Source organism: Drouetiella sp. (genome assembly GCF_059504425.1).
The window spans coordinates 1-57050 of sequence record NZ_JCACIN010000120.1 but is presented as its reverse complement, the minus strand read 5'-3'; the positions used below and the strand labels follow the sequence as shown (position 1 = coordinate 57050).

Sequence of the window (57050 nt, the reverse complement as noted above, 5' to 3'; positions counted from 1 at the left end):
ACCATTTCCCCAACCAGGTTGTTCAGGTTATCCAGGTGCTTTACCGACACCCGCATGGTTTGGTCACTGAGGACGTTACGGCGATTGGTGCGACGGTTGGCAGGAGTTGAAGCCTGACGATTGCTCCTTTGAGCAGAGGAGCCGCCCAGCTTTTGCTTGACATCTTCCAGGAGATCTTCTAAATCGCCGAACTCGTCTTCTGCTTCAGACGACTCTGTGATCTGACCTATCTGTGAGGAGGCGATCGTCTGAGAAGAGGCATGGGATGGTTCTTCGCCCAACATGGCTTCTAGATCAGCAAAGTCATCTTCCTGCACAGCAAGTTCAGCGTTTGCCTGAGAGACTTCGCCCAAGGCACTGTCTTCTAGCATGGCTTCCAGGTCAGCAAAGTCGTCTTCTGTGTCTAGGGTGATTTCTTCCGACAATGACTCTGATAGGCTCATCTCCGCATCAGGCATTTCGTCTTCAGCAGATTCAAATCCTTGGATGTTTTCCTGTATGGAAACTTCAGGGTCTATTGCAAAAAAGGGATCAAAATCCGCCTGCTGGATAGACTCGCTGCTAGAAGCTGCATCAGGTTCCAGCAGATCAATTGGCTCTAGCGTGTCGAAGATCTCAGCATCAGAGGCTTCAGTATCAGATATTTCAACATCGGAGGCTTCAACCAACGAGCCGGAAAGGGCGATCGGCTCTGGTTCTGGAAATGTTATCCAATCTAAATCTGACGAGTTTGGCTCAGATGGCTCAGTGTCTTCATCAGGCTCATGATGATTGAGTTCAGCCCTGTCTGACCCGCTGCCCACCTCATTGCCATCAAAGCTGAAGTCGAACGGTGCAGCTTCTACGTCAACAGAATTCTCTGAGCCAAAGATTGCATCTAAGTCTGAAGCTGAGCCGTCTAGCTCTGAGCTATCTAGATCTAGGCTATCTAGTTCAAGGCTGCCTAAATTAGAGGTCAGATCACTCTGTTTGAAGTCTTCTGAAACATCCTCTAATACTGGCGTTGGCAGATCCATCGACAGGTCTAGAGAGAAACTTGAATCGTCATCTTCTAGGAAATTCGATAGATTCATTGCCGATGACTGATCGAGTTCATCTGCGATCGCCCCCTCGGCAGGTTCACTCTCAAAGAAAGGATTTAGATCTAAATCATCGACCTGTTCAGCTTGATCCGCGCTGTTGAAGTTCTCAGAGCCAAAGTTCTCAGAGCCAAAGTTCTCATCAAAGTTCTCAGGGCTAGAGCTGTTCAGATCCGCACTTGTCGAGGGGTTTTCAAACCAACTGAACTCTTCAGAAGTTGATAATTCAGTCGTTGATCCTGCTTCTAGAGGAAGGGCGATTGCGGCATCTTCCCAGGGGTCAGCTGGCAAATCCAAGCGGCTCGATTGCTCAGTCTGAGAGAGACTTTCTAGTTCAGGCTCTTCAAAGCTGTCTTCAAACAGTGAACCCGATGTCAGCGCCTCGCCGAAAATGGCATCTAGCTCGCCCAGTTCAGAGGCTGCGGTGTCAGCAGGCAAATCTGTGGTTGGAATATCCTCTAGACCTGCCATCAAATCATCAAGGTTCTCAAAGGCATCCGCATTTCTGGAACCTGTGGTACTTACTCCAAACAGATCCTCTTCCGTCTCGTCAGGTTGGGTGGAATTGCCAAACAAGGCATCCGCAAAGTCTTCTGGCTGGGACGAATCAATCTCAAATTGCAGCTCATGACCTGATGCTTCGATCGTCTCAAACAGTCTATCCGTCTCAGACTCGTTACCAGCAGGGTCGGACGATTGTGAAATATTGAAGGACTGAGAGGAGCTTTCCAGCAGTCCTGACAGGTCTTCTTCTTCAAACCCATCCAGTACCAGATCTTCTACGCCGTCTTGGTCAAACAGAAAATCAGAAAAATCGTTGGATGCGCCCACCTCTGACGTTTCCGAAAACTGCTCAGTGGCTCTATCAACTGGCTCTTCTTCCCAAGACAGTCCTAAGTTAGGAACTTCGCCCTCAAACAAATCTGCCAAAGAGTTGAGTTCGATCGCACTCATTTCAGATCCCAGGTACTCGTCCCCTTCCTGGAGGAGCGAGCTGGAAGAGTTGAGGTTGCCGCTTGCTTGAGGTAGACCTGATTCTTCAAGGGGGAGCAAAGAATCTGATGCCATCTCCTGCGTTGTATTTGAGGAGAAATCAAGGGCGGAGAAATCGAGTTCTGCCCTCTCAGCTTTGGGCGATCGCAAATCAAAATCTAACCCCTCTGCTTCTTGAGAATCCAGGGTAGAAGCTGGGAGCACATCCGATTGATCTCGCTCGTTTGGCAGCTCAGGTGGCTCAGGATTGAACCAGTTGTCTGATAGCGGATCGGACAGATCGGCTTCAAACGGTGATGGGGTTGAGGAATCCGCGAAGTCAGAGAAGTCGTCGAAGATAGATGGTTCGTTCAGATCGCTCAGCGGCTGAGCAACATCGACGGCTGCCAGCAAATCATCAAAGGTATCCGTAATCTCGTCCTCGGCTTGAGGAGGCATCAGCTCTAGTAGAGCCTGACCTGCTGTAATTGCAGCCTGATCGCCCACTAGCACCTGCTCTTGGGCGCGTTTAATCTCTTTGATAACAACAGGAGCCAGAGTCCGATACGTATTGTCAGGATTGCCGATCGCTCCTTCAGCCATTCCTAGCAGCGTGCACCAGTTGGGCAGATCGAGCTGTTCTCCGAGCCGCGACAGGGTGCGGCAGATTTGCTGGAGCCGTTGGCGGCTATCGGATGTGTCCGCCTGTTTGAACACTTGCAGCATCTCCCGCAGCTGTGCTGGCACATCGCTTTGGAAGATGAGCTGAAGCGCACTTTCTTCACGGGCGATCGCAGGCGGCTTGGGTGCAGGTTTCACAGGCGCGGCAATCGGCAGCTCCAGATCTTCTGGAAGCGCACTGCCCGATTGACTCACTAATAGGGTCAGGTGTTGACCGAGTTCAGCAAACACTGGCTCTACTTCCGCCATGGCTTCTTGAGCGCGATCGTCCGTCAAGCCAAACGGCCCCTGAAGCTGATCGACCAGCTCTTGCAGCGTATCAAAGACTCTCAGAAACAGGGACTCAAGGCGCTGATCAACCTTGACTGGGCATTCCTTCAAAATTTTGAAATAGTCTTCCAGCCGATGCGCCGTATGCTGAATGCTAGTCAGCCCCAACATGGCAGCTCCACCCTTGACAGAGTGCGCCGCTCGAAACACTTCACTCACCATTTCTGGATCGGCGATCGTGCTCTGGAGATTCAACAACCCTTGCTCAAGGGTATTGAGGTGGTCTTTTGCCTCCTCAATGAAGTAGCCCATGATCCGCTGTTGTTGTTCCGACAGCATAGCCTTGTTCCTCTGTGATGATGGTGGGCGATCGCCCTTAGCTAAAACTTACCCAATCCGACTGCATAATCTGCTCGCCAGGTCTTCTCAACCGTCAAACTTTCTCGACTCTAAACCGTTCTACAGAAGCCAGCAGATCGCGGGCAACCCCCACCTGGTTTTGCAGTGAACCGGATACCCGCTGCGCTTCCTGAGAAGTCTCTTGGGCGGTCAGCTCCACTGACTGCATCACCTGCGCCACGTTGCGAGAGGTTTCGGTTTGCTCGACTGTGTCGGCGGTAATCGATCGCACCAGCACGTCAATCCGGTTAGAAACCTGAATGATATCCTCTAGCGATCGCTTCGCCTGTTCCGCCAATCGCGTGCCCTCAATTACTTGCTGCGTCCCTTCTTCCATGGCCGTCATCACCGACCCTGTTTCGCCCTGAATCTGCAACACGATTTGCTCAATTTCTTTGGACGCTTTTGCCGCGCGATCGGCCAACTGCCGGACTTCATCTGCAACAATGGCGAAGCCTCGACCTGCCTCACCTGCTCTCGCCGCCTCAATACTGGCGTTTAAAGCCAGCAGGTTCGTTCGAGAGGCAATTTGCGAAATCAGGGCCACAATCTTCGAAATCTCCTGGGAAGATTCTGCGAGTCGCTTCACCTTGCGAGTCGTTTCAGCAACCGTTTCGCGGATCTCCAAAATACCCGACACCGTGCGTTCTACCGCCTCACCGCCTTTAAGCGCAGTTGCCGATGCCGATCGCGCCACTTCCTCTGCCTCACGGGCGCTTTCAGCCACCCGTTGAATCGAGTCCGTCATCACCTGCACCGAGTTGAGGGTAACGGCAAGCTCCTCGGCTTGGCGTAGAGCGTCCGATGAGAGCGATCGGGCAAAGATTTCGTTCTCAGTGGAACTTTTCGTCACCTGCCGTGCCGCCATTTTCACCTGCTGCACAATTTCCCGCAGGTTTTGAATCGTCAGGTTAAAGGAGTCGGCAACTGCGCCCAGCACGTCTGCCGTCACCTCAGCCTGCACCGTCAGGTCACCTCTCGCCGCGCCTTCCACGTCATCTAGCAAGCGAATCACCTGACGCTGCAAATCTTCTTTTGCCTGCTCCTGCTCTTCTGCCTTCCGCTGAGCTTCGCTAGTCGTCGTCAAAATCACGCGCGCCATCTGATTAAAGCCCGTTGCCAACTGACCAAACTCATCTTCAGAATGGACGGTTGCTCTTGCGTTGAGGTTGCCCTGAGAAACTGCATCAAACTGATACTGCAAGTCGGTCGCCGTCTGGCGAACTTGCTTGGTCAAAAATCCTCCTAAGCTGGCCGACACACCAAATCCTGCCAAGCCAGCCGCAACGCTCATCAGCAAGCCTGCCGGAGTCAGGTAGGGCAGCACGGTTTCCTTGCGCTCTTGGGGCACAGTCGTAGCAAAGCCAAAATAAACGGTCGCGGCTGCCAGCGCCGAAACCACCCCAGTGGCTCCTGCGATAATCCATTTCTTAGTGACTAGGGGGGCATTTTCTAACGGAGCCGCCCAGCCTTGATCCAGACTGGCATCAGGTTCAGCGCGTCCGTCGGAGGGGGCAAAGGATGGCAAATGGTCGGAGGTGGTTGAAAGCGGAAAGACCTCATCTTCTCGAATAACCGAATTATCACTGCCGCTGTCGCCAAAGTCGAAACTGACAGCGCTGTTGGTTAGTGAGGCGCTTGCCGAGGAGTGCATTCCAGAAGTGCCGATCGAAGGACTTGTAAAATCCACGGAGTTATCGGATAGGTCAAAATCAGGCAAGCTGCCGAGATCGTCAAACTCATCAAATTCATCTAGGAAATCAACGTTACTGCGTCCACCAGAGATACTGCTGCTTGAGGCAGAGCCTTGGTTTGAGGCAAAGCCCTGTTCTTCTAAACCTTCGAAATTGAAGCTATTGCCGCCTGAAACGAAGGTATGATCCTCTTGCTCGTAAAGATTCTCATTGTAAGAAGATTGAGAATCATCATTAGAAAGGGGTGGCGAAGCGTAAGTTTGCGCATCATTCATGGGTGAAGAATCTAGCTCCTCTGCCCCCATGAACAGCGTGGCATCTTCAGCAGAACGTAAATTAAAGCCTCCCCGCGATCCTTCGCCATAGGGAGATGAGGGCGCTATGTCGTCTAGGGGCGGAAAGCTCGTGTCATCAAAGTCATCTAGCTCATCCAGCGAGAAGGGGGCATCGCTAGAGCTAATATCCGTGAAGGATTGAGCGGTGGTAAAGGGCTGGTTAGCCTCTCCGTAATCTTGAAAGGGGGCATCTGTTTCGGCAAAGGGGTTGGCAAAGGGAGACTCTTCTTGGGTGTCAAAGGGATCGTCCCGGTCAGGATTGCTTTGATAAGCACCTGCATTGCCTTCATCCAGACTCAGATCGGCAAAATCAAAATCATCGACTGGCTCTTGAGGCTGGCTAGGTTGGGCAGCTGGGTTGAACTGAAAAGGCGATTGAGAATCAAGGGTGCTGACAAAGTCTGAATCAATATCTGAGAAATCGCTTGCCGAGAAGTCTGGTTCCGCAAAGTCTTTGTCAGAAAAATCTGCATCTGCGGGATTCTGATGCATAAAATCTTGATTAGAAATCCCGCGATCGGCGAAGTCTTGCTCAGAGAACGGCTCAGCCTCAGCCTGCTGACCTGCCTGAGGGTCGAAACCATCCGCCGTGACAAATTGGTCGGCATAGGTCAAGCCATTGTTGGCGTAGTTAACAAATTCGACATCGTCGGTCAGTTTGAGAACCGATTGATACTGTTCACAGGCAATAGCAAACTGCTGAAGCCCATAGCAATAGATATGCCCACGCAGCAATCGGACGCTCGGATCGCCTGGATGCATCTCGACTAACCGATCGATAATTGCCGCTGCTTCCTCATAGCTGCCAAGCATGTAGGCTCTTTCGGCTTGTTGATATTCACTTGCGAATCCGGTGACTGATCCCATTTAGTTTCTCCTGCCCATGCAATGATCCGAGTTATCTGAATTTGAATGGTCTGAATCTGAGTTGTTTTAGGGTTGCCTTCTGAAAACGACAAGCGTCAATCTGTTGGCAAGCTAAGCTGCTGGCAAGCTAAGCTGCTGGCAAACAATGAGCACTTAAGCCGCCCATCGAGCTGAGCGCAAGATTGCTACCTGGTCGAGCAGCCGAAGGTGACGATCGCTCTCCCGTCCTTGCGTCCATTCTCCCCGCAGAAAAGGTGCCATGCCGTCGGGGACGTTTGTGGGAATTTGAATTTCTTCAATATCCAGCCAGTCCATCCCCACAATCCGATCGATCGCCAGCCCTAACATTGTGTCCTGATCTTCCACAGCGATCACAGAAATTTCTGGGCGATCGGTACTCAATAGTATCGGGCTTCCTAAAAACTGTCCCAAATCTGCAACCCAAATCACACGGCCCCGCACATTTAGCGTACCCAGCAGCAGAGGAGAAACATTGGGAATAGGGGTAATGCGATCGGGCGGCGATGAAATCACCTCTCTAATTCCAGTTGCAGGCAAAGCAAATTCATCTCCTGAAGCCACAAAAAACTTGAGATGAAGCTCACCCTCAGGACTTTCTAGCTCCTGAAGTTCGGGTGCCTGATCTTGACCTCTTCCCGTTGAAAAATCCAAATTCCCAATCATGAATCTAACCTACCTACGCAAGGGGACTATTGCGATGCTTTCATCCTTAAGCTACCCCTGTAATAGAATTCCATAACACTTTATGATGCAGGGTCTATTCTTAACTTAATCTTTACAGCGGTTTTGTTAAGTTTACTTTCTCAGGAGTTGCTTGACGGTTCCGACTAACTCAGTGGGTTGAAAAGGCTTGGCAATATAGGCATCTGCACCTTGCTTCATGCCCCAGTAGCGATCGAACTCTTCTCCTTTGGAAGAACACATGACAACGGGAACATTTTGAGTCTTGGGATCAGCCTTGAGCCGACGACAAACCTCGTAGCCATTCATGCGGGGCATCACAATATCTAGCACCACCAAATCAGGGCGCTGACCCTGAATTTTTTCCAGCGCCTCCATACCATCACTGGCAACCGTAACACTTAAGCCGCTCCCCCTCAGCAGATCGGTGATCATTTCCCGCTGGGTAACACTGTCTTCCACCACTAAAACCGTACTCATAACGCTCTACCTGCTAGATGCGACTTAATCGGGAATAACCTGCTGGCAGTGGTTCTGTTAGAAAGGTTCCCGCTGAAAATTTCTCTGGTGGAAATACTGGCATTGCCGCTTTTAGGAATGAAATATTGTATATGAGAGCCTCTCTGCCACCCTCTTACACAAAAATTTATCCCAAAATTCAGCAGTGCCGAAATATCTATAAAAAAGGCTTTGATGAGGTCAGCAAAAAAGACAGTATGGACAGGAGCAGGAATTTTCACAAGACTTTCGCTGGGTTTATGTGGCTGATCTGGATTGCCCATGCTTCACAGTTTTAGCTCATCTTCCGATTTCTAGCTCATCTTCCAAAGCTTCCGCCAACAATTTTTCGGGTTTTGGACGGTTGAGATCGCCAATACCCACATATCTTTCCACCAGCATCAGTAGCTCTCCTTCCCCAAAGGGCTTGGTTAGATAGTCGGTGGCGCCCACCATGCGAGCCGTAACGCGATCGATAAAGCCATCCTTGCCCGTCAGCATGACGATCGGGGTGCCCCGAAACGCCGTCGATCGCCGCAGCATGGCGCATAGCTCATAGCCATCTAGCTCCGGCATCGTGATATCGCACAAAATCAAATCAGGCTTGAGCTGAAACACGAGGCTCAGCGCTTTTAGAGGATTGCTGATTGCCGTGACCTCGTAGCCATGACGATTCAAAATATCCTCCACAGATTGACGTACCGTGAGACCATCATCAATGCAAACAATTCTGGGCACCCGATCTTGATAGAGCTGCATCTCTCGCTTCTGGGCGATCGCCTCCCCGTCAGCAGGGGAATTGAGCAACTGCACCGAGCCATCCCGAATGTGAGGATATACCGCACGAGCAACGGTAAGAATATCGCGGTTGAGATAGCGCGCCATCTGACGTAGGGACGTTTTGCCATCTGCCCAGCGCTCCAAAATCTTGAAGGTTGCTTCTGACACTGTTTCTCGCAGGTGGTTGGCATCGGCGATCGCTGGACACTGATCTGGCGACTGAATGTGCGGATGAAACTGCTTCCATTCCTGAACCTGCTTCATGGTGCGAGCCATCATGGGCGCAATTTCTAGGGTCGTGAGCTGAGGCGAGAGCGCCGACCCTAGCTCAAACACAAAGGAGCCTTGGTGCAAGCTCAGCAAATCAAACAGCGTCTCATAGACCATGCTTTGAATCACGGCGCGTCCCTGTGCCGGGGTCAAAACGCTGTTTTCTAGCAGAGTCCAAAGATAGCCATATTCGGGGGCATTGTGGGTGGCGATCGTCGAGGCATTTGTCTGATCCACAGCCTTGTGCACTCGGTAGCGACGCAAATGATCCCGCAGACGCGAGAGGTTGCTACTGCTGCTACCCGCATAAATAATTTGACCGTTGAGAAAGAAAACAAACCAGGATTGGGAGGGCTGCGCTAAAGCCTTGCGATTACGGCTGGCAGATCCGGCTCCAAAATCGCCACTCACACCCGCGATCGAGGAGCCATGAGATTCTACGAACAGTTCGCCCGTGCGCTGACCCAGCTCAATCAGCTGTAAAATGCTGCGGATGTCGATCTCACTCAGCTTGCCCTGCATTCCAATTCAACAGGCCCATAGAAACTGCATCTGAGTCCATTCTGCCCATTTTCTCCGCGCCTTGTAACTTTCTTTGCGTTTCATATAGCTTTTATAGCTTTAGGCAACTCCAGCTTTAGGCAACAGGCTTCACACTCTGGCAACCTGACTCTTTCACAGCAGATATGGCGCTACGCGCTTGGATCTAATAAGTTATTTTTGAGAGCCGCGCTCCGCGCGGCTCTCAAAAATAACTCACCCTAACTCAATTACGTAATGCCATATGCCCTTATTTTTATTTTTTATAAGAATTTTTATGAGAACGCGCCGAATCTTAAATCAGGTTTGTTGAAGTGCTGCGATTATGGGGAACTCTGAAAATACGCTCAAATTCTAGCCCTCCGCTATTGAAAGATAATGGTACAGTTGACTGGAAATATGGCTAGACAGCCCCAAGGTGCCCTGCTCAATAGCATCTGCAAGCGATGCAGCGAAGCGATTCTAAGGTAATCGCCACGCAATAGCGATCGCCTTAGAGACAAATAGGAGTCAGATTGCTGCAAATTGAGTAGGCTAGTAGCGTTATTTCCATCAAGTAGGTCTGTTGATGAGCAGCTTTGGCTGTTGGGGTGAGTCAAGATGAATACAAGAGTCGAAACAGCCTGAGAGCTGAAAAAGCTGATTTTGGATTGAGCTTAGACATAGAAGAGGATTTTCAGCGTGCTGTATTTAGCGGAAGTACAGAGAAATCGAAGAGGAGTCATGGGGGGCGGCAGACCGGAGTTTAAGCTGCTAGCCTGTCAGCGCAGCGAGCAAACTTGGAGTGCTGTGCCCGGAGAGGAATTGATTCCAGCCCCCGACGATGCCAGCAGCTATGGCACGGGCGTTTTGGTCATGGTCGATCTGTCTGGCAGCAAGCAGGTGCAGCGTCACTCAGAAGCGGGTCGCCAATTGGTCAGCATTTTGCAGGGCTTCTCCCGATTTCAGGAGAAGGCAAAAACCCAGGAGGCAGAAATTGATCAGTGGAAAGAATCCTTAACTTATCAGAGCCAGGAACTCAACCGTCGAGAGATGGAAATGGAGGCTCGACAGGAAGAACTTCAGCAAATGGAGGCTGAAGCAGAAAAATTTGAGCAGCAGCGTCAGGAAATTGAGGCTTCCCGGCAAGAGGTCGATCGCCTCCGTGAAGAATTTGAGCGCAAGACCGAGGAGTTGCAGGGAGCCTGGGCGCATTTACGCGGCGAAACCAATCGATTAGAGGAGCGTCAGGCAGAGGTTCAGCAGTCGGTAGGTCTAGATGCTGAGCAAGTTCGATACCTGCAAGAATTGCTCGATCGTCTTTCTCAGCCTAACTCACCTACAGACTCCATCCAAGAGCAGGTTCATTCAGCAGTTGACCTGGTGAACCAGCAGCAAAGCGTTTTGGATAATCACTGGCAAAACTTGCAGCAGCAGCAAGCCTCTGCTCAGCAAATTCAGGGCGAGGTGGATTGGAAAACCCAGGAAATCCGCGATCGCTGGCACGCATGGCATCAGGCACAAACGGCACTGGAGCAAGCCAAAGCCGATCTGAGTGCCAAGACAGAAGCGCTGCGTTTGCATCAGGAATATGCCCAAAAGCTGACAGCAAGGCTGCAAACTCAGGGAGAGTTGCACCAGCAGGTCGCTCAATTGGCAGGCGCATCTGGCAAGGTGGATCTGGGAGAACTAGAGAATATGTCTCTAGAGGCGCTGCAAAATGCGGTAAGAGATCTGGAGAAAGATCTAGAGAAAATGTCTCGCTTCGTCCAAAGTCAGGAAGAAGAGCTAACGCTTCAGCAGGAGGCGATCGACGAACTAAATCAGCAGATTCAACAGGCCAGCGAATATGACCGAATGCGTCTGGAAACAGAACTTGCCGACGAACAAGACCGCTACCAAATGCTGAATGAAACGCTAGTCGGTCAGCGGCGCAATCTCCAGGAGCGGGAGGCCGTCATTAGACAGCACCAAATGGTTTTGGCAAAGCGACAGGGTTACCCGGTAGAGGGCGAAGGCAAGTCGATTGATGTGGAGCCTATCTTGGCACAGATTGAGCGTCTACGACAGCAGCTAACCCAAGAGCTACAGACTTTAGAAGAAAAAATCCAGCAGTTGCGTTTGGAGATTGATTCCCTTCAGGGCGGAGTGAACCAGCAGTCGGCAGAGCAAGAAGCCAAACGCGACGAGCTAAGGCAGCTTGAGCAGCAGCTTCAGACTCAGGTGGCGGCGGCGGCAGAGCTGTGGGGCAAGGTGAACGCCTACCAGGAGACGCTCCAGCCGATTCAGGACAGTCTGGGTGGTCTGCGACAAACCACGGAGGCGATCGTCAATGCCCTCGGTCAAGATTCAGGCGGCTCTCACCTCCAAACGGTCAATGAGCTTCGAGAAACCATCCAGCGACTTGCTCCATAGTTAAATCCGGGTAGTGGTATTTGAGTAAGAATTTTTGTTGCATGGGCAAAACTCACGCAACAAAAATTCTTACCCCTTAAGGACTGCCAAATTTTGGATTGAGAATCCAGGACTGATGGGCTTACCGTAGACTTTTGAGCTGCTGGGCGATCGCTGGAAGTCTCCACCAGGGCACATGGGGATACTCATGATGTTCCAGGTGGTAGCCGAAGTGATAGCAGGTCAAAAACGACCAGATCAATGGGCGATAGGTGCTTTGAGTACGAAAGGTATTCCAGTAGCCTCCAGCAGGTTCGCGGTGGGGCAAAAACGTCCCAAAGTAAAAGAGCTGAACGGAGCTGAGTAGCGAAGGCACCACCCAAAACCAGCGCAGGTTGTATTCAGGGATATGCAGCAGGCGGTGCATCGCGTGGTAAACCGCAATGAGACCTAGCAGACGCCACCAGCTCCAGTAGCGTTTGACAAAGTAAAAATACCAGGCAAAACCATTTTTGTGCGTGCCGTCGTGAAAATCAGGATCTTCAGAACTTGCAGGATGATCATGGTGCTGCCAGTGCGCCTTGAGCAAATACCGATAGGAAAATAAGCCGTAGACTAGCAGCGCCAGTGTCCCTACAAAGTGATTGATTTTGAGATTTTGAGGAAAGACGGCGCGATGCATCGCATCATGGGCGGTAATGAATAGCCCCGTGTACAGAAAAGCCTGCCAGATTATGGCAAAGACAGTCAAAAATGGCTGCTGCTCAGCGGTCGTCCAGTTCAGCAATAGCGCCAAGCTAACTGCCCAGAATGTGATCACAAAACTGGCGATCGCCAATCCTAACCAACCCGTTTTACGAAGACTCGATTCATGACGCATCGGCAATGCTGGGGATGCAGTCAGGATTTTTTGCGGTAGACTCACGCGGTCATCTCAGCTAAGGATTAGTGTTCACCTCGTCATTGTAAAGTAAAGTAACAGGGTAAAGTAAAGCAACAAGGTAGTTGAGCCTAGGTTAAAGCTGATCGCAGCAGATCGATCGCCTTTCATGCCATCCTGCTGAATTCTTTCCCCAGTCTGAATATTTGTAACGGTTTAGCCATCCTCTACCCCAGGAGGGCGATCGCTGAATGGTAAGCTAGCAAATGCGCTATCGCGCTTAAGAAAATGATTTATTCTAGCGGCGGAGTTGAAATGACCGGATTAAACCAGGTTCCTTTATTGCTGAGAGCTGCGCGGGGAGAAGCGCTCGATCGACCTCCTGTTTGGATGATGCGGCAGGCGGGTCGCTACATGAAGGCATATCGGGATCTGCGAGAAAAATATCCGTCATTTCGAGAGCGATCGGAGATCCCAGAAGTGGCGATCGAGGTTTCGCTTCAGCCCTGGAGAGCCTTTCAGCCCGATGGTGTCATTCTGTTTTCCGATATCGTCACACCGCTGCCCGGTATGGGGATTGACATGGATATTGCGGAAGGCAAGGGACCAATTATCTTCTCGCCAATTCGCTCCCAGGAGCAGGTAGATGCTTTGCGTCCATTGGAACCAGAGGAATCTCTGCCCTTTATCAAAACCATCTTGCAATCTCTGCGCCAAGAAGTAGGCAATCAGTCTACCGTGCTGGGGTTTGTGGGCGCACCCTGGACGCTAGCGGCATACACGGTCGAGGGCAAAGGCTCTAAAGACTATGCCGTGATCAAGAACATGGCTTTCTCTGACCCGACGATTCTGCACCAGCTTTTGGAGAAGCTCTCAGACTCGATCGCCACCTACATTCGCTATCAGATTGACTGCGGCGCGCAGGTGGTGCAAATGTTTGACTCCTGGGCGGGTCAGCTTAGCCCGCAGGACTACGACACCTTTGCCCTGCCCTATCAGCAGCGCGTTTTCCGGCAGGTGCGCCAAACCCACCCCGATACACCGCTGATTTTGCTGGTGAGCGGCAGCGCGGGCGTGCTGGAACGGATGGGACGATCGGGAGCTGATATCGTCACGGTGGACTGGACGGTGGATATGGCAGATGCGCGGGCGCGCCTCGGTTCTCAAATGAAGGTGCAAGGCAACCTCGATCCGGGCGTGCTGTTTGGCTCGAAGGCATTTATCCGCGATCGAATTCTCGACACGGTTCAGAAGGCGGGCAATCGGGGGCATATCCTCAACTTGGGGCATGGCGTTCTGCCCAACACGCCTGAGGAGAATGTTGCTTTCTTCTTTGAGACTGCTAAGCAGATTAACCAAATGGCGGTTCCGGCTTAGGCTGAGAATCTACAGTTTTTTTGAATTGAGCAAATGATGAGATGTGGGCGATTATGGCGATCGTCCACATTTTTATAGGTTGAAGTTTACAGGTTGAAGTTTGTGGATTGAGGTGAAATGAGCCAAAAACTTCAGTACAGGGTTGTAATTGAGAGAGGAGCAAAAAGTTATGGAGCATATTTACCAGACTTGCCAGGTTGCATAGCAACAGGTAAAACGAAAGAAGAGACATTAGGATTAATCAGGGAAGCAATTGAGCTTCATCTTGAAGCTTTACATCAGCAAGGATTACTGATTCTAGAGCCTTATTCTTCAGACAAACTTGTAGGGGACTAAAGTTTGTGAATGACGCTTTCAGGAAGTTTGAATGGGACGAAGCGAAAAATCTTGAAAATATTCGCAATCACAAGATTGACTTTGCTGATATCCCTGAAATGTTTGAAGGTTCAATGTTGATCGAACTTGATAATCGTATTAATTATGGCGAGGAGCGCTGGAGTGGAATCGGTTTTTTGAGAAACGGTGTAGCGGTTGTTGTTTGGACAGAACGACAAAATAATGTCATCCGAATTATTTCAGCACGAAGGGCGAACCGATATGAACGTAAACGATTCGAGCAGTACCTCACGTACTGATTGGGCAGCACTAGAAGCGATGATCGATGAGGATATCGATTATTCCGACATTCCGCCTTTGACCGAGGAATTTTTTGAGAAAGCCACTTTGCGAGTTCCGGCAACTCAAGCCCGGAATTTAATTCAGCTAGATCCGGATGTCATGCTGTGGTTTCAAGCTCAAGGTTTAGAGTACAAAGCGCTGATTAATTCGATTCTGCGCCGTCATATCGAAGGCAGTAGCGATCAGCGCATAAGCTAACGGCACAACTGCTTGTTCCTTCTATTTGTGAAAGTTGTCGCATTGTTTAATTCTCTCTTCGCCTGTGATTTGAGCTGTAGAAAGCTAACCAATCTGTTCCTCCCCAGATTGCTCCAATGATTTGCCCAAAAAAATAAACAGCCATGCCTGCCAATGCTGCTCCAAGGTTTGGTAAGTCAGGATCTGTTGGTCCCGGAAAAATCCTGTCCATTGCCCCACCTACAAATATTCCAACTGCTAATCCTACGGTTCCACCCAATGTCGCACCAAATAACACGCCCAACAGAACAATACCTCCAGCCCTGAGCGATCGTTGTAGGATTGCTGTAACCATGCCTGAAATTAAACCAATGACGAGAGCAATGCTGCTCTGAAAGAGCATGATTTTTAGTAAGAAGTCACCAGGTAATCCATAAGGTTTGGTTGAAAACCAAAGTAAACAAGCAACACTTATGGCAAAAAGCCCTACAGCCCATCTCACTCTCCATGTTCTCCAATATCTAGGCATCGCTCTATGCTCTGATGGATAAGTTCCGAGTCGTAAAGACAACTAAAGAATTCAACACTAGCTCAATACAGGTAATCTGTTAGGGTACTGGTAAATCTACCCTTGAAAGCTAGGCTGAAAAGTCAGACAGGGTTCCTTGAGGATTAGCCCCCAATCAAAAGATTCTCTAATTCTTGGTTTTCGTTTGAGCAGTGCTGCGATCGCTCACACCCCTTCAATCAGAGCGATCGTAAGAGCCATATCTGCTTATCGGCTGCTATGCCAGATTAAAACTTTCTGTGCGAGAGGCATTGGTCTTGCGGCGAATTATGATTACTGGCAAAAGAGTGGCGATCGCCATGGACATTCCGAAGGGAGCAGTATCGGTTCAGGTGCCGACCTTCAAGAGAATTTCTCATGCCGCTCCCATTAGCGACCTGATGGCCCCGGCTATGTGAGGTTGGGGGAGTAAGTTTCACCCGCAGATGTTAAGGCAATGTATGAATCAGACAGAATTGAGCTGGGTGTGCTAAAAGAATCATAGCTAATATGGCTCGAATACTCCTTGAGTAAGGTTTCAAATGAGCGTCCCCAACCGCATCTTAGTTCTGTTTGCTCATCCCGCATTGGAGCGATCGCGGGTGAATCGACATTTGATTCAGGCTTTGAAGGGAATCGATTCCATTACGATTCACGACTTGTACGAGCAGTATCCTAACCTGCATATCCATGTGAAGCATGAGCAGCGCCTTCTGCTTGACCACGATATTATTGTGTTTCAGCATCCCTTTTACTGGTACAGCAGCCCTGCCATCCTAAAGGAATGGCAGGATTTGGTGTTAGAGCATGGTTTTGCTTATGGTCATGGCGGCACAGCTCTACAAGGGAAAAAGTTTCTTTCGGTGATTACGACTGGAGGCAGTCAAGAGGCTTACTGTCGGCAGGGACATAATTTTTTCACGATTCGAGAATTGTTGGCGCCCTTTGAGCAAACCGCGCGACTCTGCGGCATGGAGTATCTGCCGCCATTTGTCGTTCAAGGGACGCATCAACTGCATGGGTCAGAGCAAATTTCCAAGCATGTGAACGATTATCACAAGGCAATCATGGCACTGCGCGATGACACGATGCACTGGGATCAGTTGCGACAGCAGAAGTTCCTAAACCACAATCTGGATCAAACGATCAGAACGCCGGAGACCTCCCAACATGCACAATGAAAACCTGTTTTTTCAGGCATTTATCTACCTGGCGGCGGCGGTGCTATCGGTGCCCATCTCCAAGCGACTGGGATTAGGTTCGGTGCTGGGATATCTGATCGCTGGGGTGATTATTGGGCCTTTTGGGCTGCACTTTGTTGGGCAAGAGGGCGAAGATGTAATGCACTTCGCTGAGTTTGGCGTCGTGATGATGCTGTTTTTGGTGGGTTTAGAACTGCAACCCTCGCTGCTCTGGCGGCTGCGGCTGCCGATCTTAGGGTTGGGCGGATTGCAGGTGGCAGTCACTAGCCTGGTGATAGGAGCGATCGCCCTACTGTTCGGACTTTCTTGGCAAATGGCGCTGGCCGTAGGGATGATTCTCTCAATGTCCTCCACGGCGATCGTGCTGCAAACGCTCAACGAAAAGGGGCTGAGCAAAACAGAAGCCGGACAGTCTGCTTTTTCGGTGCTGCTGTTTCAAGATATTGCTGTGATTCCCATCCTGGCGTTCCTGCCCATTTTGGCGATGAAAAGCAGCGCTGTCAGCCTGTTGGCGAGTCGAGTCATGCTGGTTGCGGCAGAGCCAACTCAGAGTTCAGCCTTACCTCCCTGGCAACAGGCGCTGCTGGTCATGGGCGTGGTGGGTGGCATCATCGTCGCTGGACGGTTCCTCATGCGCCCTGTGTTTCGCTTTATTGCCGCCACCAAGCTACGAGAGATTTTCACGGCAACGGCGCTGCTGCTGGTGATTGGGATTGCGCTAGCCATGCAGGCGGTAGGGCTATCCCCAGCGCTGGGAACCTTTGTGGCAGGAGTCGTACTGGCAGATAGTGAGTATCGCCATGAGTTAGAGAGTGATATTGATCCGTTCAAGGGGTTGCTGCTGGGACTGTTCTTTATTTCGGTAGGAGCTAGCGTTAACTTCAATCTGGTGTTGCAGCAGCCCTTACTGATTTTGGGCTTGGTGCTGGGGCTGGCGATCGTCAAGTTCGGTGTTCTAGTTGCCCTGGGGTGGTTTTTCAAACTGGAGTTAAGCCAAAGTTTGTTGTTTGCCTTTGCCCTAGCTCAGGGGGGAGAGTTTGCCTTTGTCCTATTCTCCTTTGCCACCCAGTCGGGGGTGCTGACCTCGGCTGTAGCGGCTCCACTGGTGGCGGTAGTGGCGATGTCGATGGTGGTGACTCCGCTGCTGATGATTGTTAATGACAGGTTCGTACAGCCTCGGTTTAATGCTCCGGCAGAGGATCGAGAAGCCGATAAGATTGACGACGGCGAAACCCCGGTGATTATCGCTGGGTTTGGTCGCTTTGGTCAGATTGTAGGGCGGCTCTTGTTGGCAAACGGTTGCCAGATTACCGTTTTGGATCACAGTCCAGGACAAATTGAGCTATTGCGGCGGTTTGAGTGGAAGGTGTTCTACGGCGATGCCTCCCGGCTTGATCTCCTGCATGCCGCTGGGGCAGAGCGAGCCAAACTTTTAGTCGTGGCGATCGACGAACCTGAAAAAATTCTGGAAGTGGTAGAACTAGCGCGTAAGCATTTTCCCCATCTCAAAATTCTGGCAAGGGCAGTCGATCGCCGCCATGCATATGAGCTAATTCGGCAGGGAGTGGATGTGATTCAGCGAGAAACCTTTGGTTCTGCTTTAGATATGGGAGTTGCAGCCCTGAAGTTACTAGGGGTTCGCTCCCACAGAGCACACCGGGTAGCGCAAACCTTCCGACAGCACGATGAAGCAGCGCTGCATGAAATGGCAGTTTTGGAAGGAGATGATGCCGTTGTAATTGCGCGATCGCGCCAGTTGGCGAAGGACTTGGAGCAACTTTTGCAGTCAGACGAAAAAGATCTGATTCAGGATGCCGACCAAGCCTGGGATATCTCAGCCCTACGCAAAGATGCTCGTTGAGCGTGCTTCACATGGCAGTCTTTAAAAGGTAAAGGTTGATTGAAGCTTACCCACAATACGGAAAATGGCAAAAATAGCTGGGTGTTTATGCGAGATTGAGCTGAAGCCTTTACGGGCAGTTCAAAAATGAATGGGGAAAACAGGTAAAGGAGGTCTCGATTCTCAAAAATGCGATCGTAATTTCAATAAATGCGATCGCATTTTTGATGCAAGGGACTTCGTTTATCGAAAATGAGGTCACATTTTCCGTATTTGCGATCGCAATTTCAATAAACGGAAAGGATCTGATGTAGCGGAGGGCTAATGCTGAATTGCGTCATCCCTCCGCTAGATCCTATTCAGGCTATCTCGTCGATCGCCCCTTAACCATTCGTCGGGCGATAGTGGGTGCTGATTGCCATCACCTTCTGCGGATCAGGGGTGGGTAAGAGTGGACTCCAAGTATCGATCGTCCGAAAGCCGCGCACATGGGATTCGCGAATGGTCGCTTGAACGGCAGCACGGGAGGCGAAGATAATGACACGAATGATCTCTCGCTCCGGGCTAGGTTCTTCCTCCGGTTGAAACGCCGGATGGTTGAAGAAATTGAATTCTCCGGTCATGACTATTACTCCTTGTGGTTTTGGGTTCGCTTGTAGAGATCTCGCTTGCCTGAACTATGGGTCAGAAATGCAAGACGAGAAGGAACCCCAAAAACATGGCTACTCACGATCGATTAACAAGTAGCGCCAAGGAGTGTAACCAGAAAGCTACACTGTTCAAAGCCCTACGGACTGCCATCCCGGTCTGTAAGGTTAGAGGTATGTCGTAGGGACCAATCTACTTCATACCTCGCCAGAGGTTTTTGGGTGAATTAAGGCTGCTGGCGCTGAGAGCAAAAAAGCAACCTTAGCGGATAACAATATAGGAAGGAGGGGGCGATCGTCAAGCTCTTTGTTGAAGAAGTTTGTTTGTGCCTTGGGAGAGGGAATGGGGAGGCGATCGGGTAGACGAGGTGATGGAGGTTGTAGCATTGGCAGATGATGGATAACTCCGGCATTTGGGGTGTTATCCCGTGTAAATGACGGATAAGCACCCCAACCTCTAGAATTAACCATCAAATATGACGGATAACACCCTAGGACTCCGGACTTAGACCGCAAAGTTTCTATCTAATTCCTCAAGAAGCGGGTGTTATCACGCAAATGTGCTTGATAATTCTGAGAAGATAAGCGCTTATCCAGCATATGTGACGTTGAATATATAGTTATCTGGATTAGTAAGGTAAGTTTTGTCAAATACTTTTTGAAGGTAATAAGCAATGTCTTGCACTCGTTCATGCGGCGAATATAGATCTGGCTCAAAATTTGGATTTGTTAAGCTTTCTGGACATACTTTCTCAGAGCGCATCATTAAGTTTTCAGTGGTTGGAGGTTATGCGATTGTCGAAGGGGACATCGTTTTAGGGTCAGTAGATGAGCTTGATCAAATAACTGAGGGCATTGGAGTCGTTGGTGCCGGAAAACGTTGGAGCAATGGAGTAATTCCTTATCAGCTTGATCCTTCATTGGTATTGCCAGAGCAAGAAAACGTAGAGCTAGCTATCCAACACTGGGAAAAAGAAACGCTCATTCGATTTATTAAGCACATTAATGAAAAGAGTTTTGTTACATTTCTATCAAGAGAAGAACAAGATCCTAATTATCGCGGTTGTAGCTCACGAGTCGGAATGGTCGGCGGCGAGCAAATAATTGAGCTTTCTGGTAACTGCGGTCTTGGTAGCACTATTCATGAAATTGGTCATGCTGTTGGGTTGTGGCATGAACAGAGCCGTAGTGATCGTGACAAGTTTGTAGAAGTCGTTTACGCTAACCTCCCAAACGATGAAGATTTTTTAGAGGCTAATTTTAATCAACGCATTTACGATGGTGAGGATTTAAACACCTACGATTATGAATCAATCATGCATTACGGTGCTTATGCCTTCGCGATCGATGAAAGCAAGCCAACCATTATTGCGCCTGAGCCGTGGACAAATAGAATTGGACAAAGAGAAGGTTTAAGTAAAGGTGATATTGCAGCAGTTCGCAGTCTGTATTCAATTAATGCAGCTATCTTGCACCCTAATGGAAAAGCATACTTTTTCCGCGATAACTTGTATAAGCGCTTTGACTTTTCATCAAACAGCGTAGATAAAACGGCTCAATTCAATGTTGATGGCTGGCAGGGGTTAACCTTTGACAAAATTGATGCAGCAGTGACCCATCCAAATGGAAAAGGTTACTTTTTCAGACGTAATCAGTTTCAGCGATATGATTTCGATAAAGCCTCTGTTGACAGAACTGCCCAGATTGGCATTGATGGCTGGTCTGGTGTGTGGAATACAGGAATAGATGCAGCTATCAATCATCCAGATGGGAAGAGAGCATTTTTCTTCCGAGGCGATCGATACCAGCGCTATGACTTCAGCAAACAGAAGGTTGATAAAGAAGCTCGAATTGCAGATGGCTGGGCTGGGCTTTGGACAAATGGAATTAATGCTGCTATTACTCATCCAAAAGATGGCAAAGGATACTTTTTCCGAGGCGATCAGTATCAGCGATATGATTTTTCTTTGCAGAAAGTAGACAAGACAGGTTCTATTGGAAAAGATGGTTGGGCAGGACTATGGCCCCGTGAGTAAAAGACTATCACGTCTCTTGAAAAATCAAAGATGGGTATCAAACACTTTTTAGTACTCGATTGTATGCACAGAATTAGTTCTCTAAAGACAAACTCTACAACAATTTTACAATGGCTAACCCTGAAACATTTTACTTTACGCTACCTTCTGGTAAACGACCAGATCTCTTTCCATTGAATGAGCAAAAACATCCTGCTTATGATTGGCTGACTAGCAATCGCGCACGGGAAAGAGGAGGAGCCGCTTCTGACGCAATAGACACTATCGTCATACATGCAACAGCAGGTTACGCAACACAGGATGCCATTGATACTTGGCGTAGGGATGGGAATGTGGCAAGTGCTCACTGGATAATACCGGATGAAGACGAGCCTAAACATGGTAACGTCGTATGGGCAACTGTTGCTGAAGCCAAAGCTGCACGCCATGTTAGAGATACAATCAATGTGAGCGAGACAGTTCTTGGAGAAGGCTCAAATGTAAACAACAGAAGTTTAGGAATTGAAATTGTTAATACACAAGATGTGGAAGAGTATCGCGATCCTTTTTCTGTTTGGCAAACCACAATGACCGCTAGAGTTGTCTTGTATGCCTGGGCTAAGTACCCGAAGTTGAAGCATGTTATTTCCCATGCCAAGTTAGATTCAACAAGGAGGGCAGATCCTGGCAAAAAATTTCCTTGGATGGAATTTCGAGAAGCAGTACTAAACTATTCTGCTCTTCCAAATAAGCCTGCGGGTGGCTAAAACCCCAAGGTATTTTGGAAGCAATTGTTAGGAGATAAAATGGATAAGGTCGCCTAGGGTTCGGTGCAGAATCCAGATAACAATCCGCTTGCACACCGACCGTTTAAAATTTTTTTGTTGAGTCCGAAAGGACTAGCGGCGGGTGAAGCGGGTCGTTACCTGACTTTAAGAGATCGATGACTCATCGGCTTTTCGTTTACGGAACGCTCGCCCCAGGTCGGCCCAACGAACACGTCCTAGCGGATGTTCCGGGAGAGTGGGAGTCAGCGACCGTCACTGGCACATTGCTTCAAGAAGGCTGGGGTGCAGCAGTTGGTTACCCAGGCATCATCTTGAATCAGCATGGCGGCGTAATCGAAGGTTTTCTCTTCAGCTCAGAGATGCTGGCTGAGCACTGGACTCGCCTTGATGAGTTTGAGGGCGAAGGCTATGAGCGAGTCCTAACGACAGTGAAGCTCAAAGACGGGACAGCCGTAGATGCCTACATTTACAAGCTTCGCACAAAGCTCTTGCACTCGTAGATGAGGGCAATCGGCATAACCGCAACGTTCCAGCAGCGATCGATTGATGCAGTGGGTGAGGCGATCGGGGAGAGGAAGGGGTCTAAAGATAAGGGGGCGATCGCTCTACCTGTCCTGTCCCAAGAGGCGATCGGGGAGACGATGGTTGAAGGGCGCGCCTTCCCCGTTCAGTCCCAGGAGGTTTGGGTTGAGGCGGTGATTGAGAGGCGATTCTCTAAAAGAGAGGCTGCGCCAACGGTTAGGGAAAAGATTAAGCGATCGGAGTGTTATCTTTAGGCAATAGTTTTGATTGGTCGATGAACGATTTAAGGGGCATTGCTAATTTCTACAATTATTGCCCCTTGTCGTAGCTGTTCTAGCGCATCAGGTAGAGTTGCGGTTAACAATTGTCGTAAGTTGCGGTTAGTAACGTTGCCGCAGGTTAACCATAAAATTTGAGGTGGTGTTCCTAAACGACAAACTAAATCAATGAAATCGCTATCTTTGGTCATAATCACAGCACTTTCGGCTCGTGCTGCTTCAAAAATTGTGATGTCTTGAGCATCTCGCAGTGACAAGTCTCGTAAAGCAGCAGCCTCTAATCCAAAAGTCGCTGACAGCCAGTTAGCCAGTGTTGGAGGAAGTTGAGCATCAATCCAAATTTTCATGCCGTCAATCTTGGGAAATCAGTACGACGGGCTGCAAAGAGCAAACAGGCTTGAATGTCTGCTAGTTCAAGGTCGGGAAAGTCTTCTAAGATTTCAGTGACGCTAACGTTCTCAGCTAACATCTCTAAGATATCGGTAACACGAATTCTCATCCCTCGAATACAGGGACGACCACCACATTGACCTGGTGTTTGGGTGATGCGATTAAGTAAGCTAGCTGCTGAGTTCATGAGGTGTTACTGTACTTTGTATGCCTCTATTTTATCGAGTAATCATGCCAAATTCTCAGGATAAAATATTGAGGCAACCTTGAAGCGAGGTCAAGCTTATGACAGTTCGACAACCTCGATATAGCTAAAGAAAAGTTTGCTCGGCGTGACGATGAGATTTATGAATCTCAGGTGCGATCGCAAGTCGAAGAAGGCAATCATGGGAAGATTGTAGCGATCGATTTGAGAGAACTTTAAATTTTGTGTCAGACAATTCAGTATAAGAGGGTTGGACAAGATGACAATGGAGTTATATCAGGAGGTTGCACTAACTCGCGATTTGCCAGAGCATGGACTGAGAGCCGGAGATGTTGCAGTGTTGGTTGATTTTGTTCCTCATCCGAATAACGGTGAAGAAGGCTGTGTACTGGAAGTCTTTAATGCGATCGGTGAGTCTTTTACAGTGATAGCTGTCCCAATCTCTGTAGTAGAAGTTCTGCGTCCTGATGAAATTTTAGCAGTGCGCTCTTTGGCAAAAGCAAGTTGACGTTCAAAAGTTTAGTGGCTGCGACGGTCTAACGTAGTATCTGAGGTAGACGGGAGTCAATAGCAAATGCTAGGTCAAGGTTATCTGCCGCCGCTGATTTGAGCCGTTAGCTGGCTGCACAATTACATCTTGCAATCGCAGTTGCAGAAGGTTGGTTGAGAGAGAACCGTCCCAGCAAGTTTGGGGGTGACGGTGGTTGAGGGGCGATCGCTTTCCCCATTCAGTCCCAGGAGGTTTGGGTTGAGGCGGTGAGCGAGGGGCGATTCTCTAAAAGAGAGGCTGCGCCAACGGTTAGGGAAAAGGATTAAGCGATCGGTGAGACGGTGGATGAAGGCGATCGTGCTTGAGAAGCAAAAACTGACATTTGGTCAGCTCACCATGACCGTCCTGCGGTTATACTCAGCAGATCCACACAATGGAGCTGATCGACCCAGCCCCAATTTATCCCTGTGCTCACTGCCATGTCTAAGAGAATCTTCGTCACGGGCGCAAGTGGCTGTATTGGTCACTATCTTGCCGATCTGCTGATTCAGAAAACAGACCACGAGCTGTTTTTTCTAGTGCGCAATCCGGCAAAGCTGAAGTTTGACTACAATTCTCGCCCTGGAGTCACCATCATTCAGGGCGATCTGCGGGAAATTGAGCGCGTCGGCAGATTGCTGAAGACGATCGACCATGCGGTTCTGACGGCAACCGCATGGGGGGGCGCAGAAGAAACCTACGATACGAACGTCACTAAAACCATTCGTCTGCTGAACCTGCTCGATCCGGCGGTTTGCCAGCAGGTGATCTATTTTTCCACGGCAAGCATTCTCGATCGCCATCATCAGCCCCTAAAGCAAGCGGGCGAGATTGGCACAGATTATATCCAGTCAAAGTTTCAGTGTCACGAGCAGTTAGGGAAATTGGCGATCGCCCCTCATGTCATCACGCTGTTTCCGACGCTGGTATTTGGGGGTGATGCGCAAAAACCCTACTCTCATATTTCGGCTGGCATTAAAGACATCGTGAAGTTAGTGCCGCTGATTCGCTTTTTTCGAGCAGAGGGTAGCTTCCATTTTCTTCATGCTCAGGATATCGCCCAGGTGGTTTCGTATCTAATCGAGCATCCCATTCAAAAAGACGAACCTCACGAGCTGGTTTTAGGCAATCCGCCGCTGACGGTAAACCAGACTATTGAGGAAATTTGTGCTTACTTGAAGCAGCGCATCTATTTTCGGATACCGCTATCGCTGCAATTGGCGGACGTATTTATCAAGCTCTTTCGCGTCCAGATGGCAGAGTGGGATCGGTTTTGCTTGAGCGATCCACATTTCACCTATCAGCATCCTATTAGCCCTGCAAGCTTTGGGCTGGCTAACTACTGCACATCGGTCAGCGATTTGCTGAGGGTGAGCGGTATTTCTCAAAAAATGTGACTACTGGTCTGCCAATTGTTCACTGACGGATAGATGAAGATGGGTGGATGGGTGGATGGGTAGATAGGTAGATGGGTGGATGAGATTTTCCCATCCACCCATCCACTATTATTTGACTCATCACTATCTTGCCTGAACCAGATATCCGCACTGATGCTCGCCCCCCACCATCCAGTGGGTTCGCTCCACCTTGCAATCCTCTAGTGCCAGCTCAAACATTTCTAGCTCATGCCCACAGACGCTAGGAAACGATTCAGCAATCTGAGAAATAGCGCAGTTGTATTCCGTAATCACATAGTGTGGGGTCGCCACGTTTGGGAGCTCGATATTTTCGGCTAGATGCCATTCTGTCATGTAGCCCTCGGCTCGACGAATTTCTACCAAAGTCTCGACCCGCTCCTGTAGCGAACCACTGCCCAAGCGATCGCGGTACTCCAGCGCCTTTTGCTCCCACTGCTTGCGCAAAATATCGCTGAACTGTTTTTTATCTACAGTTGCCGCCAAGGTGGTCAACAGTGAAACTGCAAATTCATCGTAGCGATCGGGAAAGCGATCGCGCCCAGTCTGACTTAGCCGATAGATGTGGTTAGGACGACCCATACCCTCCTGAATCGCCTCATGGTGAATTAGCCCCTCATCTTCTAAGTCTTTGAGATGTCGGCGTGTGGCTTGAGCACTAATTTCTAGACGATGGGCAAGATCTTGTGCCGTGGCGTGACCTTGCTTCAGAAGGTAAATGAGAATGTCTTGTTTGGTGGAAGGTTGCTGCGTAGCGGTCATGGCTGTTTTAACTTCCAGGCTGTCAAAGCTTCTAGGCAGTCTTAATTCTATGGATGGACTGGCAATATTTTTGGCGATCGGCTCAGAGCGTCCAGACAAAATAGTAGACTAAAAAAGCTGGTTTTTGACTTTAACAACTTTTTCGTTGCTAAAGTGCTTTAGAATGTACTTACGCAACCGCGAAGTTGTTCTAATTATAAAGCTATTGGTCGCCCTGTCGCTCTATTGAGATAACCCCTTGAGATGAACACAACCTCACAAACCACCCAAGCTTCAGATAAAAATTTAGAGTTAATGCGCAGCTTCTCCGAGAGCTATGCCAAGCGCACAGGCACTTACTTTTGCGTTGATCTGAGCGTCACAGCTGTCGTGATTGAGGGCTTGGCGAAGCACAAAGACGATCTGGGCGCACCCCTTTGCCCCTGCCGCCATTATGAAGACAAAGCAGCAGAAGCTGCGGCAGCCTTCTGGAACTGTCCTTGTGTACCCATGCGAGAGCGCAAAGAATGCCACTGTATGCTGTTTCTCACTCCTGACAATGATTTTGCAGGTCAGCAGCAGGAGATTGGCTTTGATGAAATTCGGGCAACGACCAACCACTGCTAGTTTTCAACATTCTTGACAGGGCGGGCATCTTGTCCGCCCGCGACCCCCGGAGAGCGTTTTTATAACAAGCCTAAGTTTTTAAGTTTTAAATACCCTTTGTTAGCGATCGAGAGAACACTGTCCCCCCAATAGCCACCATGACGACAACGGTTACATCCCTAGTCAACCAACCCTACAAATACGGCTTTGTAACAGACATTGAGTCCGATGTGATTCCAGCAGGTCTGAGCGAAGACGTGGTTCGCCTAATCTCGCTGAAGAAAAACGAGCCAGAATTCATGCTGGAGTTTCGCCTCAAAGCCTATCGCCAATGGCTGAAGATGACGGAACCTAACTGGGCAGAAGTGGGTTATCCGGCGATCGACTACCAAAAAATCATCTATTACTCGGCTCCCAAGCAGAAGGAAAAGCTGGGCAGTCTGGATGAAGTTGATCCAACTCTGCTGGAAACTTTCGAGAAGCTGGGCATTTCCCTTTCTGAGCAAAAGCGCCTCTCAAACGTGGCGGTCGATGCCATTTTTGATAGCGTCTCTGTTGCCACCACCTTCCGTGAAAAGCTGGCTAAAGATGGGGTGATCTTCTGCTCTATCTCGGAAGCGATGCGCGAGTATCCTGAGCTGATCCAGAAGTACCTGGGCAGCGTCGTCCCGGCGGGTGATAACTTCTTCGCCGCCCTCAATGCAGCCGTATTTAGCGATGGCTCTTTTGTCTACATCCCCAAAGGGACTAAGTGCCCGATGGAGCTGTCTACCTACTTCCGGATTAACAACGGCGATTCGGGTCAATTTGAGCGGACGCTGATCGTTGCTGAAGAAGGCAGTTCTGTCAGCTACCTGGAGGGCTGCACCGCGCCCATGTTTGACACCAATCAGCTCCACGCGGCGGTGGTGGAACTTGTAGCACTCGACAATGCCGAGATCAAATACTCCACTGTACAGAACTGGTACGCCGGGGACAAAGAGGGAAAAGGCGGCATCTACAACTTTGTCACCAAGCGCGGCTTGTGCCAAGGCGTGAACTCCAAGATTTCCTGGACGCAGGTAGAAACCGGATCGGCGATCACCTGGAAATATCCGAGCTGTGTGCTGATCGGCGACAACTCGATTGGCGAATTCTACTCCGTGGCGCTGACTAACAATAAACAGCAGGCCGATACAGGAACCAAGATGATTCACATCGGCAAGAACACCCGCAGCACGATTATTTCTAAGGGCATCTCGGCGGGTAATTCCGAAAACAGTTATCGCGGACTGGTGAAGATCTCGCCCAAGGCAGACGGCGCGCGCAACTACTCTCAATGCGACTCTATGCTGATTGGCGACAGAGCCGGAGCCAACACATTCCCCTACATTCAGGTGCAAAATAACACGGCAAAAGTTGAGCATGAAGCCTCGACCTCCAAGATTGGCGAAGATCAGTTGTTTTACTTTGCTCAGCGGGGCGTTTCGGCAGAAGACGCGATCTCCATGATCATTAGCGGATTTTGCAAAGACGTGTTCAACCAGCTTCCGATGGAGTTTGCGGTAGAAGCCGATCGCCTCCTCAGTCTCAAGCTCGAAGGTAGCGTCGGTTAATTTCTCGTTAGGGCATCAGCTTTGTCGGGTGGGCGATGCCCGCCCAGATGGGTATAACTATGGTTCAAACACTACAAGCCAGCACAATCGACCTACAAGACCTGATTAGCAACTTCAATCTTCAAGCTATTGAAGACTTGGATTTTTTTAGGGAATGGCAGGATGATTTATCAGCTATCACGGATTTAGAAAAGCAGTCTCTGGATAAGATACGGAAAGGCTATTGGAACCTGATTAATCATCCACCTTTGCGTGAGAAGGCAATTCAAATTTCGGTGTTGGGTCCCCTTCTTTTTCTAGCTGATTTTTACCTGCCTCCTTTTCATATTCAGGCAGAGAAGGCGATCGAAATTACCGCTGAAGATAAAGGCGTAGTCATTCGCGGACAGATCGATATCTGGCTGTTGAAAGAGCAATTTTGGGCGTTAGTCATTGAGTCGAAAGAAGCCGCTTTTTCCATAGAACCTGCGCTGGCACAGCTTCTGGCTTATATGCTGGCTAGCCCTCAAGTTGACAAGCCCTGTTTTGGCTTGATTGCTAGCGGTGGCAGTTTCTGCTTCGTCAAGCTCGTTCAAGGCGAGATCAATCGATATGCCATTTCCAGGATTTTTGAGATTCGTAATCCGGGTAATGATTTGTATGATGTATTCAAAAGTTTGAAGCGGATTAGCCAAGTTTAAGTAAAGGATTAAAAGTAAGGTTAGAGCATGATTATTGACAACAGCAGCGAGATTTTAGCGGTCAAGAATTTGACTGCAAACGTGGGGGAAACGCCCATCCTCAAGGGCATGAACCTGGAGGTGAAGGCGGGCGAAATTCACGCCATTATGGGACCCAACGGCTCTGGGAAAAGCACCTTTTCTAAGGTTCTGGCGGGGCATCCAGCCTACGAAGTGACAGGTGGAGACATTCAGTTTCAGGGACAAAACCTGCTGGAGCTAGAGCCGGAAGAAAGAGCGCGATCGGGCATTTTCCTCGCCTTTCAATACCCTCTAGAAATTCCTGGAGTCAGCAACCTCGACTTTTTGCGCGTTGCCTACAACTCCAAGCGCAAGCATTTGGGCGAAGAAGAACTAGATGCCTTTGACTTTGATGAACTGATCCAGGAAAGGTTGGATGTCGTCAAGATGGATGCCAGCTTCCTCAGCCGCAGCGTCAACGAGGGCTTTTCGGGTGGCGAAAAGAAGCGGAATGAAATCCTGCAAATGGCTTTGCTGGAGCCGAAGCTTGCCATTCTGGATGAGACCGATTCTGGGCTAGACATTGATGCTCTCAGAATCGTTGCTGGAGGCGTGAACCAGCTTTCCACTGCCGAGAATGCGATCGTCGTCATTACCCACTATCAGCGATTGCTCGACTACATCATTCCTGACTACATTCACGTCATGGCAAACGGGCGCATCATTCGCACGGGCGGCAAAGAGCTGGCATTGGCGCTGGAAGATCGGGGCTATGACTGGGTTTTGGAAGAAGCCGCAGCAGGAGCAGGATCATGAGTATTCAAGTTTCCCTGCCTTCGGAAATGACCCTGACTGCCTCAGAAAAACGATCGGCTTATCTGGCAAATCTACTGAAGCTAGCTCAGTCTTCCCCCGCGAATCTTCCCTGGCTCAACGAACTGCGCGACCACGCCGCCCTGCGAGTCCAGGAACAAGCTTTTCCAACGCAGCGGGATGAAGAGTGGCGCTTTACCGATCTGTCAACGCTACTACAGACTCCATTGGAAGCTGTCACGCCTCAACAGGTCAGCGCAGCGGCGATCGCTCCCTTCGTCCTCCCTGAAGCTAGCCAGCTCGTTTTTGTGGATGGCATTTACGCACCAGAATTATCAAATACTGCAAACCTGCCAGAGACGCTGAGAGTCGGCAATCTCGCAGCGCTAGAGCGTTATAGCGATCGCCTCCAGCCTTACTTGGGCAAGCAGCCAGGAGCCGAAGAAGTGTTTACTGCCCTGAACACAGCAGGGTTGACAGATGCAGCCGTGGTTTGGGTGCCCAAAGGCGTGGCGATCGACACCCCCATTCATCTCTTGTTTCTTGCCACGGCAACTAGCGCTACTTTAATTCAGCCGCGTGTCCTGGTGGTGGCAGAAACGAATAGCGCCGTGACGCTGATTGAGGATTATGGAGCGATCGGCACAGGCGCTTACCTCACCAATGCCGTCACCGAAATTTGGATCGCCGATAACGCTGAGGTGAACCACACCCGCGTGCAGCGTGACGGACATCATGCCTTTCATATCGGCAAGACCGCAGTTTCTCAAGCCCGCACCTCTCGCTACACCTGCAATGCAGTCAGCCTGGGGGCAAAACTCTCTCGGCACCACCTAGAGATTTACCAGACCGGAGCGCAGACCGAAACCACGCTCAATGGTCTAACCCTGCTGCATGGTGAGCAAATTGGCGATACCCACAGCACGATCGCTCTTACCCAGCCCCACGGCACCACGCGACAACTCCACAAATGCATCGTGGACGATAAGGGTCATGCTGTCTTCAACGGCAAAGTATTTGTGCCCCAGGCCGCCCAGATGACCGATGCTGGACAGCTCAACCGCAACCTGCTGCTCTCTCCGAAAGCTCGCATAGACACCAAGCCGCAGCTCGAAATCGTTGCCGATAACGTCAAATGCACCCACGGCGCAACCGTCGGCCAGCTCGAAGCCGATGAGGTGTTCTATCTGCAAAGTCGGGGAATTGATGCTGCCGATGCCCGTCAGCTTTTGGTCTATGCCTTTGCCTATGAGGTGATTGAGAAAATTGCGATCGCCTCTCTCCGCCGCACCCTCTCCGACCTAGTGCAATGTCGTAGCATGGCAGTCCGCAACTAGCCTACCCTGATTCCCCTTCCGACCCATCCACCCCCTCACCTGGCTACTCATGACCTTCACCCAAGAACGCACCCTCGCCACCCAAACCCGTGCCGACTTCCCCATCCTCGATCAAGAGATTCACGGCAAGCCCTTGATCTATCTGGATAATGCGGCATCGTCCCAAAAGCCTCTGGCGGTTCTAGAGGCTTTACATTATTACTACACCCACGATCACGCCAACGTGCATCGCGGTGTTCACACCCTTAGCTCACGGGCAACCGATGCCTATGAAGGTGCGAGAGACAAAGTCGCTGCCTTCATCAATGCAGCATCGCGTCAGGAAATTGTCTACACCCGCAACGCTACTGAGGCAATCAATCTAGTTGCCTATGCTTGGGGCAACGCCAACCTCAAGTCCGGCGACGAAGTGATTCTGTCGGTGATGGAGCACCACAGCAATTTAATTCCCTGGCAGCTTCTGGCGCAGCGCACCGGAGCCGTGCTGAAGTTTGTCCAGCTTTCCGAGACTCAGGAGTTTGATCTAGAGCACTACAAGTCGCTGCTGTCAGCCAAAACGAAGCTGGTGGCGATCGTCCATGTCTCCAATACTCTGGGCTGCATTAATCCCGTTGAAGAAATCGTTCGGCTTGCCCATCAGCAGGGGGCAAGAGTGCTGATTGATGCCTGCCAGAGCGTGCCCCATATGTCCGTGGATGTGCAGGCGATCGACTGTGACTGGCTGGTGGCTTCGGGTCACAAAATGTGTGCGCCTACTGGAATTGGCTTCTTGTACGGCAAGCTGGATGTGCTGCGATCGATGCCTCCCTTCCTCGGCGGCGGTGAAATGATCGCAGACGTATTTCTCGATCGCGCTACCTATGCCGATTTGCCGTACAAATTTGAGGCAGGTACGCCCGCCATTGCCGAGGCAGTCGCCCTGGGTGCTGCCGTTGACTATTTGAATAGCTTGGGGATGGATAATATTCATGCCTATGAACAGGAGTTGACGACTCACCTATTTCAGCAGCTCAAACAGATTCCCGAAGTCCAGATTTACGGAGCACAGTCAGGCGATCGCGCTGGGTTAGCCGCATTTACGACGGGAGCGGTGCACCCCCACGATTTGTCTACTATTCTCGATCAGGCAGGCATCGCGATTCGCGCCGGACACCACTGCACTCAGCCATTGCACCGTATCCTCAAGGCGCAGTCCACTGCTCGTGCCAGCGTCTATTTTTACAATACCCCTGAAGAAATTGATGCCTTTATCCTGGCTTTGAAGGAAGCGATCGAATTCTTCGGCGGTATTTTTGGATAGTCGCATTTCTGCACAAGTCCAGCGGAAGCCAGAATGATTCTCTGGAGTGATTGCAAACATCACCACCCTCTGCCAAGCTGCTAGATGAGACGTATCTGAGACGCGATGGCGAGGAGAGCCAAGGGCAAATGATGATTAAACCCTGGATGATAATTGGTGGTATCACGTTTGCCTTGGCATTGGCGATCGGTAGCATGGTTAGACCCAAAGGTGTTCAGTGGTTTAACCGATTGCGTCGTCCTGATTGGCTAACTTTTGAAAAAGCCATTCCCGTCATCTGGACATTTGTTTTTGCCTGTGGCGCGGGGTCAGCGAGCTTAGTTTGGGATCAAGAGCCGGGAAGTTCTCAGACTTGGCTGCTTATGGGATTATATCTGTTGCTAGAATTAGTCACCCTAGCCTACAGCCCGGTCATGTTGGGAATGCAGAGTCTGAAAGTCGGCACTATAATTGGCGGAAGTGGAGCGATTTTAGCTGTAATTCTGGCAATTCTGGTGGCGCAGATTTCAAGTACAGCCCTGATTTTATTGATTCCTTACCTGCTTTGGAGTCCTATCGGCACCTATACGACTTGGGCAATGTCTCTCCTCAATCCTCAAGATGTCTAGCGCTTTTCGCGCGTCTCTTGAGCAGGAAAAGTTTTAGAGCTTCATTGAGTTTTAGAGCTGTCGCCAGTTTGCTTAGGACATTTTCGGCGGTGCGCTTCGCGCCCTACCAAGAATGTACCCGTCTTAACCGCCTTGGCGGTTGCCATAGCTGAAAAACTTTAGATTTAAATCTAAAGTTCAGGTTTAGAATTTCGATCGTCTCTGTACTTCTGTCCAGAGGCAACTTATAACTAGACACAGCCCCTTGTGTTTCACATGGGTTTGACCGCCAGTTCAGGAGAACATGCATGACGTTTTTGGATCAGCCGCTGAAGCGGGCGATCGCCGTTTCGACCCTCGCCGCCCTCAGTTTTCTCGTGAGTTGCTCAGATAACAAAGTTTCTCAGTGCAACAAATTGATCAAAGTTGCCAACGAAGCAGTGTCTGCCGTTCAAAACGTCACCCAGACAGCTACTCCCGACAATGTAGCTGCCATGTCTGAAATTGCTGAAGCAGCAGATAAAGCCAAGTCAGATATGCAGGGGCTAAGCATCGGCGATGAGGAGCTAAAAAGCTTTCAGACTCGCTTCATTAGCATGTATACCGACACGAGCAAGGCAACCCGCGATTTGGTAACCGCAGCAAATTCTAAGGATGCGGTTGCCGCACAAAAAGCTTTTGATGCCCTTAAAACTGCAACAGATCAAGAAAGCCCCCTGGTCACTCAGGTCAATACCTACTGCACGACAAACTGACCTGCACAGTTGCCGCCTGGAGATTACAAGGGGCTTGCCCATAACCCTCTTGTAATTTCCAGGCGGGTCTAGATAGATCCGTAGCGAGCTGTCTCAGCCATACCGTCTTGCTGCTGGTTTACCAGCCACGCCCAGAGCTGATCGCCCCATGAGAAATGCCACCATTCATTAGGATGCTGTTGAAATCCCGCAGAGGTCATAGCGCATTTTAAGATTTGCCGATGGGCATGAAAGATAGCGCTATCGCTTACCTCATGGCTGTTTGCAGCTTTAGCAAAATAGTTGGGGTGCGATCGCGGCGACATTTCATCAATCGGAGAACCCATATCAATTGCCAAACCTTCTGCATTCACGAGCGTCACATCTACGGCAGCTCCCGTGCTGTGGGGCGGCGGCATACGAGGATCAGAGCTGGGGACTGCCCAAAACTGGTAGACCTGCGCCCAGACATTTTGACGCTGCTCATCTGTAAGCTGCTCCGAGGATATGCCTTTGTCTGCAGCCATGTCTGCAACCATGTCTGCAACCATGACCGCAACAGTCTCGGCAAATGTATAGTCCACCATGTACTGCTGGACAATCAGGGGACGATAAGCATCAAAGATTTGGATACGCCAGCCTGGACAAGACTGTTGCAGCTCATCTTGCGCTTGCAAAAGACGCTCTAACACGGTTTGCCGCAGATAGTAAGGCGACTTCTCTCCATAGGGTGCCCCTAGCCTGACATAGGGATGGGGAGTTTCTATCGCGAACTCTGATGAAATCGGCAGCAACGGCTCATGGCACTCCACGATCGGCACTTGTTGGTAGGGTTTCATAAGCGATCGCGCGACAACTTCTCAAGCATCAAGCATCAAGCATTAAGCATCAAGCATCAAGCCATTAAAATCCAGAATCGCTAAAATCGCTCACCACATTTGGAAAGACCCTCAGAAAAAACTCCATTTGCAGCTTACCCAGCTGAATGAGATCACCATCTCCCAAAATCTGGTATTCAGTGGGCATAAGACGACGCTGATTGACCCAAGTACCATTGCTACTGCCGATATCCCGGATGTATAGCCCTCTTGCGTGATATTCAATCAGTGCATGACAGCGAGAAACTGTCCTGTGCCTCACGGGAATAGCACAAGTCGGGCTACGACCAATCGACCAGTTAGAGGCGATCGATGTCACCTGAGTCAGGCGATCGGGGACTAAATTTGTCGCCAGAAATGTGTGCCTTCCTGTGCTAACTGCCTGCACATATAGGGAGGTCACGCGGCATCGCTCAGGTGCATTGAGCAACGGCTCAATCACAGCAGCAACTTTATCAACCTCATAATCGCAGTCATGCAACAGGGAATCCGACAAAAAAGGGTTCTGCTCTCGAACAATCCGAAGATGAGGAGCAGAAACGCTAAAAGGGTTCAAATTTACCATTGTTCTAAGTTGAGCCTTGACGATACCAGTTGACCGTTAGCAACCAATTTCTAGAACCCTGATGAACAAATCAACTTAATACTGCCTTGTAGAAAGGTTTCATGGTCTATTACAAGACTTCTATCTAGTCAGCGCTAGAAGAAATGAAAATGTTAATTGTAAAGATGCGTTAAATAACGGGACGCTAATCCTCATAATGGTAATTAAAGTGTTCAGCGCTAGATTTAGCAACCGAAGCCTTAGGTGAGTTCACTAAGACTTTAATGAACTGTCGAAAATATAATTTTTAGGAGCTGCAACTCTCAGGATCGGGAATTAAAGTAACCTGTGCAACCGATCTGCTACAGGGGCTTAGCTAAGCCCCTACCCCAAGAATTACATCTTGTTAAATCCATGTTCCTCAGGGACTTGAGCCTCAGAAGGCTGTTCTGGTCAGGAGCGCACCGAATTGCCTGTAATTCCACCTTGATTTGACAAGAGCCTAAACTTAAGGATTCCAAAAGATATCCAAACTGTGCGATTCTGAGTTACGTCTATTCCCAGCTACATTACTCTTGCCATGAAGTCTTACCGCGCTGCTGCCGTACAAATGAATAGTCTGCCGGATTTGAGTAAAAATCTGGCTCAGGCAGAAGATCTGATTGACCTTGCAGTCCGACAAGGTGCCGAGTTGGTATGCCTGCCAGAAAACTTCTCTTTTTTGGGAGACGAGCAAGCCAAATTGGCGCAAGCCGAGACGATCGCGCAAGCCAGCGAAAAATTCCTGAAGACTATGGCACAGAAGTATCAAATTACGCTTCTGGGAGGCGGCTTTCCGGTGCCCACCAGCAATGGAAAAGTCTACAACACAGCGGTTTTGGTTGGTTCAGAGGGCGAGGAGCTAGTTCGCTACGAGAAAGTGCATTTGTTTGACGTGAACTTGCCCGATGGTAACACCTACCAAGAGTCTCAGAGCGTCCTAGCAGGCACTCAGCTCCCCGTCGTCTATCACTCTAAAACTTTGGGCAGCTTGGGGCTGTCTGTCTGCTATGACGTGCGCTTTCCAGAGCTTTACCGCAGCCTATCGCACATGGGCGCAGAGGTGCTAATTGTCCCGGCTGCATTCACGGCATATACCGGAAAAGACCACTGGCAAGTGTTGCTGCAAGCCAGAGCGATCGAAAATACTTGCTACATGATTGCCCCAGCTCAAACCGGACGACACAATGCAGTGCGTCAGTCTCATGGTCATGCGGTCATCATCGATCCCTGGGGCCTTATTTTAGCGGACGCAGGAGAAAAACCTGGAGTGGCGATCGCTGCGATCGAGCCAGTACGGCTAGAGCAAGTGCGCCGCCAAATGCCCTCCTTGCAGCACCGGGTGTTTCTCTAATGCTGCTATAGCTGTCGCCAGTTTGCTCAGGACATTTAGGGTGGGGCGCTAAGCGCCCCACCCTAAATGTCCTCCCGTCCTAACCGCTGCGAATACAGCCATACAACGACAGCAGGCTTTCGATTTTGCACAAAAAGCAGGTTTCGCATAAAAAGCTACTCCCCTGTTCGTAAGGAAACCTGTACATTGGACAGGACGAGTTTGGAATACGCATGGTTGATCTCTTAGTTTGGACAACTGCCTTTGCATCTCTGACTAATCTCGCTAATCCCCCGAATGCTCCTTTGCTGGCAGCCGAAGTCGCTGAGGCGATCGAGACTGCCGCAGAGGCACCACTTGTTCTGTCGGGGGTTTTAATCAGCCTGATTGTCGTTTATTTGGCTGCCAAATTGGTTGGAGAGCTGTGTATTCGCGTCAATTTGCCGCCTGTGCTGGGAGAGCTAACGGCAGGAGTAATCGTCGGCATTTCCGCCCTAAATTTACTGATATTTCCCGATGGTCAGCAGGGTTTTCATTCTCTGATTCTTGATCTGTTGCAGGTTACGGCAGGACTAGAGTCGCAGTCGGTTCAAAGCGTCGCAGGCTCAATTAGCGAAGTCATCTCAGTCTTATCAGAACTGGGAGTCATTATCCTGCTCTTTGAGATTGGCTTAGAATCCGACCTGAAAGAGCTAATACGAGTTGGGCCTCAAGCCGCGATCGTGGCTGTTGTCGGGGTCGCGGTTCCCTTTGCTTTGGGTACTACTGGGCTAATTACGATCTTTGGGGTAGCAGTTGTTCCAGCCATTTTTGCTGGGGCAGCCCTGACGGCAACCAGCATCGGCATCACGGCGAAGGTTCTCGCCGAAATCGGGCAGCTCAGCTCTAAAGAGGGGCAAATTATCATTGGCGCGGCAGTGCTGGACGATATTTTAGGCATCATTATTTTGGCAGTGGTCGCCAGTCTGGCAAAAACAGGCGAAATTCGCATCAGCAACATCCTTTATCTCATTGTTAGTGCATCAGTATTTCTCATCGGCACCATTCTGGTGGGTCGGCTGCTCAGCCCCTATTTTGTGGCTCTAGTCGAGGGAATGCAGACGCGGGGGCAGCTTTTGCTCGCTTCACTGATTTTTGCATTTACCTTGGCATATATTGGTGCAGCTATTCATCTGGAGGCAATTCTGGGCGCATTTGCGGCAGGTTTAGTTCTAGCAGAAACCGAGAAACGTAAGGAGCTAGAGGAGCAGATAGCGCCAATTGCCGATATGCTGGTGCCGATCTTTTTTGTGGTGGTCGGTGCCAAAACTGATGTTAGCGTTCTCAATCCCATCAATCCTGCCAATCGAGAAGGGCTGATCATTGCGCTGTTCTTGGTCGTAGTGGCAGTGCTAGGCAAGCTCGTTACGGGAGCTACCATCTCTGGGGAAGAAAGCGTGAATCGATGGGCGATCGGCATCGGCATGATTCCGCGAGGTGAGGTAGGTCTGGTGTTTGCAGGCGTGGGTGCGGCAACAGGGATTCTATCCAACTCTCTGAATGCCGCCATCATTGTCATGGTGATTCTGACAACTTTTCTGGCTCCGCCTCTGCTGCGAATCGTGTTTCAATTGGCTTCAGATTCAGAAAATTCAGAAAATCTGGAATCATTGCCAAAATCTGAGTAGTATATCGACAGTCAAGATTTGCCCATGCCTCTATCAATCTTGGATTTATATGGCTACTACAAACACAAGCGTTAGGACAGGGGCATTTTTGTGGGCGCGCAGAGCGCCCACAAAAATGCCCTAGGAAGCCATATCTTGAAGACACGATCTTGGGAACAGATGTGAGCCTTGACTAGATTTCTACAAAGCCTACAATTTTTCAAATCCTTAATGAATTGATGAAAATTTCGGTGTCCAACTTTTTACCCAGCGGTTCTCAGATCGATCGCCCCCCTTCTTTAGCAACAAACTCAAATCCTATGAACCCTCATCCTGTAACTTTGCCCCAGGTTGCAGGATCAGAAGCTCGCGATCGTATTGGGCTATTTGATAGTGGGGTTGGGGGGCTAACCGTGCTGAGAGAGCTATACCGTCAGCTGCCTCAGGAGTCGGTTGTGTACTTTGGAGACACAGCGCGGTTGCCTTATGGAATGCGATCGCCTGCCGAAATCCTCCAGTATGTGCGAGAGATCCTGTTTTGGATGACTCAGCAGGGGGTAAAAATGGTGATTATGGCGTGCAACACCAGCTCGGCTTTGGCATTGGAAACCGTACGCTCTGAGTTTGATATCCCCATATTGGGCGTGATTTTACCCGGTGCTCGCGCCGCAGTGCAGAAGGGCAGAAGAATTGGGGTGATCGCCACAGCCGCTACGGCAGCTAGCAATGCCTACCGAAAAGCCATTCAGGAAATTGATTCCCAGGTTCAGGTATGGCAAGTGGGCTGTCCAGAGTTTGTGCCTCTGATTGAACACAATCGCATTCATGATCCCTACACGTTCCAGGTGGCGCAGGAGTATCTCGCTCCATTAATTGAGCAGCAAATTGACACGTTGATCTATGGCTGCACCCATTATCCCCACTTGGCTCCAGTGCTGAAGGCTATTTTGCCGCGATCGGTCTGCCTAGTCGATCCGGCGATCCATGTGATTAGGGCAGCGGCGCAAGAGTTAGAGTTGCTAGGCTTACAAAATGCCCGTGTGGCTCTGCCGACCCAGTTTTATGTCAGCGGTTGTCCAGAAACCTTTGCCCGACTCTCGGTACAGTGGCTAGGCTGTACGCCCATGGTCAAACGGGTAGATATAGCGGAAGTGTCTCGCCAGATGCGATCGCTGGAACTCGCCGAGTAGCAACTTTCCCTAAATCCTCAGTAGATCGCAAAGTCTTCCTATTTCTCCTAAAAGCTAGATTTCAAAGGCGCTCCGCGCGCACAAAGACCTAATTTGCGATCTACTGATCCTCAGTAAGAAAAAGAGCGTTGCCCCCAAGGACAGCGCTCTTTTTGGTTTTTCACGTCTTAAGTCGAATAAGCCATACCCATTTGAGCTGGTTATAAGACAGATATTTTTTGAGAGCCGTGCGGAGCACGGCTCTCAAAAAATATCTGCCCTGTTTAGAATTTGAAACGGTATCAGACTAAATAGATCAAAACAGATAACAAATTAAAGTAGATAAACAAGCGCGATCGCTTTCCTGATAGCTTTTCAGAGGAGGAAATCTAGGCACCAGAACGCTCAGCCAATCTGAGCAGCACATATACCGCCAGGACATAACCCGTAGCCAGAATCGGAATAATGAGAGGTATAGAATCGTAAGTCATGGCACGGCATAGAAATTAGATATAGAAGAATAAAAGCAATATCAAAACTCGCAGAAGCATAAAGCCGCCACTGGTGATCTGAACTATCCTCTAATGGGAAGCTCAGCTTACATCAAATAGCATAGTTCTTCTCCTAAAAGGCATTTTCGACCTCTTGGAGCAAGAAGTTCTAGGCATTCTGATTGCGCATTGTCAGCAGCCTTGGGAAAAGCCGTGAAAACATCGCGCAGCTAGACAGAAATCATGGCTCAGACACTCACCTGAAATGCAATCTGAGAGATCGACTCTTAGATCAAAGGAGACAGGTCTTTACCTTGGCTTTTGCTAGATGTATGAAATTTTGAAATCCTTACATACTAGGCTAACACAGTCTTCCCAGCTTTCTGAGAGAGTTTGATGAAAGACTTAACAAAATTTCCAGGGGATCGCTAACTAATATTTATTGAGGAATAGAAATTTGCAACGCAGCAGATGCGGAAGCGTTAGCTTAGAATAAGTGTAAGATAATGTAAAATTTCGTAACCTAGCGCAAGAGTCAGCCTATCCATGACCTCAGCCATCTCCCTTTTCTCCCCGGTTGAAGCAGATTTGCATCTCCTTGCCGAGAACCTGAAACAGTTGGTGGGTGCCCGACATCCGATTCTTTATGCCGCCGCAGAGCATCTTTTTGGGGCGGGAGGAAAGCGGTTGAGACCAGCGATCGTCCTCCTGATTTCCAGAGCGACCATGCCTGACGAAGATATTACACCTAAGCATCGGCGGCTGGCAGAAATCACTGAAATGATTCACACGGCTAGCTTGGTGCATGACGATGTTATTGATGACTCAGAGGTGCGTCGGGGAGTTCCTACCGTTCACAGTAGTTTTGGCAACCGAATAGCTGTATTAGCTGGGGATTTCCTGTTTGCCCAGTCGTCTTGGTATCTAGCCAATCTTGACAATCTTGCCGTTGTGAAGCTGCTGTCTGAGGTGATTATGAATCTAGCTGAAGGAGAAATTCAGCAAGGCTTAAATCGATTTGATACTAGCTTGACGATCGAATCCTACTTAGAAAAAAGTTACAACAAGACGGCCTCCCTGATTGCCAATAGCGCGAAGGCGGCGGGTATATTGAGCGGCGTTTCGACTGAAATGGCAACTGGCCTGTACAGCTATGGTCGCCACATCGGTTTGGCATTTCAGATTGTGGATGACATCCTCGACTTTACTGGCTCCAGCGATTCACTGGGCAAGCCAGCCGCATCAGATCTCAAGAGCGGCAATTTGACCGCTCCAGTTCTGTATGCGCTAGAAGAAAAGCCCTACCTGGAAACCCTGATTGAGCGAGAGTTTGCTCAGGATGAAGACCTAGAGCAGGCGATCGGTTTAGTGAAAGATAGTCGGGGGATTGATCGCTCTCGTGAACTAGCAGCCCACCATGCCAAGCAGGCTGTAGAAAATCTGGTTGATCTGCCCCCTTCCCAGCCTCGTGATGCGTTAATTGAACTAGCTGACTATGTCTTGAGCCGCCTCTACTAAAAATACAGCTGTCGCAAGTTTGCCTAGGCGGTTGCCATAGCATTACGTAATTGAGTTAGGGGGAGTTATTTTTTGAGAGCTGCGCTCTTAAAAAATAACTCCTTGGATCTAAGCGCGTAGCGCTATATACATGAACACCACTACCCGTAAAAAGAAGAGGCGATCGAGCGATCGCCTCTTCTTTTAGAACACAAGCTTCAGAATATAAGCTGGGTTAAGCCCTCAGCTAGACCGCAATTCTGGGAGAGGTAGGAGCAAGGGCAGGATGAACAATTTCTGAATCAGTAGATTGCCAAACCTGACCGTCTAGCGCCATCTGCTCGATCAGACTTGCAAGCCGCAGTGCCTTAAGCGCCTGTTCACCGCCAACCGAAGGCTGGTTCCCCCCCCGAACACAGTTGACGAAGTGTTCTAGCTCTGCATGAAGTGGCTCAATGTTGCTAGTGTAAACCTTCTCGATCAAGCCATCTTGACGGTATAAAACCTGACCGTAATCTGTGCGGTAGTTGGCAGTAGTTTGGCGATGGATCAAGATTTCATTGTTAAGGAAATTGGCTTCCGTTAAGGAATTTTTGCAGTGGGCAGAAATTCGGCGGATCTTGCGATGAGTGACTTTGCTAGCGGTTAAGGTCGCAACAATTCCGTTAGCAAATCCTAGCGTGGCGGTGACGTAATCTAAATAGCCTGAGTTGGCAGCTCTGCTGCCGCTAGCTGTGAGCTTATTGACCGGAGAGCCAGCGATCTCTAGCATCAGGTCAATATCGTGAATCATCAAGTCCAGCACGACTGAAACATCGTTAGCGCGATCGGAGTAAGGACTCATCCGATGAGCTTCCAACGCCAAAATCTCTTCGGTCTTGAGAACTTTACTCAGCTCTTGGAAGGCAGGGTTAAACCGCTCAATGTGCCCAACTTGCAAAATACAGTGAGACTCAGCAGCGGCATTGACCAAAGACTCGGCTTCGGCAATGCTAGCCGCGATCGGTTTTTCAATCAGCACATGTACGCCAGCCTGCAAACAGGTCATGCCCACACTGTGATGGAGGCGAGTCGGCACAGCCACACAGACAGCATCTACGTGTTTGAGCAAATCGCGATAGTCTTCAAAAAAGCGAACTCGATACTTGCTTGCAGTATCTATACCCCTCTCAACATTGATATCAGAAACGCCAACTAGCTCCACATCCTTGAGCAAGCTAAGAACCCTAGTATGGTGCTGTCCCATATTGCCAACACCAATCACACCAATCCGGATTGGCTCCATAGCATGGCGATGTCCGGTTGTCTGCCCACTCAACCCAACAGATAAGTTTTCTTGCACTCCTGCTGTCTCCTACACCACGCAAATCAAATCAACAAAGCACTTTCAAATCTAAGAACGGACTGAATCATCAGAACAGACCGTCAAAAGCCACACAGATAGTATCACGTGGACACTTCTTATAAAGAATTTTAAATTTTTGTTCGGTTATCGTATATTAGCCATCTCAGGTTCATTCTGTGGGCTGGCATTGATAGAAGTCGAATTAAATGTGTCAGTTTCTTGCCTGTCCATTGATTTTCAACTTAATTTAATGTAAGAGCCATTTGAGTCTGAACGGGTGGGTTTGGACAGGTGAGTTTGGACAGGTGAGTTTGAACTGAAGCTAGGCTTGCGCTAACTTTAAGTTTGCAGCTATGAATGCGTAGAGTGAATATACTGTCTTATCTCTGTATCCCATGCCTCTAACTATTCTGGTCGCTGACGACGATCTAGGCACTCGGCTGGCAATTAGCGACTATCTAGAATTTTCTGGATATTGGGTGGTCACGGCTGAAGATGGTCGTAGGGCGTTAGAGATGATCGAGCAATGTAAGCCGCATCTGATTGTGACGGATATCACGATGCCGGGAATGGACGGCTATGAGCTAATGCGGCAAGTACGACTCCAGACTGCGTTTCGGCTGCTGCCCGTGATCTTTTTGACGGCTCGAACTAGCACCGATGAGCGAATTCGAGGCTATCAGCTGGGGTGCGATCTCTACTTACCTAAACCTTTTGAGCTAGAAGAGCTTGGGGCAGTAATTCGGAACTTACTAGAACGATCGCAGCTGATCCAAGCTGAATGGAGATCGCACCTCAAACCCGCCCCCATCAGCGCTGGAATCACGGACGGTGAAGCCATCCCACAGGTTCCTAGATCCTCTGTCTTACCCAAAATAGGCTTGACACAGCGAGAGCAGGAGGCATTGACCTTACTGGCAGAAGGACTGTCGAATGCTCAGATTGGCGATCGTCTTCATCTAAGTTCGAGGACAGTAGAAAAATATGTCAGCAGCTTATTTCGTAAGACAGGAACTAACAATCGAGCCGAACTGGTTCGCTTCGCTATGGATCATCACCTGATTATTTGAGATTGATTATCCTGAGATTATTTGATGTTTTAATGCTTTCGACTCTATCTTTGGAATGGATTTTTCTAAAGAATTGGCACGTAGTTAAACCATGCAGCCTGTTTTTCCCTCATAATGAGCTGAGACATGAAATGGCATGAAGACATTGCTAGCTTGAACGCCCGACTTGAATAATAGAGGTACTAAAAAGTCTATGGATGTCAAATTAATTTTGTTGGCTCTGACTCCTATTTTTACGATTGCTTGCCTCTTTTTCGGCACGCGCAACGGCTTCTACGACACCGATAACTACCACGGGAATGGCTCTGCGCACTAGAAGGTTACGGGGGCAGAGCAGGTTACGGGGCAAGTAATGAGGGTAAGTCATGGAACTGCTGGAATGCTTGCCACTGGGTGTAGGTCATGCCGATGAGGGAGTCTGTCTGCTGGTACGGATGGGTTCTCACCGCATCTTGTTGGATTGTGGACTCAGCAATATTCAGCCCCTGATTGCAGGATTGGAAAAGTCTTCGCCGATTGACCTGGCTCTCTGCACCCATGCGCATTCGGACCATGCTAGAGGCTTATCGGCACTGCACAAAGCTTTTCCGCAGATGCCCATCTATGCCAGCGAGGTAACAACCCATTTGCTGTCTCTCGATCGCAACAAGGCAACAGCCTGTCAGGCTTTGCCCTGGCGATCGCCTATGGAATTTCGAGAGGGGTTAAGCGCCGAGCTGTTTCCGTCAGGGCATCTACCCGGAGCGGCGGCAATGCTGCTGACCTACACCACCAAAGAGCGCTCCTACAAAGTGTTCTACACTGGGGACTTTTTACTGTCAAACTCGCGCCTAGTAGATGGGCTACCGCTAGAAGATCTGCGGGGCATCAAGCCCGATGTGCTAATTGTAGAAGGCAGCTATGGCACGGCTCGGTTTCCCCACCGCCGCCAGCAGGAAAACCAGCTTGCCGAAAGAATCCACCGAGCGGTAGCCGATCGTCAGTCTGTTCTCTTGCCCACCCCAGCTCTGGGGCTAGGACAGGAGCTGCTCATGCTGCTCCGCAGCCATCATCACTTTACGGGACGCGATTTGAATATCTGGGTAGATGGCAGCGTAGCGATCGGCTGCAATGCTTACCTAGATATGCTGAGCCATTTCCCGACCACCGTACAAAACTTTGCTCGACATCAGCCGCTCTTTTGGGATGAGCGGATTCGCCCGCGAGTTCGGCAGTTTCCAATAGGCGTTAGCCCAGAAGAGAAACGGGCTTTGCTAGAGCATTCGCCCTGCATTGTGTTGACTGATAAAAGCGTTGACCTGAGTCAATATTTTCAATCTACTCCCCACTCTACAACTCAGCCTTGGCTGATACTGGTTCCTCAGCAACCAGGACGCATTGGTTCGATAGAGGCGGCGATCGCCCAAAAGCTGGCGGCATCGTTGGAGCTTCAAACTCAGCTCCAGACAGGACAGCTAATGCTGGAAACTTACTTACTGGGCGATCACTGCGACGGTTCCAGCACCACTCAGCTGATTCACAACCTGCGTCCTCAACACGTAATTTTTGTTCACGGCTCACCTGCCTACCTCAGCGACCTTACTAGCCTGGAAGAGCTGCAAAACCGCTACCATCTGCATATGCCCGCAGCCGGAACGCGGGTTGAGCTGCCGATCGGCGAAACTTTTTTGCAGCCCGCTGCTCCCGAAATTCATTACGAAGCGGAGATCAATGAATTTAATGCGGCTGTTAGCATTACGCTACCTAACGTTGTAGTGGACGATCCGCGCTGGCAAAGCTTTGCCGATACGGGATTGGTGGAAGCCCGTTGGCAAGGCGAAGAGCTGGTGTTACGCGGACTGACTCCGCGAGAGCTACTGCAGCAGAGTGAAGTCGCGCCCGATATTCAAACAGAATGCTGTGGAAACTGTCTCCACTGCCGAGGACAGCGCTGCTGGAATCCGGCTTCGCCTCTATTGGGCTTTAAGGTGACTCCAGATGGCTACTGTCCAGCATTTGCGCCCTCGCCTTTGATGCAGAAATTTCCTGAAAAAGAGCAGAACTAGAGCCATAGCAACCGCCAAAGCGTTTAGGACGGGGACAGTTGTGGCGGGGTGCTTCGCGCCCCACCACAACTGTCCTAAGCAGACTGGCGGCAGCTCCAAAACAAGATAAAACAATCCGCTAGAAACCCAACCCATGCTTTGACTTCCTAGAATAGTAAACAGAGTCAGATTTGATGTATCATCATCCCTTTACCTACTTGTTTTGCAGCGCGTAGGCTTTTTCTAGGCTCTGTGTTTGGTTTCTGTGTTCGGCTCTCTGTTTTTAGCGCGTATGGCCTTCTCTTCAATTACTCGGTCACTAGGGCGATCGCCCCTCACTTCAGAACTGTTGACCAAACTGAGCCAGCAGCATGCGCTTACTCTCAACGGCATCGCCCGATTGCCTAAAGGTCTAGTTGCTTCGGCTCTAGCGCAGGCTCAGCAGCGCCCGTTACTGGTGGTGACGGCGACCCTAGAAGAAGCAGGACGATGGGCGGCTCAAATTGAGGCAATGGGCTGGCAGACGGTGCATTTTTATCCGACTTCGGAAGCTTCGCCCTACGAACCCTTTGATCCGGAGTCAGAAATGACTTGGGGGCAGCTACAGGTACTTGCAGACCTGCAAGGAGAAGGCATCGCAGACAGCAAAGGACTGGTGATCATCACAACCGATCGCGCTTTGCAGCTCCATTTGCCTCCTGTAGAGGTATTTCGGCGCTACTGCGTCACCCTGAATCGGGGTATGGAGATTGATTTAGAAGCCTTGAGCCATCAGCTTGCCAACTTGGGCTACGAGCGCGTGGCGCTCGTAGAAACTGAAGGGCAGTGGAGCCGCCGAGGAGACATTATTGACGTGTATCCGGTGGCTTCAGAGCTACCCGTGCGGCTGGAGCTATTTGGCGATGAGCTAGACAAAATCCGCGAGTTTGATCCCTCAACGCAGCGATCGCTCGACAGCACAGAGCGTCTAGTGCTCACCACTACCAATTTTAGCCCGATGATTTTGGAGCAGCTGAAAGCAGACGCGAAGCAGGGACAAGATCTTTCTGTTTATCTCTCTGCCGAAGAGCTAGAGCGTCTGCAAGCCGGACAGTCTCTTGAGGGGATGCGGCGGTTTTTGGGAGTTGCATTTGAGCAGCCCGCCTCGCTATTGGACTATTTGCCAGACAATATGCTGGTGGCGATCGATGAACCCGAACAGTGCCGAGGGCATGGCGATCGCTGGTTTGAACATGCCGATGAGCAGTGGCAGGAGTTGGCAGGTTCGGTAGGCAGAGCGCTGCCCCAAATTCACCGCCGCTTTGCCGATTCTTTGCTAGAAGTTGAACGATTCGATCGCCTCTATTTATCAGAACTTGCCGAGGAGGGTGTAGGGCTGAATCTATCCAGCCGTCCGGTGCCCTCTACGCCACACCAGTTCGGCAAATTAGCAGAAATCTTGCGGCAGGAGCGCGATCGCAGCTTTGGCGTGTGGCTGGTGTCGGCACAGCCCTCGCGATCGGTGGCTCTGCTACAGGAGCATGACTGTCCGGCGCAGTTTGTGCCCAACCCGCGCGACTATTTGGCGATCGACAAGCTACAAACGCAGCGAATTCCCACGGCGGTCAAGTATTCGGGCTTGGCGGAGCTAGAGGGCTTCATTCTGCCGACTTTCCGGCTAGTGGTCGTGACTGACCGCGAGTTTTTTGGGCAGCACACTCTGGCAACGCCCACCTACATCCGCAAGCGGCGACAGGCGGCTTCTAAGCAGGTTGATCCCAACAAGCTCCAGTTAGGCGACTATGTGGTGCACAAAAGCCACGGGGTGGGGAAGTTTCTAAAGCTGGAAAGCCTGACCATTAATAACGAAACCCGTGAGTATCTAGTGCTGCAATATGGCGACGGGTTGCTGCGGGTGGCAGCAGACCAAGTGGGGTCGCTGTCGCGGTTTCGGGGGGTGGGCGATCGCGTCCCAGAACTCAACAAAATGTCGAGCAAGGCGTGGGAAAAAACCAAGAGTAAGGTGCGCAAAGCCGTCAAAAAAGTTGCGGTGGATTTGCTGCATCTCTACGCCCAACGTGCCCAGCAGCAAGGGTTTGCCTACCCGCAAGACACCCCCTGGCAGGAAGAATTAGAAGACTCTTTCCCCTATCAGCCCACGCCCGATCAGCTTAAGGCGGTTCAAGACGTGAAGCGCGACATGGAGGATTTGCGTCCGATGGATCGGCTGGTCTGCGGTGACGTTGGCTTTGGCAAAACCGAGGTGGCAATTCGCGCGATTTTCAAAGCCGTTACCGCTGGGAAACAGGTGGCACTGCTGGCTCCCACAACTATTTTGACGCAGCAGCACTACCACACCCTGAAGGAGCGGTTTGCCCCCTACCCGATTCAGGTGGGTTTGCTCAACCGTTTTCGGAGTGCCGACGAGCGCAAAGATATTCAGCAGCGCCTTGCTACGGGGGAACTTGATGTGGTGGTGGGCACCCATCAGCTTTTGGGGAAAGGGGTGCAGTTTAAGGATTTAGGTCTGCTGGTAGTGGACGAAGAACAGCGGTTTGGCGTGAACCAGAAGGAAAAGATCAAGTCCCTGCGCACCCAGGTGGATGTGCTGACGCTGAGCGCGACCCCGATTCCTCGGACGCTATATATGGCGCTGTCTGGCGTACGAGAGATGAGCTTGATCAGCACGCCGCCCCCTTCGCGTCGGGCGATCAAAACCCACCTGTCGCCCTATGATCTGGAGGTGATGCGAACCGCCGTGCGGCAGGAACTCGACCGGGGCGGACAAATTTTCTACGTGGTGCCGCGCGTCGAGGGCATTGAAGAAGTAGCCGCCCGCATCCGGGAGATGGTGCCCTCGGCAAGAATCGCGATCGCCCATGGTCAAATGCAGGAGGGCGAACTAGAATCCACTATGCTGACCTTCAGCAATGGCGATGCGGAGGTTCTCGTTTGCACCACGATCATTGAGTCGGGTCTAGATATTCCGCGCGTTAACACGATTTTGGTGGAAGATGCCCAGAAGTTTGGCTTGTCGCAGCTTTATCAGTTGCGGGGTCGGGTGGGACGTGCCGGAATTCAAGCACACGCGTGGCTGTTTTACCCGCGTCAGAGTCAGCTTACAGAAACAGCCAGGCAGAGGCTAAGAGCCATTCAGGAATTCGCGCAGCTCGGCTCTGGATATCAGCTGGCAGTACGAGATATGGAAATTCGCGGAGTTGGAAATCTACTCGGCGCAGAACAATCTGGACAAATGGATGCGATCGGCTTTGATCTTTACATGGAAATGCTGGAGGACGCAATTAAGGAAATTCGTGGACAGGAAATTCCTCAGGTGGACGACACGCAAATCGACCTCAGCTTGACGGCATTTATTCCGGCAGACTACATTCCCGATCTCGATCAAAAGATGAGCGCTTACCGGGCGGTTGCCTCAGCACAGTCCAAAAAAGAGCTGACCCAAATTGCCGCAGATTGGAGCGATCGTTATGGCTCTATTCCCCCGGCAGCCCAGCAGCTTTTGCGCGTGATCGAGCTAAAGCAGGTTGCCAAATCGCTAGGCTTTAGCCGCATCAAGCCGGAAGCCAAACAGCATGTCTTCTTGGAGACGCCGATGGAGGAGCCAGCCTGGAATTTGCTCAAGGAAAATCTGCCAGAGCACCTCAAATCTCGCTTTGTATATACGCCAGGAAAGGTGACGATTCGGGGGTTAGGGGCGTTGAAAGCCGAGCAGCAGCTAGAGAATCTGCTAGATTATTTCGGCAGAATGAAAGGCGCACTTCCAGAGCCTGCTTTAGTTTAAGTCGTTCGAGCCTTCTCCACAGCAAAGTAAGAGATTCGCTTTTTTGTCCAATTGAAGGCTAAGGCTAAGGCTACAGGCTACTGCTGCTGCCGCTTAGAGAGCATCTGAAATGCGGTGAAAGCGATCGCAATCAGCGCAAATGAGAACAGCGTTGTTAGCGTGCCCAAGGCATACAGAGCCGGTGAAGTCACGTTAGTCGTCATTCCAAAAATCTCCAGTGGCAGGGTGTTGTCTTGTCCTGAAACCAGAGAAGTACGCGTAAATTCGTCGTAAGACAATGTAAACGTCAGCAGTCCAATCCCAATCAAGCTAGGGAGAATTAGCGGAAACACGACTTCCCAGAAAGTTTTACCGTCACTGGCTCCCAGGTCTTTTGCTGCCTCCTCGTAAGCAGGATTAAAGCGGTTAAATATCCCTAGCATAATTAAAAAAGCAAAGGGAACAGTCCAGGTAAGATGCGCCCCAAACCCAGAGGTAAACCAGTCGGTTTGAATACCCAGCACTTGAAAAACAATACCAATCCCTAGAGATACCAAAACGCTTGGCACAATCAAGCTAGAGATCGTTAGGTAAAAGATGGCGTTGGAACCTTTGAAACGACTTCGGAAAGCCAGACCTGCCAGAACGCTAACAATCAAAGAGAATAACACCACTGAAAGTCCCAGGATGAACGATCGCTGGAAAGATTCGATAAAGCTGCCCACCCGCTGCTCTTGAAACACTTGCCCCAGCCAATAAAAGCTAAAGCCGCGCATAGGAAAGGTCAGCGTCCCTTCCTCGCCCTGCAAAGACAGAGCAAAGATGGCAAACATAGGGCCATATAAAAACAAAACAAATAGCCCAAAGAATGCGGCTAATAAATAAAAAGAAAGCGATCGCTTTTGCACTTTTCCAGGCTCCGCACAGCTCAACGATTAAGTTCTTAATTTTCCAAGCCTTACAGTTCTTTGCGAATATCGACAACGCGCAAAATTCCTACTACCAAAATCAATGTCACTATTAGCAAAATGACTGCATTCGCGGCTGCCAGAGGATACTGCAAACTACCAATCTGTGTAGCAATCAGCTTACCGACCGAAGCCGACTGCCCGCCCCCCATCAAGCGCACGGTCACAAATTCGCCCATTACCAGCGTCACTACAAAAATGGAGCCAATCGCAATTCCTGAAGAGGCTAACGGCAGGATCACTTCTTTCAAGACTTGGAAGCCCGAAGCCCCCATATCTTCTGCTGCTGTAATCAGATTGCGATCGATTCGCATCAAGCTATTAAAGATAGGCCCAATCATGAAAAAGTTGTAAAGATGCACCATGCCCAGCACAACCGCAAAATCGGAAAACAGCAGCCATTGCACAGGTTCTTGAACCAAGTTAAGGTTCATCAACAGCTGATTTACCAATCCTTCCTTACCCAGAAATGGTACCCAGGAAATCATCCGAATAATGTTAGAAGTCCAGAATGGCACCGTACAGAGCAAAAATAAAATGATCTGCCATTTCTGACTCTTGATATGGAACGCGAGGAAGTAGGATACGGGGAAAGCGATCGCCAAACAAAAAAACCATACTAAGAACACATATTTGAACGTGTTCAGATAAGTTTTTAGAGAAACCTGAGACGTGAAAATGTCAATATAGTTTTGCAGCGTAAAAGCAGGAGTCATGGCATAGCCATTAAAGTCCCAAAAGCTAACGATCAAAATCATTAGAATGGGAAATACCAAAAACAGCAGGAAAACCAGCGTTTGCGGTGCTGCTAAGGTATAAGGTTGCAGGGCTTTCCAGGTTCTAGTCATATGCCCCCAGTGAGGATTGCGGCGAAGAATTCATCTTTGGAAATGCGATTGTTCAAGAACTCGCTTCAAAGAACGCTGAGAGGAATGGGTGAGGCAATGCCCACCCATTCAATCATTACGAAATCATTACGATGCAATAAATTCGTTCCACTTTTGAACGAGATACTTCTGCTCCTTCATCGTGGAATTCCAGACCACCACATTGCCCATCCGTTCTTTGAAAGATCCACCATCCCGAACTGCGCCTTTGGACTCCAGCTTTTTGCCAAACGGATCAATCATATCTGTTGCGGCGGGCTTGCCCTCGTACCAGAAATCCCACTCTTCTGGTTTCATAAACTTACGCGCATTCTCAGGAACAGCGCTATAGTACCCCTGCCTTCCCAAGAATGCACCCACCCAGCCGTCTACAATCCAGTTAATGTATTCGTAAGCCGCATCAAGCTGAATGCCCGACAAATTCTTTGACAGACCTAAACCACCCCCCCAAGCTCGGTAGCCCTCTTTCATAGGGCCGTAGACACATTGGAGACCCTTAGACTTTACCGCAGTCACAGCAGGTGACCACATTGATTGCAGCACCACCTCACCGGAAGTCATTAAGTTCACCGATTCATCAAACGTTTTCCAGAAGGCACGGAATTGACCCTCCTGCTTCTTCTGCCTCAAAATGTCGGTGATTTGGTCGATCTCCTCCTTCGTCATGTTGCCTTTATCGACAAACTTCATCAGCCCAGAAGCCTCTGCCACCATGGCAGCATCCATGATGCCGATCGAAGGAATATCTAAAATTGCAGTTTTGCCCTTAAACGCCGGCTCAAACAGTTCTGCCCAGCTTTCAATCTTTTTACCCGTCAGATCGGGTCGGTAACCCAAAGTGTCCGCATTGTACTGAAAGGGAATCAAAGTTGCCCATTCAGTTGGGGTAGGTGAAAACTCTTTGGAATCTGGCCCCGTCACATACATCACCTTAATCGGTGAAGTGCCCTGAGCTTGCTCAATCTTTGCACCCTCAAATTTACCTGTGGTAAAGAAGGGCACGATCTTGTCAAAGTCCCTAATCTTCTTGGTGTCTACGGGCTGAAGATTTCCAGAGGGTACTACCAGCGGCAGGCTAAAGTATTCTCCATCAAAGATGTCATACTGCCCAGGCTGAGTGATGGCAATTTGATTATTTTCCTCAGTGCTGAGGGCACGCATATCAAACTTAAAGCCCAAATCTGCGATCGCCTTATTGCGAATTTCATTGATTTGGGAGACACCTGTTCCAATCAGGCGTAAAGTGACATCCTTAGCCTTGCCCATATTGACTTCTGGACTGGCAGATGGATTGCCTGGAGTACCGGGTGCAGAGGTTGTTGGCGTGGAAGAAGCACAGCGCGTGGCTGCAAAGGCCGCTCCAACAGCTAGTCCAGTTCTGATCACCTGACGACGGGAAATTTTAGACATAGGGGGTGTTGTAAATCGGTGAATAAATTGAACGCTGAAGCCGTCACATTACAATGTGAGGCAAGAATCAATGAGACAGAAAAACGCACTCTTCAACTGCCCAAGTCAGCGTGACAAGTTGACCTTCAGGGACAGCCTGGTTAATCCACTCGGAGCTACGCACCTTGTAGGTGATTTCCTGTCCGGTGGCTTCTACCATCAGCGAGACACGCGTAATGTAACCCGTGAACTCGATCGCCGTAATCCTCGCCGTTAGCTGGTTAGGAGCCGTTGAATCAGCAGGGGGATATGGGAGCAAATCCATAGAGTCGCTCCGCACACAGCAGGCTGCCGCCATGCCCGGATCAGCAGCCTGACCTCGACAGAAGAAAGTGCCAATCCCTTCCACCTCCAATCGAATCACTGCACCTTTCTCATCCAAAGCTACGCCACTAACCTGCCCGCCAAAAATGTTGTTGTCGCCTACGAAACGAGCTACAAAACGAGAGGCTGGCGTTCTGAAGATATCTGAAGGCGCTCCAATCTGATCAATGCGACCGTTGTCCATTACCACAATTTGATCAGACAGCGAGAAGGCTTCGTCCTGTCCATGAGTGACCTGAATAAAGGTCATGCCAAACTGCTTTTGCAGTCGCCGCAGTTCTCCTCTAGTTTTTACCCGCAGATTTTCATCCAAAGCGCTCAGGGGTTCGTCGAGCAGTAGCACCTGGGGGCGAGTCACCAAAGCTCTGGCTAAGGCTGCCCGCTGCTGCTGCCCGCCGCTGAGCTTAGCGGGCTTGCGATCGGCAAACTGGCTCAACCCCACTATTTCGATCATTTCATTAACCCGCTGACTGCGCTCGGCTTGAGGCACATTCCGCATTTTCAAACCAAATTCCACATTCTCCCAGACTGATTTGTGCGGAAACAGCGCGTAGCTTTGAAACATCATGGCAGAATTGCGCTTGGCAGGCGGCAGATCATTCACCCGTCGATCGCCAATTAAAACATCTCCGCTCGTCACATCCTCATGCCCAGCCACCATCCGCAAAGTCGTAGTTTTGCCACAGCCGCTCGGCCCCAATAGGCAGGTATAAGACCCAGCCGGGATGTCCAGATTAATATCCTTGACTGCCGTAAACGAACCGTACTTTTTCGTCACCGATCGCAGTATCACCCCAGAAGACTGAGCAGCCAACTCCTGTTGAATTTTGCTTTCGGCTGACTCTTGCGCCAAGATTACGCCTGGAGAAGAAACGGAAACAGGTGAATTCATAGATCTAAGGGATGGGGTGAGGGGGACTTCAAAATGATTTGAATGCTTGAATTAGAGAACTGAAGCCTGAAGTAATCGAGAGTTTATGGCTTTCACGAGTTATACGCTGTAACTTTACATAGACCTAGCCTGGACAAATTGTATGCAAAGATACACAAAGGATGCGAAGATAACAATCAAAGCTTCGGATAAATTTCATCTAATACATTTCATCAAGCTGTAACAATGTGTGAAGCAAAACGTTCGCTCCTTGAGTGCATTGTTCAGGTGACGTATATTCCTCTCCAGAGTGACTCAGCCCGTTCTGACTAGGAACAAAAATCATTCCCATATCCGTCACTCGACCAATCTCTAATGAGTCATGACCTGCACGGCTAGGCATAGCAATGTGACTCAATCCAAGTGCCTGAGAAACCTGAGCGATCGTCGCTTGAACCTGCGGAGCTGCCAAAGTTGGCTCAACGCACAAAAGTGGCTTTAGCTCAATTTGAGTATTGGTAGCAGTTGCGATCGTCTTAATTTCCAGCTGGAGTCGCTCCAGCATTTCACTCAGGCAGTCCTGCGACAAATCCCGCATGTCCACCGTCAAATTCACCTGACCTGGAACAATATTGACCGCGTTAGGAGCTACCGTCAAAAACCCAACGGTCGCTACCGGATGACTAGGCATACTCAAAGCTATTTCCTGAACCGCTAAGACAACCTGAGCAGCAGCAACCAGAGCGTCTTGACGCATATCCATTGGGGTGGTTCCAGCATGGTTAGCTTGCCCCTCAATAGAGATTGCCTTTCGCAGCATCCCTACAACACCTTGCACCACGCCAATTTCCTTACCTGCACTTTCTAAAACCGCGCCTTGCTCCACATGGAGTTCCACAAATGCTGCCATGTCAGCACGGGTGCGCCGAGCCGCTGCTAGATCATCCCAGTTGCCACCAATAATTTCTAGACAGGTTTCAATGGTGCCTTCAGCTTTAGGCTTGTAATCTTCAGGCGATCGCTTTGCCGTTCCCGACATTGCCTGACAGCCAATCATTGTGTTCTCTTCATCCGTAAATACAATTACCTCCAGCGGATGCTTGAGACGCGTCTTACTCTCTCGTAACGTCCGCACAACTTCGATACCTGCCAAAACCCCCAGTACGCCATCATACTTACCTCCTGAAGGCACAGTATCGATATGAGATCCGGTTGCCAGTGCAGACATATCTTCTGCTAGCCCTGCGTATCGACCAATCAGATTTCCCGCAGCATCTGTATGAACCGTCATCCCAGCTTCTACCATCCACTGTTGCACCAGATATCGAGCTTGCAAAATCTCTGGTGTAAAAGCAAGGCGGCAAATCTCACCATTGGGCATCCGCCCTATCTTGGCAAGGCGATTGATATTGGCAGAGAGACGATCGCCGTTGATCGCCAACTTAGAAATAACTTCCATACCCCATCCCTCAATCAAGGTTGTTCATCGAGTCCCGTCGCTGCATTTGCCTTTGTTCTGGCTTCAGCAATCTACTATTTGCCGCTACAGCAAACTAGAATCTATCCCCACAATACGCATCTACAAAATCAAAGCAGTATTGCAAATGGCAATTCCCAATGTGATCTACTAAAGAGCACATTCGCTATAAAATAGGTGTTTTGCTTGTTATTCGTATACTGTATACAATGACAGCGGTAAAAAATGTGTACCAATACACTTTTCGCGGAGATAGTCGCTTTGGGTAACCCATCTGCCTGTCCACTGAATTAAGAGGTTCTTGTGGACTGTATTTGCAAGCATAGGAAAAAGTGTAAAGTTTATATACTTCAACTCGTAGACTTTGGGCAACTCCAACTATGACATACGTATTTATCTGCGGCTCTGCCTTGCAGGGTCAACCTGACCATCAAAACCTACAGTCTGCTACTTTTATTCGGCAAACTAAAACCCAACCCCTTTATCGTCTGCATGCCGCCCAAGATGGCTGGCATCCTGCTATTTATCAAGTCGAAACAAACGGAATTTCTATTCCTGGAGAACTCTACGAACTCACGCCAGAACAGTACGACTATCTAGTTTCTACTGAACCTCCCAACATGTATCCCGCAGAAGTTCTGCTAGAAAATGGAGAAACTGCAACTGCAATGCTCTACCCTTATGAATTGGTAAAACAGCATAACTGGGAAGATATTTCTCATTATGGTGGTTGGGTAGCTTATAAGCAGGCAGTCGCAACCAAATAAACGTCCGCAGCGATCGCCCCCAAATTAAAATCTGGCGAGGTAAAATCGAGCACAAGCTTCACAATTTCAAAAATGAAAGCTCCTTACTAGGAGCTTTCACAGGACTTCTTCAGCCTAGGCAGATATTAAATCCTTATCTCCTATGGATTCAACGTCTTGCTGTTTGTATCCCATGTTATCATCTAGGCTGTTAGCAGTGCGATCACCTTCCAAATCCTCATCCGCATTCCGAATAATATCCAAATCGATATCTAGAACAGTCATTTCCAGTCCTGCTTTTGGAACATTACCATTGCTAGAAATGTAAGGATTAGGTTCAATATTACCTGTACAAATAATGAGTGAACCCTTCTTCAAAAATGGTAGTTTACGCCATCCGTAAGACTTCTCCCAAATGCTCAGCCTGACAATAAAAGACTCTTCTCGGTTCCGTACCTTCTGAACATATAGCGTTGCCGTTGCCACTCTAGCAGTATCACCATCTCGCAACTCAACTGTTTTAATTTGAGCATCTGCTGCTAAATTGCCACTGACAATCCACTTATTCAAACCAGCACTTGCCATAAGAATGCACCTTACTTAAATTGATTATTATCAAAGTTCCCAAAATTGAGAGACAAAATACCAAAATAAGTAAGATTCTTTCAGAGAATAGCAAATGTCAGCATAGAGCTTAAACAAGAGAATATCAAAATCTATTGCTAGCAACATCTGAAAGGGAGCATGTCACCTTTTTAGAGAGAATAAATCGTTGAGGTAGGCAGTACGATGAGCAAGTACCTGAGGCACATTGTCCGCTTTCCACTGTGCCCCTGAAATCTGAATGCGACGGTCAATTTGTTTAATGGCAGACTCTACGGCACCGAAACCAATCGAACAAATGCCTTCGGCTTGGTAGTAAGCGTAATTGACAATCCGATGGCGATGTTTTTGCAGATAGGCGCAAAAGTTTTTCGCCTGTTTCTGCCTGAGATTGACAAACAGGGCAAGGGTTTCATCGACTTGTCCTTTCCACAGTAGGGTTTGGGCTTGGCGCATAACGCTTGAGTGAACCGCCCACTTTGTGGAGATTTTCATTGAGATGAAACCAGTCGAGAATTTCTCGGCGTTGGGTATCGCGCGACAATTACATAGGCATCGTGAGATGACTGGCGACAACTACATTGGC

Annotated in this window: 52 protein-coding genes and 1 pseudogene (1 of these 53 running past the window's edge); 31 read left to right on the top strand and 22 right to left on the bottom strand. The window is 49.7% G+C overall.

Translation table 11 applies throughout. The annotated features are described in order from the left end of the window. The 5 genes from AC5JMP_RS26795 to AC5JMP_RS26775 all read right to left on the bottom strand — a co-directional run. Window positions 1-3341, bottom strand: the 5' portion of a protein-coding gene (locus AC5JMP_RS26795) for a hybrid sensor histidine kinase/response regulator (protein WP_495854561.1). It extends 1879 nt beyond the left edge of the window; the window shows 3341 of its 5220 coding nt (coding positions 1-3341); its start codon is at window positions 3339-3341; its stop codon lies off the left edge, out of view. Window positions 3342-3435: 94 nt separating this feature from the next. Further along, entirely contained in the window at window positions 3436-6297 is a 2862-nt protein-coding gene (locus tag AC5JMP_RS26790; RefSeq protein WP_495854560.1) for a methyl-accepting chemotaxis protein, read from the bottom strand. A gap of 153 nt (window positions 6298-6450) precedes the next feature. Beyond that, entirely contained in the window at window positions 6451-6981 is a 531-nt protein-coding gene (locus AC5JMP_RS26785; RefSeq protein WP_495854559.1) for a chemotaxis protein CheW, read from the bottom strand. 132 nt (window positions 6982-7113) lie between these two features. Then, entirely contained in the window at window positions 7114-7479 is a 366-nt protein-coding gene (locus tag AC5JMP_RS26780; RefSeq protein WP_495854558.1) for a response regulator transcription factor, read from the bottom strand. Between the two features lie 318 nt (window positions 7480-7797). Then, window positions 7798-9069 carry a response regulator gene (locus AC5JMP_RS26775; RefSeq protein ID WP_495854557.1) on the bottom strand — a complete coding sequence of 424 codons (1272 nt, stop codon included), beginning with the start codon at window positions 9067-9069 and terminating at the stop codon, window positions 7798-7800. 699 nt (window positions 9070-9768) lie between these two features. Here AC5JMP_RS26775 and hmpF point away from each other — a divergent pair. Then, window positions 9769-11481 carry a pilus motility taxis protein HmpF gene (hmpF, locus tag AC5JMP_RS26770; protein WP_495854556.1) on the top strand — a complete coding sequence of 571 codons (1713 nt, stop codon included), beginning with the start codon at window positions 9769-9771 and terminating at the stop codon, window positions 11479-11481. A gap of 121 nt (window positions 11482-11602) precedes the next feature. Here hmpF and crtW read toward each other — a convergent pair whose 3' ends face one another. Then, window positions 11603-12385, bottom strand: a complete 783-nt coding sequence (gene crtW, locus AC5JMP_RS26765; protein WP_495854555.1) for a beta-carotene ketolase CrtW — start codon at window positions 12383-12385, stop codon at window positions 11603-11605. Between the two features lie 270 nt (window positions 12386-12655). Here crtW and hemE point away from each other — a divergent pair, with 270 nt between their 5' ends. The 4 genes from hemE to AC5JMP_RS26745 all read left to right on the top strand — a co-directional run bounded on the left by hemE (window position 12656) and on the right by AC5JMP_RS26745 (window position 14593). Next, complete coding sequence (gene hemE / locus AC5JMP_RS26760; RefSeq protein WP_495854610.1) at window positions 12656-13717, top strand: uroporphyrinogen decarboxylase; 1062 nt, start codon at window positions 12656-12658, stop codon at window positions 13715-13717. A gap of 117 nt (window positions 13718-13834) precedes the next feature. Further along, on the top strand, window positions 13835-14053 hold the full coding sequence (locus AC5JMP_RS26755; protein WP_495854554.1) for a type II toxin-antitoxin system HicB family antitoxin: 219 nt from the start codon (window positions 13835-13837) through the stop codon (window positions 14051-14053). Window positions 14054-14058: 5 nt separating this feature from the next. Beyond that, a complete protein-coding gene (locus AC5JMP_RS26750; protein ID WP_495854553.1) occupies window positions 14059-14352 on the top strand; it encodes a BrnT family toxin in 294 nt (97 codons plus the stop codon). Beyond that, window positions 14315-14593 (top strand): BrnA antitoxin family protein, encoded by a 279-nt coding sequence (locus AC5JMP_RS26745; protein WP_495854552.1) that lies wholly within the window; start codon window positions 14315-14317, stop codon window positions 14591-14593. The genes AC5JMP_RS26750 and AC5JMP_RS26745 overlap by 38 nt, the downstream gene beginning before the upstream one ends. A 46-nt stretch (window positions 14594-14639) precedes the next feature. On the opposite strand, the gene AC5JMP_RS26740 is transcribed toward AC5JMP_RS26745, so the two are convergent. After that, window positions 14640-15101 carry a hypothetical protein gene (locus AC5JMP_RS26740; protein WP_495854551.1) on the bottom strand — a complete coding sequence of 154 codons (462 nt, stop codon included), beginning with the start codon at window positions 15099-15101 and terminating at the stop codon, window positions 14640-14642. Window positions 15102-15409: 308 nt separating this feature from the next. On the opposite strand from AC5JMP_RS26740, the gene AC5JMP_RS26735 reads away from it, so the two are divergent. The 3 genes from AC5JMP_RS26735 to kefC all read left to right on the top strand — a co-directional run bounded on the left by AC5JMP_RS26735 (window position 15410) and on the right by kefC (window position 18182). Further along, window positions 15410-15538: a hypothetical protein gene (locus tag AC5JMP_RS26735; RefSeq protein ID WP_495854550.1), complete on the top strand. Its 129-nt coding sequence runs from the start codon at window positions 15410-15412 to the stop codon at window positions 15536-15538. 123 nt (window positions 15539-15661) lie between these two features. Then, complete coding sequence (gene kefF, locus AC5JMP_RS26730; protein ID WP_495854549.1) at window positions 15662-16300, top strand: glutathione-regulated potassium-efflux system oxidoreductase KefF; 639 nt, start codon at window positions 15662-15664, stop codon at window positions 16298-16300. Next, window positions 16290-18182, top strand: coding sequence for a glutathione-regulated potassium-efflux system protein KefC (gene kefC / locus AC5JMP_RS26725; RefSeq protein WP_495854548.1), 1893 nt, complete (start codon window positions 16290-16292; stop codon window positions 18180-18182). Before kefF ends, kefC begins: the two co-directional genes overlap by 11 nt. A gap of 362 nt (window positions 18183-18544) precedes the next feature. Here the strand turns inward: kefC and AC5JMP_RS26720 are convergent, their stop codons facing one another. Together AC5JMP_RS26720 and AC5JMP_RS26715 are read right to left on the bottom strand one after the other, a co-directional pair. Continuing rightward, window positions 18545-18784, bottom strand: a complete 240-nt coding sequence (locus AC5JMP_RS26720) for a hypothetical protein (RefSeq protein ID WP_495854547.1) — start codon at window positions 18782-18784, stop codon at window positions 18545-18547. Window positions 18785-19006: 222 nt separating this feature from the next. Further along, window positions 19007-19279 (bottom strand): hypothetical protein, encoded by a 273-nt coding sequence (locus AC5JMP_RS26715; RefSeq protein WP_495854546.1) that lies wholly within the window; start codon window positions 19277-19279, stop codon window positions 19007-19009. Window positions 19280-19482: 203 nt separating this feature from the next. Between AC5JMP_RS26715 and AC5JMP_RS26710 the strand changes: the two genes are divergently transcribed. The 4 genes from AC5JMP_RS26710 (at window position 19483) to AC5JMP_RS26695 (ending at window position 22387) form a co-directional block, all read left to right on the top strand. Then, the gene (locus AC5JMP_RS26710) at window positions 19483-20844 is read left to right on the top strand and encodes a M12 family metallopeptidase (protein WP_495854545.1); all 1362 of its coding nucleotides are present in this window, start codon (window positions 19483-19485) and stop codon (window positions 20842-20844) included. A gap of 110 nt (window positions 20845-20954) precedes the next feature. Next, window positions 20955-21590, top strand: a complete 636-nt coding sequence (locus AC5JMP_RS26705; RefSeq protein WP_495854544.1) for an N-acetylmuramoyl-L-alanine amidase — start codon at window positions 20955-20957, stop codon at window positions 21588-21590. Window positions 21591-21766: 176 nt separating this feature from the next. Continuing rightward, complete coding sequence (locus tag AC5JMP_RS26700) at window positions 21767-22111, top strand: gamma-glutamylcyclotransferase family protein (RefSeq protein ID WP_495854543.1); 345 nt, start codon at window positions 21767-21769, stop codon at window positions 22109-22111. After that, window positions 22112-22387, top strand: a complete 276-nt coding sequence (locus AC5JMP_RS26695; RefSeq protein ID WP_495854542.1) for a hypothetical protein — start codon at window positions 22112-22114, stop codon at window positions 22385-22387. A 29-nt stretch (window positions 22388-22416) separates the two neighbouring features. On the opposite strand, the gene AC5JMP_RS26690 is transcribed toward AC5JMP_RS26695, so the two are convergent. Together AC5JMP_RS26690 and AC5JMP_RS26685 are read right to left on the bottom strand one after the other, a co-directional pair. Continuing rightward, the gene (locus AC5JMP_RS26690; protein ID WP_495854541.1) at window positions 22417-22758 is read right to left on the bottom strand and encodes a DUF5615 family PIN-like protein; all 342 of its coding nucleotides are present in this window, start codon (window positions 22756-22758) and stop codon (window positions 22417-22419) included. Further along, the gene (locus tag AC5JMP_RS26685; protein ID WP_495854540.1) at window positions 22755-22988 is read right to left on the bottom strand and encodes a DUF433 domain-containing protein; all 234 of its coding nucleotides are present in this window, start codon (window positions 22986-22988) and stop codon (window positions 22755-22757) included. Before AC5JMP_RS26685 ends, AC5JMP_RS26690 begins: the two co-directional genes overlap by 4 nt. 277 nt (window positions 22989-23265) lie before the next feature. Here AC5JMP_RS26685 and AC5JMP_RS26680 point away from each other — a divergent pair, with 277 nt between their 5' ends. Beyond that, a complete protein-coding gene (locus tag AC5JMP_RS26680; protein WP_495854539.1) occupies window positions 23266-23514 on the top strand; it encodes a DUF4926 domain-containing protein in 249 nt (82 codons plus the stop codon). A gap of 461 nt (window positions 23515-23975) precedes the next feature. Beyond that, complete coding sequence (locus tag AC5JMP_RS26675; RefSeq protein ID WP_495854538.1) at window positions 23976-24932, top strand: NAD-dependent epimerase/dehydratase family protein; 957 nt, start codon at window positions 23976-23978, stop codon at window positions 24930-24932. A gap of 123 nt (window positions 24933-25055) precedes the next feature. Here the strand turns inward: AC5JMP_RS26675 and sufR are convergent, their stop codons facing one another. Continuing rightward, entirely contained in the window at window positions 25056-25712 is a 657-nt protein-coding gene (sufR, locus tag AC5JMP_RS26670; RefSeq protein WP_495854609.1) for an iron-sulfur cluster biosynthesis transcriptional regulator SufR, read from the bottom strand. A gap of 243 nt (window positions 25713-25955) precedes the next feature. On the opposite strand from sufR, the gene AC5JMP_RS26665 reads away from it, so the two are divergent. The 8 genes from AC5JMP_RS26665 (at window position 25956) to AC5JMP_RS26630 (ending at window position 33364) form a co-directional block, all read left to right on the top strand. Continuing rightward, a complete protein-coding gene (locus AC5JMP_RS26665) occupies window positions 25956-26318 on the top strand; it encodes a ferredoxin-thioredoxin reductase catalytic domain-containing protein (protein ID WP_495854537.1) in 363 nt (120 codons plus the stop codon). A 137-nt stretch (window positions 26319-26455) separates the two neighbouring features. Then, on the top strand, window positions 26456-27892 hold the full coding sequence (gene sufB / locus AC5JMP_RS26660; protein ID WP_495854536.1) for a Fe-S cluster assembly protein SufB: 1437 nt from the start codon (window positions 26456-26458) through the stop codon (window positions 27890-27892). Between the two features lie 59 nt (window positions 27893-27951). Then, the gene (locus AC5JMP_RS26655; protein WP_495854535.1) at window positions 27952-28572 is read left to right on the top strand and encodes a restriction endonuclease subunit R; all 621 of its coding nucleotides are present in this window, start codon (window positions 27952-27954) and stop codon (window positions 28570-28572) included. Between the two features lie 27 nt (window positions 28573-28599). After that, window positions 28600-29388 carry a Fe-S cluster assembly ATPase SufC gene (gene sufC, locus AC5JMP_RS26650; RefSeq protein ID WP_495854534.1) on the top strand — a complete coding sequence of 263 codons (789 nt, stop codon included), beginning with the start codon at window positions 28600-28602 and terminating at the stop codon, window positions 29386-29388. Further along, window positions 29385-30722: a Fe-S cluster assembly protein SufD gene (gene sufD, locus AC5JMP_RS26645; RefSeq protein WP_495854533.1), complete on the top strand. Its 1338-nt coding sequence runs from the start codon at window positions 29385-29387 to the stop codon at window positions 30720-30722. Before sufC ends, sufD begins: the two co-directional genes overlap by 4 nt. 49 nt (window positions 30723-30771) lie before the next feature. Then, complete coding sequence (locus AC5JMP_RS26640; RefSeq protein WP_495854532.1) at window positions 30772-32022, top strand: SufS family cysteine desulfurase; 1251 nt, start codon at window positions 30772-30774, stop codon at window positions 32020-32022. A 131-nt stretch (window positions 32023-32153) separates the two neighbouring features. Further along, on the top strand, window positions 32154-32630 hold the full coding sequence (locus AC5JMP_RS26635) for a TspO/MBR family protein (RefSeq protein WP_495854608.1): 477 nt from the start codon (window positions 32154-32156) through the stop codon (window positions 32628-32630). A gap of 287 nt (window positions 32631-32917) precedes the next feature. Continuing rightward, on the top strand, window positions 32918-33364 hold the full coding sequence (locus AC5JMP_RS26630) for a hypothetical protein (protein WP_495854531.1): 447 nt from the start codon (window positions 32918-32920) through the stop codon (window positions 33362-33364). Between the two features lie 68 nt (window positions 33365-33432). Here AC5JMP_RS26630 and AC5JMP_RS26625 read toward each other — a convergent pair whose 3' ends face one another. Together AC5JMP_RS26625 and AC5JMP_RS26620 are read right to left on the bottom strand one after the other, a co-directional pair. Beyond that, window positions 33433-34182, bottom strand: coding sequence for a M15 family metallopeptidase (locus AC5JMP_RS26625; RefSeq protein WP_495854530.1), 750 nt, complete (start codon window positions 34180-34182; stop codon window positions 33433-33435). Between the two features lie 64 nt (window positions 34183-34246). Then, entirely contained in the window at window positions 34247-34786 is a 540-nt protein-coding gene (locus AC5JMP_RS26620; RefSeq protein ID WP_495854529.1) for an FHA domain-containing protein, read from the bottom strand. Between the two features lie 559 nt (window positions 34787-35345). Here AC5JMP_RS26620 and AC5JMP_RS26615 point away from each other — a divergent pair. The 4 genes from AC5JMP_RS26615 (at window position 35346) to sds (ending at window position 40961) form a co-directional block, all read left to right on the top strand. Beyond that, the gene (locus AC5JMP_RS26615) at window positions 35346-36158 is read left to right on the top strand and encodes a carbon-nitrogen hydrolase family protein (protein ID WP_495854528.1); all 813 of its coding nucleotides are present in this window, start codon (window positions 35346-35348) and stop codon (window positions 36156-36158) included. Window positions 36159-36370: 212 nt separating this feature from the next. Next, window positions 36371-37804: a cation:proton antiporter gene (locus tag AC5JMP_RS26610; RefSeq protein WP_495854527.1), complete on the top strand. Its 1434-nt coding sequence runs from the start codon at window positions 36371-36373 to the stop codon at window positions 37802-37804. 299 nt (window positions 37805-38103) lie between these two features. Further along, complete coding sequence (gene murI, locus AC5JMP_RS26605) at window positions 38104-38973, top strand: glutamate racemase (protein WP_495854607.1); 870 nt, start codon at window positions 38104-38106, stop codon at window positions 38971-38973. Between the two features lie 1016 nt (window positions 38974-39989). Then, window positions 39990-40961 (top strand): solanesyl diphosphate synthase, encoded by a 972-nt coding sequence (gene sds / locus AC5JMP_RS26600; RefSeq protein ID WP_495854526.1) that lies wholly within the window; start codon window positions 39990-39992, stop codon window positions 40959-40961. 226 nt (window positions 40962-41187) lie between these two features. Here the strand turns inward: sds and AC5JMP_RS26595 are convergent, their stop codons facing one another. Then, the gene (locus AC5JMP_RS26595; RefSeq protein ID WP_495854606.1) at window positions 41188-42225 is read right to left on the bottom strand and encodes a Gfo/Idh/MocA family oxidoreductase; all 1038 of its coding nucleotides are present in this window, start codon (window positions 42223-42225) and stop codon (window positions 41188-41190) included. 455 nt (window positions 42226-42680) lie between these two features. Here AC5JMP_RS26595 and AC5JMP_RS26590 point away from each other — a divergent pair, with 455 nt between their 5' ends. The 4 genes from AC5JMP_RS26590 (at window position 42681) to mfd (ending at window position 49160) form a co-directional block, all read left to right on the top strand. After that, window positions 42681-43355: a response regulator transcription factor gene (locus tag AC5JMP_RS26590; protein WP_495854525.1), complete on the top strand. Its 675-nt coding sequence runs from the start codon at window positions 42681-42683 to the stop codon at window positions 43353-43355. A gap of 193 nt (window positions 43356-43548) precedes the next feature. After that, window positions 43549-43671, top strand: a complete 123-nt coding sequence (locus AC5JMP_RS26585; RefSeq protein WP_495854524.1) for a DUF8629 family protein — start codon at window positions 43549-43551, stop codon at window positions 43669-43671. 49 nt (window positions 43672-43720) lie between these two features. Continuing rightward, on the top strand, window positions 43721-45400 hold the full coding sequence (locus AC5JMP_RS26580; protein ID WP_495854523.1) for an MBL fold metallo-hydrolase: 1680 nt from the start codon (window positions 43721-43723) through the stop codon (window positions 45398-45400). Between the two features lie 271 nt (window positions 45401-45671). Next, entirely contained in the window at window positions 45672-49160 is a 3489-nt protein-coding gene (gene mfd / locus AC5JMP_RS26575; RefSeq protein WP_495854522.1) for a transcription-repair coupling factor, read from the top strand. 77 nt (window positions 49161-49237) lie between these two features. Here mfd and AC5JMP_RS26570 read toward each other — a convergent pair whose 3' ends face one another. The 5 genes from AC5JMP_RS26570 to AC5JMP_RS26550 form a co-directional block, all read right to left on the bottom strand. Beyond that, entirely contained in the window at window positions 49238-50047 is an 810-nt protein-coding gene (locus AC5JMP_RS26570) for an ABC transporter permease (protein WP_495854605.1), read from the bottom strand. Between the two features lie 50 nt (window positions 50048-50097). Further along, window positions 50098-50955 (bottom strand): ABC transporter permease, encoded by an 858-nt coding sequence (locus tag AC5JMP_RS26565; RefSeq protein ID WP_495854521.1) that lies wholly within the window; start codon window positions 50953-50955, stop codon window positions 50098-50100. A 126-nt stretch (window positions 50956-51081) separates the two neighbouring features. Further along, the gene (locus AC5JMP_RS26560) at window positions 51082-52404 is read right to left on the bottom strand and encodes an ABC transporter substrate-binding protein (RefSeq protein ID WP_495854520.1); all 1323 of its coding nucleotides are present in this window, start codon (window positions 52402-52404) and stop codon (window positions 51082-51084) included. Between the two features lie 67 nt (window positions 52405-52471). Then, window positions 52472-53659: an ABC transporter ATP-binding protein gene (locus AC5JMP_RS26555; RefSeq protein ID WP_495854519.1), complete on the bottom strand. Its 1188-nt coding sequence runs from the start codon at window positions 53657-53659 to the stop codon at window positions 52472-52474. Between the two features lie 199 nt (window positions 53660-53858). Next, complete coding sequence (locus tag AC5JMP_RS26550) at window positions 53859-55097, bottom strand: Zn-dependent hydrolase (RefSeq protein ID WP_495854518.1); 1239 nt, start codon at window positions 55095-55097, stop codon at window positions 53859-53861. Between the two features lie 398 nt (window positions 55098-55495). Here AC5JMP_RS26550 and AC5JMP_RS26545 point away from each other — a divergent pair, with 398 nt between their 5' ends. Beyond that, on the top strand, window positions 55496-55882 hold the full coding sequence (locus tag AC5JMP_RS26545; RefSeq protein WP_495854517.1) for an allophanate hydrolase-related protein: 387 nt from the start codon (window positions 55496-55498) through the stop codon (window positions 55880-55882). A gap of 114 nt (window positions 55883-55996) precedes the next feature. Here the strand turns inward: AC5JMP_RS26545 and AC5JMP_RS26540 are convergent, their stop codons facing one another. Both AC5JMP_RS26540 and AC5JMP_RS26535 read right to left on the bottom strand, forming a co-directional pair. Continuing rightward, window positions 55997-56446: a single stranded DNA-binding domain-containing protein gene (locus AC5JMP_RS26540; RefSeq protein WP_495854516.1), complete on the bottom strand. Its 450-nt coding sequence runs from the start codon at window positions 56444-56446 to the stop codon at window positions 55997-55999. A gap of 162 nt (window positions 56447-56608) precedes the next feature. Beyond that, window positions 56609-56993: pseudogene (locus AC5JMP_RS26535) on the bottom strand (ISKra4 family transposase); the annotation flags it as partial. Window positions 56994-57050 lie beyond the last annotated feature (57 nt).

Excerpts from the sequence above, each read along its gene's own strand:
- kefF (WP_495854549.1), top strand. The coding sequence starts at position 15,662 with ATGAGCGTCCCCAACCGCATCTTAGTTCTGTTTGCTCATCCCGCATTG.
- AC5JMP_RS26625 (WP_495854530.1), bottom strand. The coding sequence starts at position 34,182 with ATGAAACCCTACCAACAAGTGCCGATCGTGGAGTGCCATGAGCCGTTG.
- AC5JMP_RS26665 (WP_495854537.1), top strand. The coding sequence starts at position 25,956 with ATGAACACAACCTCACAAACCACCCAAGCTTCAGATAAAAATTTAGAG.
- AC5JMP_RS26745 (WP_495854552.1), top strand. The coding sequence starts at position 14,315 with ATGAACGTAAACGATTCGAGCAGTACCTCACGTACTGATTGGGCAGCA.
- sufD (WP_495854533.1), top strand. The coding sequence starts at position 29,385 with ATGAGTATTCAAGTTTCCCTGCCTTCGGAAATGACCCTGACTGCCTCA.
- AC5JMP_RS26565 (WP_495854521.1), bottom strand. The coding sequence starts at position 50,955 with ATGACTAGAACCTGGAAAGCCCTGCAACCTTATACCTTAGCAGCACCG.
- AC5JMP_RS26710 (WP_495854545.1), top strand. The coding sequence starts at position 19,483 with ATGTCTTGCACTCGTTCATGCGGCGAATATAGATCTGGCTCAAAATTT.
- AC5JMP_RS26655 (WP_495854535.1), top strand. The coding sequence starts at position 27,952 with ATGGTTCAAACACTACAAGCCAGCACAATCGACCTACAAGACCTGATT.
- AC5JMP_RS26620 (WP_495854529.1), bottom strand. The coding sequence starts at position 34,786 with ATGGTAAATTTGAACCCTTTTAGCGTTTCTGCTCCTCATCTTCGGATT.
- hemE (WP_495854610.1), top strand. The coding sequence starts at position 12,656 with ATGACCGGATTAAACCAGGTTCCTTTATTGCTGAGAGCTGCGCGGGGA.
- sds (WP_495854526.1), top strand. The coding sequence starts at position 39,990 with ATGACCTCAGCCATCTCCCTTTTCTCCCCGGTTGAAGCAGATTTGCAT.
- sufB (WP_495854536.1), top strand. The coding sequence starts at position 26,456 with ATGACGACAACGGTTACATCCCTAGTCAACCAACCCTACAAATACGGC.
- AC5JMP_RS26640 (WP_495854532.1), top strand. The coding sequence starts at position 30,772 with ATGACCTTCACCCAAGAACGCACCCTCGCCACCCAAACCCGTGCCGAC.
- AC5JMP_RS26690 (WP_495854541.1), bottom strand. The coding sequence starts at position 22,758 with ATGAAAATTTGGATTGATGCTCAACTTCCTCCAACACTGGCTAACTGG.
- AC5JMP_RS26715 (WP_495854546.1), bottom strand. The coding sequence starts at position 19,279 with ATGGTTAATTCTAGAGGTTGGGGTGCTTATCCGTCATTTACACGGGAT.
- AC5JMP_RS26560 (WP_495854520.1), bottom strand. The coding sequence starts at position 52,404 with ATGTCTAAAATTTCCCGTCGTCAGGTGATCAGAACTGGACTAGCTGTT.
- mfd (WP_495854522.1), top strand. The coding sequence starts at position 45,672 with ATGGCCTTCTCTTCAATTACTCGGTCACTAGGGCGATCGCCCCTCACT.
- AC5JMP_RS26550 (WP_495854518.1), bottom strand. The coding sequence starts at position 55,097 with ATGGAAGTTATTTCTAAGTTGGCGATCAACGGCGATCGTCTCTCTGCC.
- AC5JMP_RS26695 (WP_495854542.1), top strand. The coding sequence starts at position 22,112 with ATGAGGGCAATCGGCATAACCGCAACGTTCCAGCAGCGATCGATTGAT.
- AC5JMP_RS26675 (WP_495854538.1), top strand. The coding sequence starts at position 23,976 with ATGTCTAAGAGAATCTTCGTCACGGGCGCAAGTGGCTGTATTGGTCAC.
- AC5JMP_RS26780 (WP_495854558.1), bottom strand. The coding sequence starts at position 7,479 with ATGAGTACGGTTTTAGTGGTGGAAGACAGTGTTACCCAGCGGGAAATG.
- AC5JMP_RS26740 (WP_495854551.1), bottom strand. The coding sequence starts at position 15,101 with ATGCCTAGATATTGGAGAACATGGAGAGTGAGATGGGCTGTAGGGCTT.
- AC5JMP_RS26590 (WP_495854525.1), top strand. The coding sequence starts at position 42,681 with ATGCCTCTAACTATTCTGGTCGCTGACGACGATCTAGGCACTCGGCTG.
- AC5JMP_RS26635 (WP_495854608.1), top strand. The coding sequence starts at position 32,154 with ATGATTAAACCCTGGATGATAATTGGTGGTATCACGTTTGCCTTGGCA.
- AC5JMP_RS26755 (WP_495854554.1), top strand. The coding sequence starts at position 13,835 with ATGAGCCAAAAACTTCAGTACAGGGTTGTAATTGAGAGAGGAGCAAAA.
- AC5JMP_RS26545 (WP_495854517.1), top strand. The coding sequence starts at position 55,496 with ATGACATACGTATTTATCTGCGGCTCTGCCTTGCAGGGTCAACCTGAC.
- kefC (WP_495854548.1), top strand. The coding sequence starts at position 16,290 with ATGCACAATGAAAACCTGTTTTTTCAGGCATTTATCTACCTGGCGGCG.
- AC5JMP_RS26735 (WP_495854550.1), top strand. The coding sequence starts at position 15,410 with ATGATTACTGGCAAAAGAGTGGCGATCGCCATGGACATTCCGAAGGGA.
- AC5JMP_RS26700 (WP_495854543.1), top strand. The coding sequence starts at position 21,767 with ATGACTCATCGGCTTTTCGTTTACGGAACGCTCGCCCCAGGTCGGCCC.
- AC5JMP_RS26785 (WP_495854559.1), bottom strand. The coding sequence starts at position 6,981 with ATGATTGGGAATTTGGATTTTTCAACGGGAAGAGGTCAAGATCAGGCA.
- AC5JMP_RS26595 (WP_495854606.1), bottom strand. The coding sequence starts at position 42,225 with ATGGAGCCAATCCGGATTGGTGTGATTGGTGTTGGCAATATGGGACAG.
- AC5JMP_RS26775 (WP_495854557.1), bottom strand. The coding sequence starts at position 9,069 with ATGCAGGGCAAGCTGAGTGAGATCGACATCCGCAGCATTTTACAGCTG.
- AC5JMP_RS26630 (WP_495854531.1), top strand. The coding sequence starts at position 32,918 with ATGACGTTTTTGGATCAGCCGCTGAAGCGGGCGATCGCCGTTTCGACC.
- AC5JMP_RS26540 (WP_495854516.1), bottom strand. The coding sequence starts at position 56,446 with ATGGCAAGTGCTGGTTTGAATAAGTGGATTGTCAGTGGCAATTTAGCA.
- AC5JMP_RS26615 (WP_495854528.1), top strand. The coding sequence starts at position 35,346 with ATGAAGTCTTACCGCGCTGCTGCCGTACAAATGAATAGTCTGCCGGAT.
- AC5JMP_RS26585 (WP_495854524.1), top strand. The coding sequence starts at position 43,549 with ATGGATGTCAAATTAATTTTGTTGGCTCTGACTCCTATTTTTACGATT.
- sufR (WP_495854609.1), bottom strand. The coding sequence starts at position 25,712 with ATGACCGCTACGCAGCAACCTTCCACCAAACAAGACATTCTCATTTAC.
- AC5JMP_RS26680 (WP_495854539.1), top strand. The coding sequence starts at position 23,266 with ATGACAATGGAGTTATATCAGGAGGTTGCACTAACTCGCGATTTGCCA.
- AC5JMP_RS26685 (WP_495854540.1), bottom strand. The coding sequence starts at position 22,988 with ATGAACTCAGCAGCTAGCTTACTTAATCGCATCACCCAAACACCAGGT.
- AC5JMP_RS26610 (WP_495854527.1), top strand. The coding sequence starts at position 36,371 with ATGGTTGATCTCTTAGTTTGGACAACTGCCTTTGCATCTCTGACTAAT.
- AC5JMP_RS26555 (WP_495854519.1), bottom strand. The coding sequence starts at position 53,659 with ATGAATTCACCTGTTTCCGTTTCTTCTCCAGGCGTAATCTTGGCGCAA.
- AC5JMP_RS26705 (WP_495854544.1), top strand. The coding sequence starts at position 20,955 with ATGGCTAACCCTGAAACATTTTACTTTACGCTACCTTCTGGTAAACGA.
- murI (WP_495854607.1), top strand. The coding sequence starts at position 38,104 with ATGAACCCTCATCCTGTAACTTTGCCCCAGGTTGCAGGATCAGAAGCT.
- AC5JMP_RS26790 (WP_495854560.1), bottom strand. The coding sequence starts at position 6,297 with ATGGGATCAGTCACCGGATTCGCAAGTGAATATCAACAAGCCGAAAGA.
- AC5JMP_RS26720 (WP_495854547.1), bottom strand. The coding sequence starts at position 18,784 with ATGACCGGAGAATTCAATTTCTTCAACCATCCGGCGTTTCAACCGGAG.
- AC5JMP_RS26580 (WP_495854523.1), top strand. The coding sequence starts at position 43,721 with ATGGAACTGCTGGAATGCTTGCCACTGGGTGTAGGTCATGCCGATGAG.
- sufC (WP_495854534.1), top strand. The coding sequence starts at position 28,600 with ATGATTATTGACAACAGCAGCGAGATTTTAGCGGTCAAGAATTTGACT.